The organism is Enterococcus sp. AZ188 (genome assembly GCF_050544075.1).
Lineage (GTDB): Bacteria > Bacillota > Bacilli > Lactobacillales > Enterococcaceae > Enterococcus_D > Enterococcus_D entomosocium.
In genome coordinates this window covers 2,170,167-2,227,837 of sequence record NZ_CP172943.1, presented here as the reverse complement: position 1 = coordinate 2,227,837, position 57,671 = coordinate 2,170,167, and the positions used below count along the sequence as shown (strand labels likewise).

53 protein-coding genes (2 of these 53 cut by a window edge) are annotated in these 57,671 nt (G+C 42.4%); 33 read left to right on the top strand and 20 right to left on the bottom strand.

Annotated elements, in window-relative coordinates; all coding sequences use genetic code 11:
- Positions 1 to 439, bottom strand: the start of a protein-coding gene (locus IGI86_RS10460) for a DUF1576 domain-containing protein (protein WP_218192944.1). It extends 863 nt beyond the left edge of the window; the window shows 439 of its 1,302 coding nt (coding positions 1–439); its start codon is at positions 437 to 439; the stop codon falls past the left edge of the window.
- 362 nt (positions 440 to 801) lie between these two features.
- Between IGI86_RS10460 and IGI86_RS10455 the strand changes: the two genes are divergently transcribed.
- Positions 802 to 2,595, top strand: a complete 1,794-nt coding sequence (locus IGI86_RS10455) for an oligopeptide ABC transporter substrate-binding protein (protein WP_430617250.1) — start codon at positions 802 to 804, stop codon at positions 2,593 to 2,595.
- Between the two features lie 311 nt (positions 2,596 to 2,906).
- On the opposite strand, the gene IGI86_RS10450 is transcribed toward IGI86_RS10455, so the two are convergent.
- Positions 2,907 to 3,770, bottom strand: coding sequence for a helix-turn-helix domain-containing protein (locus IGI86_RS10450; protein ID WP_008378664.1), 864 nt, complete (start codon positions 3,768 to 3,770; stop codon positions 2,907 to 2,909).
- A gap of 1,048 nt (positions 3,771 to 4,818) precedes the next feature.
- On the opposite strand from IGI86_RS10450, the gene IGI86_RS10445 reads away from it, so the two are divergent.
- From IGI86_RS10445 to IGI86_RS10435, 3 genes are all read left to right on the top strand, one after another.
- Positions 4,819 to 5,661 (top strand): PRD domain-containing protein, encoded by an 843-nt coding sequence (locus IGI86_RS10445; protein ID WP_008378663.1) that lies wholly within the window; start codon positions 4,819 to 4,821, stop codon positions 5,659 to 5,661.
- 169 nt (positions 5,662 to 5,830) lie between these two features.
- Complete coding sequence (locus IGI86_RS10440) at positions 5,831 to 7,732, top strand: beta-glucoside-specific PTS transporter subunit IIABC (RefSeq protein WP_016613444.1); 1,902 nt, start codon at positions 5,831 to 5,833, stop codon at positions 7,730 to 7,732.
- Between the two features lie 91 nt (positions 7,733 to 7,823).
- Positions 7,824 to 9,293 (top strand): glycoside hydrolase family 1 protein, encoded by a 1,470-nt coding sequence (locus IGI86_RS10435; protein WP_008378658.1) that lies wholly within the window; start codon positions 7,824 to 7,826, stop codon positions 9,291 to 9,293.
- 20 nt (positions 9,294 to 9,313) lie between these two features.
- Here IGI86_RS10435 and IGI86_RS10430 read toward each other — a convergent pair whose 3' ends face one another.
- From IGI86_RS10430 to IGI86_RS10420, 3 genes are all read right to left on the bottom strand, one after another.
- Positions 9,314 to 9,529 (bottom strand): hypothetical protein, encoded by a 216-nt coding sequence (locus IGI86_RS10430; RefSeq protein WP_061054308.1) that lies wholly within the window; start codon positions 9,527 to 9,529, stop codon positions 9,314 to 9,316.
- A gap of 346 nt (positions 9,530 to 9,875) precedes the next feature.
- A complete protein-coding gene (locus IGI86_RS10425; RefSeq protein ID WP_005235163.1) occupies positions 9,876 to 10,133 on the bottom strand; it encodes a hypothetical protein in 258 nt (85 codons plus the stop codon).
- Positions 10,134 to 10,239: 106 nt separating this feature from the next.
- Entirely contained in the window at positions 10,240 to 11,475 is a 1,236-nt protein-coding gene (locus IGI86_RS10420) for a helix-turn-helix domain-containing protein (protein ID WP_016613441.1), read from the bottom strand.
- A gap of 100 nt (positions 11,476 to 11,575) precedes the next feature.
- On the opposite strand from IGI86_RS10420, the gene IGI86_RS10415 reads away from it, so the two are divergent.
- The 7 genes from IGI86_RS10415 to IGI86_RS10385 all read left to right on the top strand — a co-directional run bounded on the left by IGI86_RS10415 (position 11,576) and on the right by IGI86_RS10385 (position 21,232).
- On the top strand, positions 11,576 to 13,777 hold the full coding sequence (locus tag IGI86_RS10415) for a glycoside hydrolase family 3 N-terminal domain-containing protein (protein WP_422708805.1): 2,202 nt from the start codon (positions 11,576 to 11,578) through the stop codon (positions 13,775 to 13,777).
- 19 nt (positions 13,778 to 13,796) lie between these two features.
- Positions 13,797 to 15,149 carry a PTS sugar transporter subunit IIC gene (locus tag IGI86_RS10410; RefSeq protein ID WP_016613439.1) on the top strand — a complete coding sequence of 451 codons (1,353 nt, stop codon included), beginning with the start codon at positions 13,797 to 13,799 and terminating at the stop codon, positions 15,147 to 15,149.
- Positions 15,150 to 15,158: 9 nt separating this feature from the next.
- The gene (locus IGI86_RS10405) at positions 15,159 to 16,064 is read left to right on the top strand and encodes an ROK family protein (protein ID WP_061054304.1); all 906 of its coding nucleotides are present in this window, start codon (positions 15,159 to 15,161) and stop codon (positions 16,062 to 16,064) included.
- Positions 16,057 to 17,421, top strand: a complete 1,365-nt coding sequence (locus IGI86_RS10400; protein WP_061054303.1) for a glycoside hydrolase family 1 protein — start codon at positions 16,057 to 16,059, stop codon at positions 17,419 to 17,421. Before IGI86_RS10405 ends, IGI86_RS10400 begins: the two co-directional genes overlap by 8 nt.
- Before the next feature lie 3 nt (positions 17,422 to 17,424).
- On the top strand, positions 17,425 to 18,396 hold the full coding sequence (locus IGI86_RS10395; RefSeq protein WP_061054302.1) for an alpha/beta hydrolase: 972 nt from the start codon (positions 17,425 to 17,427) through the stop codon (positions 18,394 to 18,396).
- A gap of 2 nt (positions 18,397 to 18,398) precedes the next feature.
- Positions 18,399 to 20,099: a DUF4091 domain-containing protein gene (locus tag IGI86_RS10390; protein WP_061054301.1), complete on the top strand. Its 1,701-nt coding sequence runs from the start codon at positions 18,399 to 18,401 to the stop codon at positions 20,097 to 20,099.
- 245 nt (positions 20,100 to 20,344) lie between these two features.
- Positions 20,345 to 21,232, top strand: coding sequence for an SDR family oxidoreductase (locus IGI86_RS10385; RefSeq protein WP_005235175.1), 888 nt, complete (start codon positions 20,345 to 20,347; stop codon positions 21,230 to 21,232).
- A gap of 83 nt (positions 21,233 to 21,315) precedes the next feature.
- Here IGI86_RS10385 and IGI86_RS10380 read toward each other — a convergent pair whose 3' ends face one another.
- Positions 21,316 to 22,821 (bottom strand): helix-turn-helix domain-containing protein, encoded by a 1,506-nt coding sequence (locus tag IGI86_RS10380; protein WP_086373085.1) that lies wholly within the window; start codon positions 22,819 to 22,821, stop codon positions 21,316 to 21,318.
- A gap of 184 nt (positions 22,822 to 23,005) precedes the next feature.
- Here IGI86_RS10380 and IGI86_RS10375 point away from each other — a divergent pair, with 184 nt between their 5' ends.
- Genes IGI86_RS10375 through IGI86_RS10365 form a run of 3 tightly spaced genes read left to right on the top strand, consistent with a single transcriptional unit; the run spans position 23,006 to position 26,828 of the window.
- Complete coding sequence (locus IGI86_RS10375; protein WP_430617248.1) at positions 23,006 to 23,581, top strand: WxL domain-containing protein; 576 nt, start codon at positions 23,006 to 23,008, stop codon at positions 23,579 to 23,581.
- 16 nt (positions 23,582 to 23,597) lie between these two features.
- Positions 23,598 to 24,647 (top strand): DUF916 and DUF3324 domain-containing protein, encoded by a 1,050-nt coding sequence (locus IGI86_RS10370; RefSeq protein WP_086373084.1) that lies wholly within the window; start codon positions 23,598 to 23,600, stop codon positions 24,645 to 24,647.
- 18 nt (positions 24,648 to 24,665) lie between these two features.
- On the top strand, positions 24,666 to 26,828 hold the full coding sequence (locus IGI86_RS10365) for a lectin-like domain-containing protein (protein WP_061054298.1): 2,163 nt from the start codon (positions 24,666 to 24,668) through the stop codon (positions 26,826 to 26,828).
- Between the two features lie 55 nt (positions 26,829 to 26,883).
- Here IGI86_RS10365 and IGI86_RS10360 read toward each other — a convergent pair whose 3' ends face one another.
- Positions 26,884 to 27,060 carry an acetyl-CoA carboxylase gene (locus tag IGI86_RS10360; RefSeq protein WP_086373083.1) on the bottom strand — a complete coding sequence of 59 codons (177 nt, stop codon included), beginning with the start codon at positions 27,058 to 27,060 and terminating at the stop codon, positions 26,884 to 26,886.
- A gap of 454 nt (positions 27,061 to 27,514) precedes the next feature.
- Here IGI86_RS10360 and IGI86_RS10355 point away from each other — a divergent pair, with 454 nt between their 5' ends.
- Entirely contained in the window at positions 27,515 to 27,883 is a 369-nt protein-coding gene (locus tag IGI86_RS10355) for a DUF7006 family protein (RefSeq protein ID WP_005235188.1), read from the top strand.
- A 278-nt stretch (positions 27,884 to 28,161) separates the two neighbouring features.
- Positions 28,162 to 28,524, top strand: coding sequence for a hypothetical protein (locus IGI86_RS10350; RefSeq protein ID WP_008378626.1), 363 nt, complete (start codon positions 28,162 to 28,164; stop codon positions 28,522 to 28,524).
- A 50-nt stretch (positions 28,525 to 28,574) separates the two neighbouring features.
- Here the strand turns inward: IGI86_RS10350 and IGI86_RS10345 are convergent, their stop codons facing one another.
- Both IGI86_RS10345 and IGI86_RS10340 read right to left on the bottom strand, forming a co-directional pair.
- Positions 28,575 to 29,009, bottom strand: coding sequence for a MarR family winged helix-turn-helix transcriptional regulator (locus IGI86_RS10345; RefSeq protein ID WP_061054296.1), 435 nt, complete (start codon positions 29,007 to 29,009; stop codon positions 28,575 to 28,577).
- A gap of 58 nt (positions 29,010 to 29,067) precedes the next feature.
- Complete coding sequence (locus IGI86_RS10340) at positions 29,068 to 29,478, bottom strand: organic hydroperoxide resistance protein (RefSeq protein ID WP_034872372.1); 411 nt, start codon at positions 29,476 to 29,478, stop codon at positions 29,068 to 29,070.
- Positions 29,479 to 29,663: 185 nt separating this feature from the next.
- Here IGI86_RS10340 and IGI86_RS10335 point away from each other — a divergent pair, with 185 nt between their 5' ends.
- Together IGI86_RS10335 and IGI86_RS10330 are read left to right on the top strand one after the other, a co-directional pair.
- Positions 29,664 to 29,939: a hypothetical protein gene (locus IGI86_RS10335; protein ID WP_016620494.1), complete on the top strand. Its 276-nt coding sequence runs from the start codon at positions 29,664 to 29,666 to the stop codon at positions 29,937 to 29,939.
- The gene (locus IGI86_RS10330) at positions 29,936 to 30,895 is read left to right on the top strand and encodes an SPFH domain-containing protein (protein WP_005235198.1); all 960 of its coding nucleotides are present in this window, start codon (positions 29,936 to 29,938) and stop codon (positions 30,893 to 30,895) included. The genes IGI86_RS10335 and IGI86_RS10330 overlap by 4 nt, the downstream gene beginning before the upstream one ends.
- Before the next feature lie 65 nt (positions 30,896 to 30,960).
- Here IGI86_RS10330 and mprF read toward each other — a convergent pair whose 3' ends face one another.
- On the bottom strand, positions 30,961 to 33,507 hold the full coding sequence (gene mprF, locus IGI86_RS10325) for a bifunctional lysylphosphatidylglycerol flippase/synthetase MprF (protein ID WP_005235200.1): 2,547 nt from the start codon (positions 33,505 to 33,507) through the stop codon (positions 30,961 to 30,963).
- Between the two features lie 2 nt (positions 33,508 to 33,509).
- Positions 33,510 to 34,235, bottom strand: coding sequence for an alpha/beta fold hydrolase (locus IGI86_RS10320; RefSeq protein ID WP_005235202.1), 726 nt, complete (start codon positions 34,233 to 34,235; stop codon positions 33,510 to 33,512).
- Between the two features lie 266 nt (positions 34,236 to 34,501).
- Between IGI86_RS10320 and IGI86_RS10315 the strand changes: the two genes are divergently transcribed.
- The 5 genes from IGI86_RS10315 (at position 34,502) to IGI86_RS10295 (ending at position 38,709) form a co-directional block, all read left to right on the top strand.
- Positions 34,502 to 35,527, top strand: coding sequence for an NAD(P)/FAD-dependent oxidoreductase (locus tag IGI86_RS10315; RefSeq protein ID WP_005235204.1), 1,026 nt, complete (start codon positions 34,502 to 34,504; stop codon positions 35,525 to 35,527).
- 200 nt (positions 35,528 to 35,727) lie between these two features.
- Positions 35,728 to 36,603, top strand: a complete 876-nt coding sequence (locus tag IGI86_RS10310) for a cation diffusion facilitator family transporter (RefSeq protein ID WP_005235206.1) — start codon at positions 35,728 to 35,730, stop codon at positions 36,601 to 36,603.
- A gap of 131 nt (positions 36,604 to 36,734) precedes the next feature.
- Positions 36,735 to 36,905 (top strand): hypothetical protein, encoded by a 171-nt coding sequence (locus IGI86_RS10305; protein ID WP_005235207.1) that lies wholly within the window; start codon positions 36,735 to 36,737, stop codon positions 36,903 to 36,905.
- A gap of 548 nt (positions 36,906 to 37,453) precedes the next feature.
- Positions 37,454 to 37,957 carry a GNAT family N-acetyltransferase gene (locus IGI86_RS10300; RefSeq protein ID WP_005235209.1) on the top strand — a complete coding sequence of 168 codons (504 nt, stop codon included), beginning with the start codon at positions 37,454 to 37,456 and terminating at the stop codon, positions 37,955 to 37,957.
- Positions 37,958 to 37,971: 14 nt separating this feature from the next.
- Entirely contained in the window at positions 37,972 to 38,709 is a 738-nt protein-coding gene (locus tag IGI86_RS10295; protein ID WP_194188324.1) for a MurR/RpiR family transcriptional regulator, read from the top strand.
- Between the two features lie 23 nt (positions 38,710 to 38,732).
- On the opposite strand, the gene IGI86_RS10290 is transcribed toward IGI86_RS10295, so the two are convergent.
- Positions 38,733 to 39,503 carry a MurR/RpiR family transcriptional regulator gene (locus tag IGI86_RS10290; RefSeq protein ID WP_086299339.1) on the bottom strand — a complete coding sequence of 257 codons (771 nt, stop codon included), beginning with the start codon at positions 39,501 to 39,503 and terminating at the stop codon, positions 38,733 to 38,735.
- A gap of 171 nt (positions 39,504 to 39,674) precedes the next feature.
- On the opposite strand from IGI86_RS10290, the gene IGI86_RS10285 reads away from it, so the two are divergent.
- The 9 genes from IGI86_RS10285 to IGI86_RS10245 all read left to right on the top strand — a co-directional run bounded on the left by IGI86_RS10285 (position 39,675) and on the right by IGI86_RS10245 (position 49,413).
- Positions 39,675 to 41,066: a glycoside hydrolase family 1 protein gene (locus IGI86_RS10285; protein ID WP_194188323.1), complete on the top strand. Its 1,392-nt coding sequence runs from the start codon at positions 39,675 to 39,677 to the stop codon at positions 41,064 to 41,066.
- A 12-nt stretch (positions 41,067 to 41,078) separates the two neighbouring features.
- Entirely contained in the window at positions 41,079 to 42,383 is a 1,305-nt protein-coding gene (locus tag IGI86_RS10280) for a PTS transporter subunit EIIC (RefSeq protein WP_194188322.1), read from the top strand.
- 387 nt (positions 42,384 to 42,770) lie between these two features.
- Positions 42,771 to 44,069, top strand: coding sequence for a PTS sugar transporter subunit IIC (locus tag IGI86_RS10275; RefSeq protein ID WP_194188321.1), 1,299 nt, complete (start codon positions 42,771 to 42,773; stop codon positions 44,067 to 44,069).
- Positions 44,070 to 44,097: 28 nt separating this feature from the next.
- The gene (locus IGI86_RS10270; protein ID WP_005235223.1) at positions 44,098 to 44,349 is read left to right on the top strand and encodes a hypothetical protein; all 252 of its coding nucleotides are present in this window, start codon (positions 44,098 to 44,100) and stop codon (positions 44,347 to 44,349) included.
- 1 nt (position 44,350) lies between these two features.
- Positions 44,351 to 45,445: a DUF871 domain-containing protein gene (locus tag IGI86_RS10265; RefSeq protein ID WP_061054292.1), complete on the top strand. Its 1,095-nt coding sequence runs from the start codon at positions 44,351 to 44,353 to the stop codon at positions 45,443 to 45,445.
- A gap of 4 nt (positions 45,446 to 45,449) precedes the next feature.
- The gene (locus tag IGI86_RS10260; RefSeq protein ID WP_194188320.1) at positions 45,450 to 46,562 is read left to right on the top strand and encodes an amidohydrolase/deacetylase family metallohydrolase; all 1,113 of its coding nucleotides are present in this window, start codon (positions 45,450 to 45,452) and stop codon (positions 46,560 to 46,562) included.
- On the top strand, positions 46,546 to 47,652 hold the full coding sequence (locus IGI86_RS10255) for a DgaE family pyridoxal phosphate-dependent ammonia lyase (protein WP_194188319.1): 1,107 nt from the start codon (positions 46,546 to 46,548) through the stop codon (positions 47,650 to 47,652). The genes IGI86_RS10260 and IGI86_RS10255 overlap by 17 nt, the downstream gene beginning before the upstream one ends.
- The gene (dagF, locus tag IGI86_RS10250) at positions 47,649 to 48,398 is read left to right on the top strand and encodes a 2-dehydro-3-deoxy-phosphogluconate aldolase (protein ID WP_194188318.1); all 750 of its coding nucleotides are present in this window, start codon (positions 47,649 to 47,651) and stop codon (positions 48,396 to 48,398) included. Before IGI86_RS10255 ends, dagF begins: the two co-directional genes overlap by 4 nt.
- A 10-nt stretch (positions 48,399 to 48,408) precedes the next feature.
- Positions 48,409 to 49,413, top strand: a complete 1,005-nt coding sequence (locus tag IGI86_RS10245; RefSeq protein WP_016620482.1) for a sugar kinase — start codon at positions 48,409 to 48,411, stop codon at positions 49,411 to 49,413.
- Positions 49,414 to 49,519: 106 nt separating this feature from the next.
- Here the strand turns inward: IGI86_RS10245 and IGI86_RS10240 are convergent, their stop codons facing one another.
- The 8 genes from IGI86_RS10240 to IGI86_RS10205 all read right to left on the bottom strand — a co-directional run bounded on the left by IGI86_RS10240 (position 49,520) and on the right by IGI86_RS10205 (position 56,827).
- Complete coding sequence (locus tag IGI86_RS10240; RefSeq protein ID WP_042890962.1) at positions 49,520 to 50,098, bottom strand: TMEM175 family protein; 579 nt, start codon at positions 50,096 to 50,098, stop codon at positions 49,520 to 49,522.
- Between the two features lie 99 nt (positions 50,099 to 50,197).
- Positions 50,198 to 50,758, bottom strand: a complete 561-nt coding sequence (locus IGI86_RS10235) for a TetR/AcrR family transcriptional regulator (RefSeq protein ID WP_008378578.1) — start codon at positions 50,756 to 50,758, stop codon at positions 50,198 to 50,200.
- 2 nt (positions 50,759 to 50,760) lie between these two features.
- The gene (locus IGI86_RS10230) at positions 50,761 to 51,684 is read right to left on the bottom strand and encodes a phytoene/squalene synthase family protein (RefSeq protein ID WP_016620479.1); all 924 of its coding nucleotides are present in this window, start codon (positions 51,682 to 51,684) and stop codon (positions 50,761 to 50,763) included.
- A complete protein-coding gene (locus IGI86_RS10225; protein ID WP_005235239.1) occupies positions 51,674 to 53,161 on the bottom strand; it encodes a phytoene desaturase family protein in 1,488 nt (495 codons plus the stop codon). The genes IGI86_RS10230 and IGI86_RS10225 overlap by 11 nt, the downstream gene beginning before the upstream one ends.
- Positions 53,158 to 53,874, bottom strand: coding sequence for an ABC transporter ATP-binding protein (locus IGI86_RS10220; RefSeq protein ID WP_016620478.1), 717 nt, complete (start codon positions 53,872 to 53,874; stop codon positions 53,158 to 53,160). Before IGI86_RS10220 ends, IGI86_RS10225 begins: the two co-directional genes overlap by 4 nt.
- Positions 53,875 to 53,885: 11 nt before the next feature.
- Entirely contained in the window at positions 53,886 to 54,950 is a 1,065-nt protein-coding gene (locus IGI86_RS10215) for an ABC transporter permease (protein WP_005235249.1), read from the bottom strand.
- 316 nt (positions 54,951 to 55,266) lie between these two features.
- Positions 55,267 to 55,914: an HD domain-containing protein gene (locus tag IGI86_RS10210; RefSeq protein WP_086299345.1), complete on the bottom strand. Its 648-nt coding sequence runs from the start codon at positions 55,912 to 55,914 to the stop codon at positions 55,267 to 55,269.
- A gap of 22 nt (positions 55,915 to 55,936) precedes the next feature.
- Positions 55,937 to 56,827 carry a dihydrodipicolinate synthase family protein gene (locus tag IGI86_RS10205; RefSeq protein WP_218192952.1) on the bottom strand — a complete coding sequence of 297 codons (891 nt, stop codon included), beginning with the start codon at positions 56,825 to 56,827 and terminating at the stop codon, positions 55,937 to 55,939.
- 336 nt (positions 56,828 to 57,163) lie between these two features.
- Here IGI86_RS10205 and IGI86_RS10200 point away from each other — a divergent pair, with 336 nt between their 5' ends.
- Positions 57,164 to 57,671: the start of a beta-glucoside-specific PTS transporter subunit IIABC gene (locus tag IGI86_RS10200; RefSeq protein ID WP_218192953.1), read on the top strand. 1,325 nt of this gene lie beyond the right edge of the window; only the first 508 of its 1,833 coding nucleotides appear in the window; it begins with the start codon at positions 57,164 to 57,166; its stop codon lies off the right edge, out of view.

Below are 57,671 nucleotides of genomic sequence, written 5' to 3'. Positions count from 1 at the left end.
ATAAAGCGACAAGTGAGTACTGGGTTGAGGGCCGTTGCTGTATGTAAGAGTATAGATAGACACCCAAGGGAATGGGGATTGAGTTAAAGATGTTTTTTCCAAAAAAAGAAAAGCCGGATATGGTAAAGAAAGCGGCGATCATCGGACCACTAATAATGGTTCCTTGCTTTTTAGCAAGCAGGATACTAATCAAAGTCAATAAGCCGCTATTCAAAAAGGCGCTTCCGAGATTGCCGATTGCAAAATAATCAGAAATCAAATTGCTAGGGGCATTCAAAATAGCCAACGATCCTTGCCACAATGCCTGAGGCGGCGAGGTGAACAAGCCGAGTAGAATCAACACACAGCTGTAAGCCAGAAGCAACCGCTGAGTTAAGAGCTGTGAGATCGGTGCAAAAGGTTTCGATTTCGTTTGTAAGAAAATTCGTTTGTCTGACATAGTTTCACTGAACGCTCCTTTTTTTTCATAGTATCACATCTTTTCTCGTCTAAGAAGGTTTTTTTGACAGTTTCCACAAGGCGTTTTTCGAAAAATATGAGAGAAAAGGAACGTCATAAAAGAAAAACTTAAGAATATTTGAAAAAAAGCAATAGCGATTTATCAATGATTTTCGTCTTATTTTCAATAATTTCATAGATTGATGAAATTATTGACGGAAAGAGTTTTGAGAAAATTGTTATAATTTAGTTAATCTCGTTCAGATTTTCTAATAAAAAAGCCATTTTAAGATAAAAAAAACTGTTTGCTTGGTTTTTTTATCAGTGAATCACAAATGAGGGGATTTAATAAGGAGGAAGAGTATGAAGAAAACGAAGTTTGGCATGATTACTTTATTGGCAGCGCTTGTTTTAGGGGCTTGCGGACAAAGTAACGGAGGTGGAACAGGTTCGACAGATACAGGAGAGTCGTCATCAGACGCTGCAGCATCAGATATCAGCACATTACCGCTAGCGGTAGTCAATGATGATGAAGTGATTGAAGGTGGAGTTTTAGACGTTGCTGTAGTAATGGACACTCAGTTCCAAGGATTATTCCAGTGGGAGTTCTATCAGGATGCCTATGACCGTGACTTTATGTTACCAAGTCATGAATATCTATTCTTACAAGATGAGGATTTTAAGATTATTGATGGTGGACCTGCAGACTTAGACTTGGATGTCGAAAACAATAAAGCGACGATCACATTACGTGATGAACTAAAATGGTCGGACGGGGTAGATGTTACAGCCGAAGATGTCATTTTTTCTTATGAAGTCATTGGTCATCAAGACTATGATGGCGTTCGCTACAATAATGACTTTACTAATATTGTTGGAATGGAAGAATACCATAGCGGTGAAGCAGATACGATTTCTGGGATCACAGCAGTTAGCGATAAAGTAGTTGAGATCGAATTTAAGGAAATGCATCCTGGAATGCAGCAATCCGGTGGAGCAATTTGGAACGCGGCATTACCAAAACATACCTTTGAAGGTATTGAAGTAGCAGATATGCCATCCAGTGATCCTGTACGGACAAACCCAATTGGTTTTGGTCCTTACAAGATGACGAATATCGTACCTGGGGAAACCGTAGAGTATGTTCCGAATGAACATTATTATGGGGGAACACCAACATTAGAAAAAATTGTGATGCGTAATGTTCCATCTGCATCGATCAATGAAGCACTAAATGCAAAACAATATGATTTAGTATTGAAAATGCCAACAGATACGTTCGATACGTATCAAGATATGGATGGCTACCAAATGTTAGGACGACCAGAACAATCTTACACCTATCTTGGTTTTAATTTAGGAACATGGAATGACGAAACAAATAGTGTTGATTTTGATCCAAACGCAAAAATGGCCAACAAAGCATTGCGTCAAGCAATGGGCTATGCTATCGATAATGATGCGATTGGTGAGCGTTTCTACCATGGCTTGCGTTCAAATGGTACAACATTGATCCCACCGGTTTATGGTAGTTTGCACAGCACTGATGTGGAAGGTTACCACTTAGATATGGATAAAGCAAATCAACTCCTAGATGATGCTGGCTTTATCGATGTTGATGGTGATGGCTTCCGGGAAGATCCAGATGGCAATAAATTAACCATCAATTTTGCTTCAATGTCAGGTGGAGAAGTGGCACAACCACTGGCAGATTACTATGTCCAACAATGGCAAGAAATCGGTTTGGATGTCCAATACTCTACAGGACGTTTGATCGACTTCCAAGCATTCTATGACAATTTGAAAAATGATGATCCAGATATCGATGTTTTCCAAGCTGCTTGGTCTACTGGATCAGATCCATCACCAACTAGCTTATGGGGACCAAATTCAGCCTTTAACTACACTCGTTACGAGTCTGAACGCAATACAGAATTGTTAGCAGCCATCGATTCAAATGATTCCTTCGATGAAGAAAAACGTAAAGAAGCATTTGATGCATGGCAAGAATATGCATTTGAAGAAGCGTTTGCTATTCCGACATTGTACCGTAACCAAGTTTTGCCGGTCTCTGATCGTGTCGCAAACTTTACGTGGGCATATGATCCAGATCATAATCCATGGGCACGAGTTGGAGTGACTTCAGAATCTCGCTAATCGATTTGTTGAATCACTGAAATCAAAAAAGAACAACGCTTTTGTCGTTTTCTGAAAAGCCAGCTCAGTTTACTTCTATAGTTAACCGGAGGGATGAGTTGTGCAAAATCAAATCTGGGTCAAGATAAACCAGATACGTTTTAAGATTTTAGCCCGAAAACCAGTTAGGTCTACGCACCTAACTGGTTTTTTGTGTACAAGTTAGGCTAGCATTTGACTGAAAAACGCCTGTCCTTCAATAAGCAGACAGGCGTTTACGAAAAAGATAAATCATGTTTGTAAGGATATAGGATGATTCAAAGGGAAAAATGTTAAATGGAGATATTCGTCACGGTATGAATCAAGTTTTGCAGGTCATTTTTATGGTTCTGGTAACCGGCTTGTTCGATAACGATTAAGCTGTTTCTTAACACTTCTTTGTTTAATTGAGAAGATTGCAAATAGGAGTAAATTTCTTGATACAAGACTTGATGGATTTTCAAATAAAAATACAGAGGTGTATTAGGCAAGGGATGAGACAAAAGCAGAAACTTGTTAAGCAGATAGGAATCCTTACTTTCACTGGCAAAGGCGCAGCCATTTAAGATCACAACACTTAACAAATTTGCATAAAAGGGATCATTGGCATAGCGAAGAATTTTTTTGATCCCATGATCTAAATAGTAACTGATGGTTTCTTGGTCGAAAATAAATAACAAATTTGAGAATAAGTTCAACTCAAAGCGCCCCCAGGTTTCGATATCAAACAAGTATTGCTTTACCAGTTCAACTTCTTGGGTGTAAGCTCCTCGATTCATCAGAAATGATTCACGGTTGAGCAGCAGCAGGCCTTGGACATACAAAGAATAATAAAAAAAATTTTGTGTCTCAAAGTAGCGTTCCTCAAGGCTAGTCAAGTAGTCGATAGTCAGTGTTCGATCATAATATCGGGTATAGAAATCTTGCACCAGCTGACGTTTCTGACCAGTGGCTTCGCTGTCGATCAACAGACTGAACTCATGAACCGTGATATTCATTTTGTCTAAGTAGTCAAACAAGGTTTGTGAAGAGAGATTTGTTTTGCGATTTTCGAAAGAAGAAAGGGTGGTGCGAGAGGAAATACCTTCGGCAAGCTTGGCTTGCGAGATTTTGCGATCTGTGCGCAGTTTCTTGATTAAAGAGCCTTGCTGTTTCATGGGGGACCTCCTTAATTGTGACGCATTTCTGAACAATGTGATTTTAATAACATGTTATCAAATATAATAGGGTATAGCAAATAATAAAGGAGGTCGTTTTTCATGGAATTTGAACCATTTGGTCCTTGGGAAATCAACCCATTTAAAAACTAGTACAGGCTTTCATTTAGATACTTGTCATTGAAGGATCAGTGACAGATTGATAAATGAAATTTAGTTTACGTCCTGCTTTTTTCGCGGCGAACTGCGAACATTCTAAGCAGGAAAGAGAAGATCTTGAAGAATCGAAAGGTTATTTGGTTGATTCCCCCACTCAAAGAGACCTTTTCGTTTGTGGAAGTCATGAAACGCATGAATCGCGCAAGGTGGTCAGTCCCATTGAATGTCTGTCATGCACCAGACCTTCCCCAATTTTCTGATTCTTTGTGATTGATCGTCTTTCAAGCATCATACTTCCAGCTATGACCGTAATGCACGAAGATTACGGTTTTTTTGTGGTCTTATTGTGCTACACAGTAAACCATGTATTTCAAGTGAACTAAAAGACCAAAGCTAGACAAGAAATTCAGTGAGAAAGATAGTGAAAAAAAGTCAAAATCAAAAAAAGAAAAACGTTTGCAAAAAAAGTGTTGACATTTTTTCTCAGAATGAGTACTATTATCTCAACGGAACACGAGAGTGTTCTCATTACTGGATTCGTTACTGTTCGGCAGGCAAGACCAGAGGAAAAAAGTGCATTGATTACCCAAAGTTTCTTGGGTTGTACACTTTTTTGCTTTGGTCTTCTTTTTTTGCTCCATTATTTCTATTCGCTAAAAAAGAACCGGTTCCAAGGTAAGGTCCAGTCATTGATCATCAAAGGAGGGGAGAAGTAAAACGCAATGAAGTGCCAGCTAGGTTTGACGATATCCTGCAGTACTGCCTGGAGCAGACATTCACCTCGTCACTTAATGGCAAGTCAGAGAAAGAAAAAAATACAAGACCTTCTGCATAGACGTCAAACGATGCAAAGTTGTGTATGCGCTATGCTGATCAAGGAGGATCGTTCGTGAAGATTATCAAGAGGATCAACAACAATGTTGTACTTTCAAAAGAAGATGAAGTTGAAGTGATCCTAATGGGAAAAGGGATCGGCTTTCAAACGAAACCGGGTGACCTGATTCCGGCTGAGCGAATCGAAAAAAAATACTACCCAGAAGATGACTTGACAGTGGAACATATGTCGAAAGTCATGACGAAGGCTGACGAGAAACAAATGGCCGTCATTTATGAAATCGTGCGTCTTTTTCGGGAAAGTGTTGGAACCGATTTCAATCCAAACGTTTATTTCACACTGATGGATCATATCTTGTTTGCCATCAGTCGTCAAAAGCAAGAAATTGTTTTGACCAATCCCATGCATTGGGAAATCAAGAAAATCTATGCCAAGGAATATGCGGTCAGTGTCCAAGCGGTCGAGTTGATCCGCAAAGAGCTGTATCCCGATTTTTCGCAAGAAGAAGCTGCGTTTATCACTTTGCATTTCGTCAATGCGCAAATTGAAAAAAGCGCCAATCAAAGTGCCTATGAGCACACCGAGTTGACCAACAATATTTTACGGATCGTTAAGTATAGCATGAACATCGAGTACGATGAGAATTCTTCCTACTTCCAACGGTTTGTGACCCACATTCGCTATTATTTAATTCGACAAAGTCAAGAAAAAGAAGAGCCAGTATTGGCTAATCCGATGATTGCCTTGGCTTTCAGCAGCTATCCGAAAGAAAAAGAAACCGCAGATTCGATCAAAGAATACTTATTTGAACAAAAGGGCTGGCATGTCAACGATATGGAATTGATGTATTTGATTCTGCATATCGGTAACTTAGCCGCTCACTCAAAATTAACCTAAGAATGGAAATGGATTCGTTACAGTTCGGCTGGCAAGACCTGCACTTTCTTACAATACTCGTTGAGGAGACCCGTCTCGTTTTTTATGGGTGATACTCCTGCTTGTTTATTGTAGAAATGGCCGGTCTTTTTATTTTTATTAAATGATCTATTAAAAAGGAGAAATCAAAATGGCAAAATATACTGAATTAGCACAAGACATTTTGGCCCACGTTGGCGGCAAAGAAAATGTCTCTTCTGTAAAACACTGTGTGACTCGCTTACGTTTCCACTTAAAAGACGAAAGCAAAGCAGACACAGATTATTTGCAAAAACGTGACGGTGTCGTGACCGTTGTCAAAGCAGGCGGACAATACCAAGTGGTTATCGGTAATCATGTGCCAGATGTTTACGATGAAGTGCTGAAAGTCGGCGGATTAGCCGATGGCGGCAGTCTTGATATCGACGAAGGCGACGAAAAGAAAGGCAGTTTGTTTGACCGCTTTATCGATGTCATCTCAAGCTTGTTTCAACCGTTCTTAGGTCCATTAGCGGCAGCCGGTATTTTAAAAGGGATCACGGCGCTACTTGCAGCAACTGGGATGGAAGCGACCAATGGAATCTATGTAGTAATGAATACCCTAGGCGATGGTTTGTTCCAATACTTACCTATGATCTTAGCCGTAACTGCTGCAAAGAAATTCAAGATGAATACCTATACAGCATTAGCGATTGCAGGTGCGATGGTCTATCCTGGTTTAGCAGAAAGCGTTGCTGAAGCGAGCAAAGTCTTTGGTCTAACCTTGACCTTACCAGCAGGTGGCTACTTTAATAGCGTATTGCCGATTATTTTAGCGATTTTTGTCGCTTCGAAAATTGAACAGTTTATGCGCAAAGTTACACCTGATGTAGTCAAAATGTTTGTGGTTCCTTTTGTAACGATTTTGATCACTGTGCCGTTGACCTTCTTTGTGGTAGGTCCAGTCGCAAATACAGCATCTAGCTGGATCGGTATTGCTTTCCAAGCGGTTTATGATTTCAGCCCAATCATTTATGGATTTGCTTTAGGGGCATTATGGCAAGTATTGGTAATGTTTGGTCTTCACTGGGGTCTTGTGCCATTGGCGATCATGGATATGGCGCAAAACGGCTCTTCGATTATTTTGACCGCCGCAGTGCTACCATGTTTCACGCAAACGGGTGTGCTAGCAGCGATTTGGTTGAAAACGAAAGAACCAAAAGTCAAACAAGGCGCAATGCCAGCATTGATCTCATCGATCTTCGGTGTGACTGAACCTGCGATCTACGGTTATACTTTGCCAATGAAAACACCATTTATCGTTTCTTGTTTAGTTTCAGGTTTCGTTGGTATCTACTTGTCAATCTTTAACGTTACTGGTTACGCAATGGGCGGTATGGGTATCTTCTTGTACCCTGCATATATCGATCCAGCAACAGGCAGCTTCCATAGCGTGATCCACTTAGCCATCGGTACAGTTATTGCAATCGTAGCGTCATTTATCATCATGATGTTATTGAAAGTACCAACTTTGTATACAACTGTTGATTCACCAGTCGACGGTCAAGCAACACCAGCAGCACCAGCACCAGAAGTAAAAACCGTTTCTGCCAGCGTCAAAGATGAAACAGTCAAAAGCCCAGTAACCGGTCAAGTGGTTGCTTTAGCAGATGTGGAAGACAAAGTCTTTTCTTCAGGTGCTATGGGAAAAGGGATCGCCGTTGAACCAGCGATCGGTGAAATCACTGCTCCAGCAGATGCAGAAGTCAAAATCTTGTTTCCAACAAAACATGCCATCGGCTTAGTCACTGAGGATGGGACAGAATTATTGATCCACATCGGCATGAATACGGTGGAACTTGAAGGCAATCACTTTACTGCCTACATCAACCAAGGAGACAAAGTCAAAGCCGGTCAAAAATTGATCTCTTTTGATACTGAAGCGATTCGTGCGGAAGGCTATTCCTTACTGACACCAGTCATCGTCACAAACTCTAACGACTACAGTGACATCCAAACGACACAGTCAAAAGAAGTAACAGCGAACGACAATTTGATCGAAGTCGTAAAATAAATGCGTTTATCGGCACGTCGTAGGATCAGTAAGAATGCTTTCTTACTGATCCGCTGTGTCGATCAATAAAGAAAAAGAAAGTAGGCTAATCATGACAGAAAAACAATTTCCAAAAGGCTTTTTATGGGGCGGCGCCACTGCAGCCAACCAATTTGAAGGAGCATGGAACGAAGGCGGACGTGGCCCAGCGACATCCGATACGGCGATCGCTGTCAAACCAGAAGACCGTAAAAACATGGCAGAATTTGCTGCACCAATGACTCGGGAAAAAGTCTTGTTTGCCTTAAATGACAAAGAGGGCTTGTATCCAAAACGTTGGGGATCAGATTTCTACCATCGTTACAAAGAAGATATCGCCTTGTACGCAGAGATGGGCTTTAAAACGTTCCGTCTGTCCATCGCTTGGTCAAGAATTTTTCCAAATGGTGACGATGTTCAGCCAAATGAAGAAGGCTTGCAATTTTATGACAACGTATTTGATGAGTGTGCAAAATACGGGATCGAACCCTTAGTGACCCTCTCTCACTACGAAACACCTATCGGGATCGCGTTAAACTATGGCGGCTGGAAAAATCGCCAAGTGATCGATTTGTTCGTCAAATACGCAGAAACTGTGTTGACCCGCTACAAAGACAAAGTCAAATATTGGTTGACCTTCAATGAAATCAATATCATGGGGATCTCTGGCTATGTTGGCGGTGCCTTGTTATCCGAAGATGGCACGCAAAACCTTTCTGACATGTATCAAGCTGTGCATCATCAATTTGTGGCTTCTAGTTTAGCAACAAAATTTGCCCACGAAATCAATCCTGATATCAAAGTAGGGATGATGTTGGCACGGATGCAAGCCTACCCAGCTACACCAAATCCAGCAGATGTGATGGAAGAAATCAAGCGTGACCACGAGAATCTCTTCTTCTCTGATGTCCAAGTTCGTGGGAAGTATCCAGCGTATACGAAGCGCTTCTTTAAAGAAAACGGCATCGAAGTGACCTTCGAAGATGGCGATTTAGACATTCTTGCGCAATACCCTGTCGACTTCATGTCCTTTTCTTACTACATGAGTTCTATTGCCCGCCACAATCCTGAAGAAGGCGGCGAAGCAACGGCCGGCAACTTTTCTTTAGGCGAATCAAACCCATACTTGGAAGCCTCTGACTGGGGGTGGCAAATCGATCCAATCGGCTTGCGTGTGACTTTGAATAACTTGTACGACCGCTACCAAGTACCATTGTTTATCGTTGAAAACGGCTTAGGTGCCTTGGATACGGTGGAAGAGGATGGTTCGATCCATGACAGCTATCGAATCGATTATTTGAAGGCGCATATCGAACAAATGTATGAAGCGATCGAAGATGGTGTGGAATTGATGGGCTATACGCCTTGGGGTTGTACCGACTTAGTTTCGGCTTCAACGTCAGAAATGTCGAAACGCTACGGCTTTGTCTATGTAGACGCGGATGATGAAGGAAACGGTAGCTTTGACCGTTCCCGTAAAGATAGTTTTTACTGGTACAAAGAAGTCATTGCTACCAATGGCGGTAGTTTGTTACAGGATTAAAAAATAAACCAAAGCGGCTCTCAAAAAAGAGAGCCGCTTTTTTGTTGTGCTCGGTAAAAAAAGAAGAGAAAGGGGGTTAGCAGCTGCCATGCTAGAAAGATCAATGAAACAGTCAACGCCCATTTTTTCATTTTGGGCTTAGGCACAACGGCTTCGGGCATCAAATAGACAAGAGAGAATACTGTAAGAAAAAACAACAGGGTCAGTGGTTGGACGACAAAGGTCAGCCAGTTCATAGGGCAAGCTCCTTTTATGAGGATTGATGATTTGTTCTTTCGTGTTATTATTTTGCAAATTCATTATATATTTAGTTCGTTAAAAAGGCAAGGAGCTCATGGAATAACGATTGTGTGCAGGAAGGGGGGAGAAAAACGAGTGGCACATCCTTGTATTTTGATTCGAATCTTTCTAGAGTAACACAGTAAGCTTGAGGTTAGAATCAGAACTAGCAATAAAAAAGCCCCTTTTCAGGGGAGGGGAGTTCTTTAAAAAGATAGGAAGAAACCCGTGTATTTGATGAAGCTATTGGTCCCTAGTTACTGGGGACCTGACTAATTTACGTGGAAAACCCGCCACTGTCATTCACCGTTTTCTGATCCTCAAGTAGAAAATAAAACAAAGAAGACTAGCCGAAATCAAGAAACCCATAAAATAGAAAGTTAGCTGCATGTCAGGCATCGTATAGGAATACTCTAAAATCTTACAAACAAAGATCACTAAAGAAACCGTGATGGATAAGGAAACCCATGTGAAACGCGGCAATCGTTTCGTTACGATGATCAATCCTAACGAAAAAAAGATGACTGGTACCCAAAAGATCAAGCGAGCAAGTTGGATCATTTTATCTCTCCTCATTCAAATTGATTTGAGTAAAAGGATAGCTTACAACGTTTGTTATTAAAAATAATAACCATTGTTTCTGAGCATTTTTTCGGAAATTGTGTTTTCAACTTAAAGCATGGGCGTAATGCTGTTCTTTAAATTCTTTTGGTGTTTGCCCCGTAACTGCTTTGAAATTGCGGATAAAATGGCTTTGATTGGCAAAGGCTAATTGGGTGCTGATTTTTTCGTAGGAATAGTCTGTGAACAACAATAAATGTTTGGCTTCACTGATTTTTCGTTCCTGAATGTAACTGTGGATCGTTTTGTTCATTTCTTTTTTGAACTGATTACATAGATGGGTCTTATGTTTTTGAGTGATGGCTGCGAGGTCATCAATGGTCACTTTTTCATAGAGATGGCTGTCGACATAATTAACAATCGTCTTGACCAACAGTGATTTTTGCGCCAGCGGATAGCTATGCAGAAGCTCCATAAAGCGGTAGGTGGCTTCTTTGATATAGCGGAGGCACTCCTCGGCAGAATGAATATAAACCAGACCTTGGATCAATGAATCAGATAAGCCGAATGCTTGGTTGACTGGTACTCCTTCATCAATGCTCATGCGGGTCACGACAGCGACAAAGGCCGAAAACTTTAGTTTTAAGCCTTCCAGTTCATGAGGGGAAAGGGAAACACTGTAGGTCTCTTTCATTTTGTTAAATACCCAGACTACTTTTTCCGGCTCGTTTCGTTTGATGTAGTCAAGATAGCGCAATTCAAAATGATAGGAATCAAAGGTAGCTTCATGCACACGGCGTTCATAAAGATTGGTTTCCAAGCTAAGATCTGTTTGCATGGATCGGTCGTGGGATTCAGTTTGGTAATGCCAATGGATTTGGTCTTTTGCCAACGGCTGCTCCGCAAACAGCGTATAAAGCAGCTGGATGTATTCTTCAAAGGAGTATTTGTCTTCTTTGGAATAGTGCACATTGTAGTGGTATTCATGTTCAAGAAATAGGTAAGACGTATCTGGTGTACCAATCACTCCACAGGGTCCGATGACCATATAACAGGTTTTTCCAGCTAACTGAAACGCAAAACAACCAAGCATATATTTGCCGAAATGATAGAGATTTGCAACTGGGCCGTTCGTTTCTTCCAAATAGTGTTTCAGAGGATTCTTGGCTGTTAAGGTGAGTGGGGGATACAGCGGAGTCCCTTCTTGATCCAAGAGAATCATCGGGATCAAATATTTGCGATAAAGCAGATCCATGGCGGTCGTAAGTGTTGTTTTGTTCATGAGACACCTCAAAGTCCAAACATTGTTTTTTCTTTTAGTATAACGTAAATTTTTTAGCATTCAATAAACAATTTATTATAAACACTAGTTTTTTAGTATATCTAAGGAAGGATTCTTTCTATAATTCAGATGAATAAAACGGTTACAGGAAGGAGTAAACATGGATAGTAAAAAATTGAAAGAATTGTTTCAGCAATTGACGCCAGAAGAAAAAATCGCTCAGACGATTCAATTGAATGGCAGTTTAGTCATTGAAAATGAGGTGATGACTACTGGCCCGATGCAAGATTTAGGGCTTCCACCAAATTTGAAGATTCACGAGATTGGTTCGATTTATAATGTGAACGATTACCAAAAATTGATTCAGTTACAGAGGGAAACGTTAGCACACAGCCGACTCAAGATTCCTATGCTGTTTATGTCGGACGTCATCTACGGGTTTCGGACCATTTTTCCGATTCCCCTTGCCCAAGCAGGTTCCTACGATTTTAATTTGATCGAGCAAGCCGCTGAGATGACCGCCAAAGAATGTTACCAAAATGGCCTTCATGTGATCTTTTCACCCATGCTGGATCTTGTTCGCGATCCTCGCTGGGGCAGAGTGATGGAGTCGCCAGGAGAGGATGTGTATACGGCAAAACGTTTTGCTAAAAGCGTCGTGACCGGCTACCAAGGCAATCTTGATCAAGGAGTGGCAGAAAATCACGTTGCTGCTTGCATCAAACATTTTGCTGGTTATGGTGCACCCGAAGCGGGCAGAGAATACAATACGGTCGATATGTCCAATCAGCGCTTATTCAATGAATATTTGCAACCCTATCAAGCGGCGATCGAAGCCCAAGCACTGCTAGTGATGACAGCCTTCAACCTATTGAATGGTGAACCTGCAACGGGTAGCCGCTGGTTGAACCGAGAGATTTTGCGCGAACGTTTCGGTTTTGATGGGGTACTGGTCTCCGATCATGCCGCCATCAAAGAATTGGTCCCCCACGGTTTTGTCAAAGATGAACGGGAGGCCGCTCAGAAAGGTTTGGAAGCGGGCGTTGATTTTGATATGATGACATCGGTCTATGCAACTTACTTACCAGAACTGATCAAGCAACCTGAACTCGCGGCTTTATTAGACGAAGCAGTTTGGCGTATTCTGGTATTAAAAAATCAACTAGGACTGTTTGAAGACCCTTATCGAGGGTTGAAAACGCAACAGACGGGAGAAGTTTTGTCGGATGAAGCCAAAGAGCTAGCCGTTAAGCTAGTAGAAAAAAGCTGTGTGCTGTTAAAAAATGAGGGCAGCTTACCTTTGAAAAAGGACCAAACCGTCGCTGTGATCGGTCCTTATGGAGAAAGCCGGTTGACCTTAGGTTTTTGGGCGTCAGTCAGCGGCAAGCCACAAGACACGATTCCTTTAAAATCCGGTTTGCTGCAGCATTTCGCACCCGAAAACTTGATCTTTGCTCGTGGATACAATCTATTCGACTCGTATGAGCAATTTGGTCCTTTAAAAGCCGGGATCGAACAGCTGAATGGACCGATCGAACCAGAAGATCAGTTGCTTTTGGAAGCTATGGAAGCCGCCGAAGCCGCCGAAGTTATCGTCTTGACTTTTGGAGAGCAGTTTTTGGAGAGCGGCGAAGGGGCATCAAAAGCTCATTTGCAGCTGCCATTGAAACAAATTCGTTTGATCCAAGCGTTGAAAAAGACTGGCAAGCCTTTGATTGGCGTGCTTTACACTGGCAGACCGTTAGTCTTAACACAAGTGGAAGCATTATTTGATAGTCTGTTGCTCGTATGGTATCCAGGAACGATGGGCGGGATCGGGATCGCCAATCTGTTGAGTGGGCAGGCTTCTCCGACGGCAAAACTGGCGATGACCTTTCCTCGTAGTGAAGGACAGATCCCACTATACAGTGCCCAGCTGCCAACGGGCAGACCTTTGACAGATAGTGAGCATTCTGATCGCTTTTTGTCAAAATACCGCGATGAATCAAATGAACCCTTATTCTCATTCGGAACAGGTCTTAGTTATAGTTCGTTTACTGGAGAATGGCTTGGTAGTGAAGTATTTAGCGAGACGATCCAATTGGCTTATCGAGTGAAAAACCAATCAGCAACAGCTGCAGAAACCGTCATTCAACTTTATCTCATGCAGCGTCCAGCGGCAGTGGTTCGTCCAAGTCGCCAATTAATCGCAAGTGACCTCATCTCATTCGCGCCCCAGGAAGAAAAAGAGCGCAGATTGTCATTGCCATTGTCAGAACTTGTTTTCTATGACAATCAAGGGAAGAAACACATAACCAAAGGTACTTATCGATTTCTAATGCGGATCGATCAAAAAGAAACGATGCTTAGTGTAACGATTTAAACTAAAGGAGTGAGAGAAAATGGAAAAATTAGAAGCATTTTTAAGTAGCAAACTATTACCAATGTCACAAAAATTACAACAAAACAAAGTATTGGCCGCTTTGATGGAGGGTTTTATTCGAACAAGTCCCATCACTTTAGGAATTGCGTTTATCACGATCATTGGAAATTTTCCGATTCCCGGTTGGACGGACTATTTGACGAAAATTGGCATCTTCCAGCATGTTGAAGCGATCACCAACGGAGCAACTGGCGTTTTTGCCTTGTATGTTGTATACAGTTTGGCGTATTCTTACGCAAAACAATTAGGAAGCAATGAACGCAATTCAGCGATTATTTCTTTAGCTAGTTTCATTATGTTGATGCCACAAACCGTCGCAACAACTGTCATGCAAGATGGCCAAGCAGTGGAACAAACGATTGGTGCCTTGAAGCTTGATTTCTTAGGCGGACAAGGACTGTTTATCGGCATGCTGACCGCTTTGTTGGTCACTCGCTTTTATGCTTTCTTATCGAGAAAAAACATTATGATCAAGCTACCGGATAGTGTTCCCCCAATGGTAACCCAATCTTTAGCACCAGTGTTTGTTGTCACGATCATTTTTGCAGTCGTCTTTGTCTTACGTGTCTTATTTGGGTTTACTTCATCCGGTTCGATTTTCCAATTCTTTATCGATGTGATCAATGCGCCGTTGAACTCCTTAGTTGCTAGCCCGCTATCGATCATCATCATTATGGAATTATTAGCTGTTTTATGGTTTTTCGGAATTCATAATGCAGTTTTACAAGGACCGCTCGGGGCGATTAGTATGACCATGGTCGTTTCAAATATTGCCGCTTACCAACAAGGACAAGCGCTGCCTTATCTGATTCCTTCAGTGATTTATATGGGCATGTATGCTGCTGGCTTCATGGGCTTTGTGACCTTCTTTATGATCCGCAGCAAATCGGCAAAAATGAAACAATTAGGAAAATTGTCGTTTATCCCGTCGATCTTTAACATCACAGAGCCAATCATGTTCGGGATGCCGATTATTTTGAATCCGTTGTTCTTTATTCCGCAAGTCTTTACACAATTGATCGCTGGCTTTGTGACCTGGGGATTGGCAACAACGATCCTCCCAATCAGCTTGAATCCAACCATGAGTCTATTGCCATGGACCACACCGACTTTTATCAAAATGCCCTTTTCAGGAGGGCTTAACTACACGATCTTAATGATCATCTGTATGCTGATCGGTATTGTTATGTGGTATCCGTTTCTAAAAATTGCGGATAAAAAAGAGTACGAATTAGAAATGGCTGCTGAAAAAAAGCAAGCAAGTGAAGCAGCAAAAATGACAGAAAAAGTCGTGGAAGAAATTCAAGCGTAAACAAAGGAAGTGGCACATTTGGTTTATTTAGGAATTGATATCGGTGGGACGCACATCAAAACGGGATGGGTTGAAAACAATGAAGTCACCGACGGACGAAGTTTTCCCACCCCGGCAACGCTGGCGGCATTTAGTGAAACTATCAAAACGATCCTCCAAAGCTATGCCCGTCAAGTTTCTTTCACGAAAGTGGCTATCGCAGTCCCTGGTTCAGTTAATGAAACAGGGACGGTCTTCTTTGGTGGTGCCTTGCCATACCTTGATGGGGTAAATTTGCCAGAATTGATCTGCCAGTTAAGCGATGGCATGGTGACAGAGGTTACTGTCGAAAACGACGCAAAAGCCGCCGCGCTAGGGGAAATGAAAGCCGGCAATCTGCAAGGGATCCAAAATGGTGCGGCGATCATTTTAGGAACCGGCGTGGGAGTTGGTCTTTGTCTCAATGGAAAACTCTATCGTGGGCATCATGGACAAGCTGGTGAAGTCAGTTTTATGATTCGTGACCGACAAATGAGAGGCGCGGACTCTTTTGTGGGGATCGGTCTTTCGGCTGTCGGATTAATTGAGCGTTTGGCTGCTAGTATGGCTATCGCGCCTGATGGTCCTTTGGTCTTTGATACCCTTACGAAAACTGCTGATCCTGAGGCAGAGGCTTTATTTTTAACTTATACCAAAGAAGTCGCTGTCTTGTGTTTCGATCTTCAGTGTCTTTTAGCTCTGGAGAAAATCGTTATCGGTGGCGGGATCAGCCGTCAGCCACGCTTGATCGAAGCCATAGCTAGCAGCTATCAAACTATTTTTAAAACCGCACCAATCATTGAGAAAACGCTGCAGCCAGTTGCGATCCAAGCCGCTTATTTTCAAGCGGACGCCAATTTGATCGGCGCAGCCAAGGAGGAACCGTGGGATGAGTAAATTTCCGGAAGCATTTTTGTGGGGAGCATCCACTAGTGCTTATCAAGTAGAGGGCGCATGGGCAGAAGACGGCAAAGGTCCCTCAGTGCAAGATATCAAAGAGATTCCGCAAGGGACCACTAATTTTAAAGTAGCATCAGATCACTATCACCGATATGAAGAAGATGTGAAATTGTTTAAAGAATTAGGGTTAAAAGCCTATCGTTTTTCCATATCATGGAGTCGAGTCATGCCCGATGGTCAGGTCAACCCAGCAGGATTGGCGTTTTATCAAAAACTGATCGATCTGCTACTAGAAAACGAGATTCAACCGATCGTCACCGTTTTCCATTTTGACCTGCCCGTTGCGATCGCGAAGCAAGGTGGGTGGGAAAACCGAGAGACGATCCAAGCATTTGCTGATTACTGCCAAGTACTGTTCGAAAACTTTGGTCATCAAGTACCGCTATGGCAAACCATCAACGAGCAAAATGTGATGGCACTTGCTGGTTCGGTCATTGGTACGAGTCAAAAATCCATGAAAGAAAAATTTCAAGAAAATCACCATATGCTAGTGGCCCAAGCATTGGTGACCCAACAGTTTCATGCCGGTAATTTTAGCGGCAAGATTGGCCCAGCACCGAATATCGCCAGTGTCTATCCAGCTTCTGAAAAACCAGCCGATCAGCTGGCAGCTCTTTCTATGAGTGCGCTGAGAAATTGGTTATTCCTAGATGCGGCTGTTTTCGGCACATACAACCATAACGCATGGCATTTGTTAGAGACGATTGGTGCAGCACCGACAGTCACTGAAGCAGATCGAAAGATTTTGGCAGCTGGAACATGTGATTACATCGCATTGAATTATTATAATACGATGACCGTCAGCAGCTATTTTCAAAAAGAGACAAAACTCGATCAACAGTCTGGTTTCGGGATTCCTGGCTTTTTCCAAGTAGTAGAAAACACCCATTTGCCCATGACTGAATTCGGTTGGCCTATTGATCCAGAAGGCTTTCGCTTTACGTTGAACGAAATCTATTCCCGTTATCGTCTGCCTCTTTTGATCACGGAAAACGGAATCGGTGCCAAGGATGTTTTGACAACTGATGGTAAAATCCACGATGATTATCGCATCGACTACTTGCAGCAGCACATAAAACAGATGGCATTGGCGATCGAAGACGGTGTCGATGTGATCGGCTATTGCCCGTGGAGTGCCATTGATCTCGTCAGTACTCACGAAGGCATCGCTAAACGGTACGGGTTTATCTATGTCAATCGTACGGACGATCAGCTGTTGGACTTGGCGCGATACAAGAAAGATAGTTTTTATTGGTATCAAAACGTTATCGATAAAAACGGGTTAGGAGAGTAAGCGATGTTTTTTCAGGAATATCTATTTGATCCAGAAGCGCAAGCCGGTTTGACAGTGTACCTGCATGAGGAAAAAGCCGAGTATGAACGGGTGGGCGATCGTCCGTTTGTCTTGGTGATTCCCGGTGGCGGCTACTCCTTTTGCAGTGAGCGGGAAGCTGAGCCAATTGCCTTAAATTTTGCTGCCCAAGGCTTTCACGCCGGGGTCTTACGCTATCATGTAGGGACACATCGCAGTTTCAGCCATTCCTTAGCAGATGCAGAAAAAGCGATTACTAAAATCCGAGAACTTGCAAGTGAATGGGGAATCGATGCCGAAAAAATCGCTGTGATCGGCTTTTCTGCCGGCGGCCATTTGGCAGCGGCGTTATCAACACTCTCCTCAATGAAACCGAGCTTATGTATTTTAGGCTACCCAGCGATATTGTCTTCATTTGCTACTGTGATGAAGATCGATGCCCCTTCATTAGAGGAATGTGTCACAAAAGATACGCCGCCCACCTTTTTGTTTTCAACCTTTGAAGACAATGTCGTTCCTATCGAAAATTCATTGGCGTATCTGCAGGCCCTAGAAGATCACGAGGTTCCCTTTGAAAGTCATATTTTCCAAAAAGGACGTCACGGTCTTTCTTTGGCGACCGAACGCTTCGGTAATCGTAAAGAAATGGTTGATCCACGTTTTGCCCGTTGGTTTGATGAATGCGTCGAATGGCTAGAGTTGAACTGGGCAGATAAAGTTGCCCAGCCAGCTTTGTTTCCTGATTTAGGGCAGTGGCCAATTCGGGCATTACTCGAGTCAGGTGAAAACAAACGCTTGCTGTTGCAGGCTTTTCCATCATGGGCAGACAAAAGCCGCTTAAAAATCGTAAAAAACATCAGCTTGCAGCAACTACTAACGATCATGCCAGAAGCTTTTGAGAATGTTTCTTATCAAGCGCTTGTTTTGCAGCTGATTGATCCTAGAAAGGAAGAGTAAAAATGAAAGCAATCCTGGTCCATGAAAGCTATAAGGCTTCAACAGAATTGATCACCCAAGAGCCACAAGCGATTGAACAGTTATCAGCTGTTCGTAACAGTACTGCTGCTTGTCAGTTGCTGCTGCACGATGGCAACCGCAATCATTATATTATTGGCGACGAGTTTTCGATCCCCGATGAAATCGAGATTCCCATGATACGCGTTGAGATTTTTAGCGAATTGCCGGTCAAAGCGCAATTCGTCGACTATTATGTCGGTCAGCAGGAATTGGCGTACGCCGATAAATTACTTGAACGAACTGCCAAAACCTATCCTGGCGATCGCTTTGCGCCTCTTTATTTGGAGTGGCAGATCGATGAGACGATCAAACCGCAAGCTTATCCTGTGAAAATCAAGGTCTATCGGGCACATCTGACTAGCCAAGAGGAGTGCTTGTTAGAAAAGAACCTAACGATTGAAGTGGACGCTTTTACTTTTCCAAAAGATTATTTAGAGACGTTCCACTTAAATATGTGGCAGCAGCCCAGCAATTTGGCTCGCACCTTTGACGTTCCGTTATGGAGCGATGCCCACTTTGACTTGATCAAGGAAATGGCTGAGAGTCTCGCTGTGATCGGACAAAAAGCGATCACAGTGATCGCCGGAGAGATTCCTTGGAAGGGCTGGTTCAATTACATCGTCAAAGATTATCCCGCCAATTTATATGAGTATTCGATGGTAAAGGTCAAAAAGACGCCAGACGGAGAACTTTCCTGCGATTTTTCTGTGCTGACACGTTACCTTGATTGTTTTTTTGCTGCGGGTATCAAAGAAGAAATTGACGTGTTTGGTTTATTAGGGGTCTGGGAACCGCCATTTTTTCCGTTAGTCAACTTGGACCATCCAGAAAAATTGGTGATTCGCTTTTATGATGAAGGGAAAGGCGCCTTTGGCTTTATTAATCAAAAAGCTGAGTTGCAGGAGTATCTACGCCAAGTATTTGATTATTTTAAAGGAAAGAATCTGTGGGAGAAGGTTCGCATCGTTTCTGACGAACCGAAGAAACATCAAATCGACAGTTTCCGAGCCTCGTTAGCTGTTTTAAAAGAAATTGATCCGTCGATCCAGATCAAAGCTGCTTTTGATAAAGAAGACGTGTTATTTGAGCTGCTGCCAGTGATCGATCATCCTGTGACTTCCTATTACTGTACTTGCAACCATTACGAAACACTAGCACAAAGCCATCCGGGCAAGATGCAGTACTATGTCTGCAATTATCCGGACAAACCAAATACCTTTTTGCATAGTCCCCTGTTAGAGACGCGAATGCAAGGAATCTTATCGTATCAGTTCAAAACAGACGGCTTTCTGCGTTGGGCCTACAATTGCTGGCCAGAACATGCTCGGTCCGATATTCGGTACAATACGAGCTCACTACCGATCGGTGATCTTTGTTTCGTCTATCCTGGCAATCACGGACATTTATTGTTGTCCCTAAGGTATAAACAACTACAGCGGGGGATTGAAGATTTCTATCTCTTGAAGACCGCTCAAGCTGCACAACCGCATCAAACCGACGCCGTAGTAGCAGATTTTCTTAAAGTTACAGACACGAAACACTGGATGATCGACAGCCATCACAGTCATCCCGATGTTTTTCTACAGACCGCGGAGGAGATTGAGGCCTTTCATCGGGCCCTCCTCGAACTGCTAGAAAAGTAGCAAAATCAAACACTGCACCCAGAAATTTCACTACGATTTTCCAGAAGAATAGTGAGATACCTGTGGGCGTTTTCACTACTGATTCACGCAGCTTTTTCGTTTTACTAGGCATCTGTTTTCTTACAGATGCTTTTTTTCTGGTGAGCGTTTCGTTTTTCATTCCCTCCATCTTCCTTTACACTTTTAAGTAAGGTCATAACAAACTATGACAAATAGAAGTAGAAATAATCAAGGAGGAAACGAGCATGTCAGAAAAAATCAACAATCCGTTAACGAAGTATTATGATGGCAAATTTGAAAAACAGGTGCAAGAAGCACCGGCAATTCAAGGAAAGATGCAGCCAGTACCTGATTGCGGGGAAGAAAGCTACGCAGGTTCAGGCAAATTAGCTGGACGCAAAGCATTAGTGACCGGTGGTGATTCTGGTATTGGTCGAGCAGCAGCGATTGCTTTTGCCAAAGAAGGCGCCGATGTTGCAATCAACTATCTTCCTTTTGAAGAAGAAGACGCGCAAGAAGTCAAGGCAGTCATTGAAAAAGCCGGACGCAAAGCAGTTTTGATCCCAGGAGACTTGAAAGATGAAACTTTCGCTCGTCAATTGGTTCATGAAGCAGCCAAAGAATTAGGCGGGTTAGATACGTTGGTTCTAAATGCTGGGATGCAACAAGCGGTGAAGGACATCAAAGAGTTGACTACACAACAAATTCAAGATACCTTTACAACGAATATCATCTCGATGTATTGGACAGTCCAAGAAGCGTTGGATTATCTGCCAGCTGGTGGGAGCATCATCACGACCACTTCGATCCAAAGTGCGGAGCCTAGTGCCCATCTTTTAGACTATGCAGCCACGAAAGGTGCTATTACTTCCTTTAGTAAAGGGCTAGCTGCTCAATTAAGTGAAAAAGGCATTCGGGTCAATACGGTGGCTCCGGGTCCAATCTGGACACCACTTCAAATTTCGGGTGGACAGCCACAATCTGCGATCCCAGAATTTGGTCAAAAAGAACTGATGAAACGTGCTGGACAACCAGTCGAATTAGCACCAGTCTATGTTTTCTTAGCCTCTGATGAAGCAAGTTATGTAACTGGTCAAGTTTACAGTGTAACTGGCGGTAGCTTCTTCGCTTAAAATTCCTAGGACTAAAATAGTAGAAAAAAAGCTCGAGCAAAGAGGCTCGGGCTTTTTTTGCGGATGAAAATGGAATCGGCAACTTATTTTCCTTGTTCGGCAAACATCTTGGTCATCATCAGTTGATTGATCTTTGCAAAAACGGCTGCCCACTCTTGCTCGGCTTGCAGGTTAGACAGTAAGACTAATTTTTCGGAAAACATCACTTCTTCATAATTATCCGTGATCAATAAATCTGCGGCTTCCATTTGTTTGACGAAAGTCACAGAAGCTTTAGAATAAATCGAACGAATCCTCGTCTCAATCATTTGCTTTGTGCGGTATTGAATCGTCGTTTGAATATAGATCGACACGGTCGGGGGCGTATTCATCTGTGTTTCCAAATACAAGAGATGAGCCAGATAAGGCAACTGTGTCTGTTCAAAATACTCTTTATCCAAGTCAGCAAATGGATACTTTTCAACATGGGTCAGTAAAAGTGTGCAGATTGCTTCATAGGTTCTGTCTTTGGAAGGAGCATTTTCAGTCAACAGTTGGTGTTCTAGCTGCCACACTTCCAGAAGATCGATGCCGATAATGATCGATAGATTGAAGACCAGCATACAGCTGCTTAATAATTTTTCGAATTCGGCGGCTTCCTGACTTGGAGCAAAGGTATCGTGCCAATCTTTGATCATTGCAGTGAAAAAGCGCACAAGATCAGTATCAGAATGTTTGATCTCTTGGATGATCGTTTGATTCTTTTCTTGGGGAACAACCCCTGGCAAAAAGACATGCAAAAAGAAATTCAAGTAAAGATACTCTGACTGAAGCATCTTTTCTGAGGCATAATCGGCACTCAAAAAAAGTGATTCGAGAATTTCTTCTGGTAAAAAACAATAGAAATTCATCAATCCCATGTATTTTTCAGGAATCGGCGGTAAATATTTTTTCTGGATCGTTCGGCTGACCACTGCTTGCCAAAATGCAGCGAGTTTATTTTTCGTCAACGGATCAAAGTGAGAAACAGCAAAGAATGCCGTAAATTCTTCGACATTTTTATGGGAAACACTCGGCAAAAGCCACAAATCAGCAGGCGCACTTTGGGTCAAGAAACTGTAGGTGAAAATACGGATATCAAGCTCTTTTCCAGCAAGAACGATGCGATTATTCAGGTCTGTTCGAATTCGGATTTGAAATTTTTCCAATAGTTGGTTGATTTTCTTGATCAACCGATACATATGCGATTGGCTGACATGCAAATCCAAACATAATTGAGTCAAGGTCATTTGCGGGCGCCCAATCAAGTAATGAATCAGGTTGTATTGTGTGGAGTTGAGCAAGTAATGATACATCAATTGTGCATAGAAAGGTTCATCATCCTCTGTTCGATCAAGAAAATACTGATTGTAATGATTTTTTGATAGAAGCAGGTGAGGTGAGAGCAGCTGCAAATCTTCATTTAAAAAATAGATATATTTTTGCAGGCTTTTTTGCGGGATATTCAAAACTTCTGACAGTTGGACCAATGTCACTCCGTTGGAATTGCAGACAACTTTGAAAATCTCTAATTTCTTTTCTTCTGCGGGAGAAATGAATTCTCGATACATAAGGGATTCTCCTTTTTGGCGTTTTTTTTACGCTAAATCTGTGAACCGTATGATAACCATGATGGATTATACTTATGATAGATGAGAATAGAATGAAAAAACACCAATTAAATTATTATTTTTTAAGGCTGTTTTTTTGATGACCCTCGGTTTCTCATAAAAAAAAGTGAAGGAAGAGATGAAAATGAACAAAAAGGTACGAATGTTAGGTTTGGTCGGAATGGGTTTAGGAATGGCGCCCACTGCGGCAGCTGCAGCAGAAGCGAATCCAACGGCTTCAATGACGAGTCAAGCAACACTAACGATCGAACAAGGAATCTTGTCACTGGATCAGGTGACCAATTTTAACTTCGGTACAAGCAGTATCCAAGATATCGCTACCGATGAACAAGTAATTCAAACAACGTCGGATGAAGTGACATCGATCACGGATTACCGTGGACCAAATCAAGCTGGCTGGCAGTTGACTGCGCAATTATCGAAAATGACGAATGCCAGCGATAACGAGCTAGCAAATGCCAAAGTCACTTTAAATGGTTCAACGGCTTCGGGCGATGCAACGCTAGTATCGGGCACCGAATTGATGTTAGGGGCAACAGAACCTACATTGATCGCTTCTGCTAATGGGACGACCGGCTTAGCAACCAATGACTTTAACTTTTCCAATGCTTCATTAACCGTACCAAAACAAAATGTGAACAGCGGCACTTATAGTGGAACGATCACTTGGACATTATCAAACACCTATCAAGCAGAATAGCAAGGAAAGGGCGACAATGAAAAAACAAATCAAGTGCTTCGTACTCATTAGTTTCTTTATCAGTTTGTGTTGCTTTACGAAAGTCACCGGTCATGCACAGACCACACGGTTCACTGTAACCCCAGAACTTCCCCAAAATCAAGTCAGTGACGTCAGTTATTTCGACTTACTGGTAAATCATGAGACCGAACAGAATTTGACCGTTGCCCTTCATAATACAAGTTCAGAGCCGTTGACCATTAAAGCAGCAGCACTAAATAGTTATACGGCCTCTACTGGGATCATCGCGTACCAAGCAGAACAGACCGCCGAAGAGAACCAAGGAATCTCGTTTAGTCAATTGATTGAAAATCCGAGACAGACGATCCAGCTTGACCCTGGAGAAAGTCGTCAGGTCCATTTTACCCTTTCAATGAAGGCAAAAGAATTTGCAGGAGAAATACTTGGTGTGTTTGACTTTGAAGAAGAACCGGCGGAAACAACTGAAAGTCAGCAAACAAATCTGCAAGCCAACTATAAAATTCAACAAGGGGTCCGCTTGCGTCAGAATGTAGCAACCATGCCTGACCCCCAGTTGTCTTTGGTCAATTCTGAGGCGGTGGAAAGATATGGTTCTACAGCTCTCAAAAGTAGGATCCGCAATGATCAGCCCACAGCCTTTGGCAACATCACTGTCAAAACAGTGATACGTGAGCAAGATAGCGGCAACAAGGTCGGTGGGTTTTCTGCAGAGAATTTTCAAATAGCTCCGAATTCGGTTTTGGAGCTGTTTAGTGCCTTTGATCAGAACATTCTCGAACCGGGGACCTATCTATTACGGATTGAGTTGAATGCGCCTAAAGGAACATGGGTGTTTGAGGATTCGGTGGTGGTTGATCGCAAGCAAGCCAACCTTATCAACCGTCAGACAACGTTAGGTGCAGCGTATCTTCAAAAACAGTACTGGCTCTATGCAGGAGGGCTACTTCTCTTCCTGTTTGTCCTACTTCTCTTGTTCATTTTATATAGGAGACGTAAAAAAGCAGAAGCAGATGTTAGGCTGTCAGTGCAAGAAGAATCAGAATGAAGAAAGCGGAGGACAGTGATGAAAAAGTTTGGCATTATCCGATGGGGCTATGTGTTCTTTTTTAGCATTTTGCTGCTATGTGGGAAACAAGAAATCGTCCATGCTGCGGTATCTGCGCCAGATTTTCCTACGTTAGCGATTGACCATTCTCTGATCACTCCTGTGGGACAAGCGGGGTCGCCACAAGGGGAACCGGGCGTTAATTATGTTCAGATTAATGATGGAGCTACTACCAACTCCAGTGGTGGTGTCTGGTTCAATAAGCCGGTTTCTTTTACTCGCTCTTTTCGGTTAGAAATGGCATTTTGTATCGATAATACAGCAACGGACAGCGATGGGCTCGCTTTTGTGATGCAAAGCAATGGCTTAAATGCGCTGGCAGAACAAGCAGGACCGACGATTGGCGTCTGGTCAAATACAGGAGGAACGACTCCTTTAAATACGGGGGCAATCCCGCAAAGTTTTGCGATTGAATTCGATACGTTCTATAATAATGCCGGTTTGACTGGGGACGGTATGATGGATCGCGATGTTCCTTCCGGCCATCATATCGCATGGAATTTTCCCGGCTCAAATGACGCATATACCACCGATGGCTGGCTGATTATCGATAAAGTCTTAAATCATCGTGATACGGTATCAGTGAGTGATATTTCCGATGGGGTGTGGCATAGTTTTACAGTAGTTTTTGATCAGCCAACGCAAACGTTGCGTTACACCGTACCAGATTTCGGTGTTGATGTGACGGTACCTGTTGATGACACCTTCAAATCAAATTTGAACCTGACTAATAGTGCACCGGTCTATTTTGGTTTTACTGGTGCAAACGGGGGCTATGTTCAAGAAAAAGCAGTGGCGTTTGTCGATGTTGAAGGATTAGTAGAACTTGAGATGCGAACCGGTGTTTTTGAAAAAGACCCAGTCAAACTATTGTTGGATACTGGTACGACACTTTCCCAGCCAGCCACTGTCGACAATAGCAAAACCATTACTTATGCGACCTATCTCTCCTATAAAAGCACCAGTGATCTAGCTGACTTGGAATCGGGAATCTTGCTCTCATCGCTTTTTCCAGAAGGACTATCATTAGTTCCCGAGGCGGTTTATTTTGGAAAAGCCAGTGAAATCATGGTTAATGGCATGCCGGAAGGCGGAACTGCCTTACCTTTTGTCATTGAAAATGGGCAATTGGTTGCGACACTGCCTGACATGGTCAAAGGGAATGAATACATCGTTCACTTTTCCGTCAATTACACAGAAGCGCCGCTCAATCAGAATTTAGATATAGCCATCCCTGTCCAAACTGTTTTTAATGGAAATGCTTTTGTTTCCAGTATGACGTCAGGTGATCCAGAAATTCATTATTATCAAATGACTGGAATCTTTCCACCAACGCTTACAACAGGTTCGGCGTCATTGGCAGAAGCAAAAGCAGACCTGCAGATCGTGCGGCAAAAGCGCAATTCCTATATACCGATCACGATTGATGACCAAAACTCGACCCAAGCCAAAATATATGTCACGGAGTTCTTTACGGAGGATGTGACAATCACCGAAACCGATTTCTCTGAAGCAGCGTTGGTTGAACGGGGAACATTGTCGGAGCCGCTAACGGATACATTGGTGTTAGACACCGAAGAACTAGAACCAGGCACAACCTATTATCTGGCTTCCTATGTGATCGATACAGAAGGCAATCGATCGGCGACACGTTATTATGGCATTGACTTTCGAGGGATCGTGGTATTTGAGCGTGCGCCTGCTTCAATCAACGCAGCGGCAGTGACCTTGAATGAACTCGCACGATCCATCAGAGACGATGGCTTTGCTTATTTAACGATTTCTTTTGATCAAGAAGCTCTTTTGTCTGTCAGCAATACCAGCGAAGGGACCTGGCAGTTAAGTGGACAGATAAAGGATTTTATGCAAGAGCAGCAACTATTGGCAGAGGAAATTCAGTTGGTACTCTATGATCCGGTGACCAATCAGCTGGTGGCTTCTGTCACTTCTGAAGAGCAAGTGATTTTCCAGCAGGAGCCAACAGGAGCAACGGACTTAACCTTGGATCTTCAGGAATATGATTGCTACTTTCGCTTTGTCCCCAAGTTAGATTTGATTTTACCAGGTACCTATACAGGCACAGTCGACTGGCTGTTGGAGAGTACAATCATTAATGAATAGCAAAAAAAAACGCCTAGAAGGCGTTTTTTTCGTCTAAAAGTTTAAGTCGGTCCCTTTAACTTTGGCGACTTTTCGCAATTTTTAAAACTAATGATAGGCCTGCTAAAGCAAAACTGCCGTATTTAACGAATTTTTCCAAGGATTCTAAGGTTTGCTGTTTTTTGTGTTTGCAGTCTGGACAGTTTTTTTCATGGGCATTCATTTTTTTTCCACATTTACAATGACTCTTCATCTGTGATCCACTCCTCGTTTCGTTTTATTTTGATGACTTTCTATAATTTAATTATACATGTTGTATAAGGTTCTGTCTGAAATTATGCTGTGTAAGACGTTTGTTAAAATGAGAAAAAACCTACGTTTATTGGGGGAGGCGTAGAAGTGTGTAATTGCGAGGATATTGGCAGTTACAGAGCCCGATGGGTAGGAATCGCTATAGATAAAAAAGGAAGGAAATCTGACAATTTTCTCATTTTCGATAGGTGCTGAATCGCTTTGCTTATCAGTTTAGCAAAATTTTGCTATTGTGGAGTAAGATTAGGGGACAAGAAAAGACGCTTCTCTTTTTTTTCTATATTCTATCCTTAATCTGAGAACGAAAATCACCGATAGTATGCTATATATAAGAACAAGGAGCCATCCTTGACAATGTCGAATATGGCATTTGAATGAAAGGATTGATGAAATAAGTGATTTCTTCAATAATTTATACCGATACAAAGGCTTATTTAGATAAAGTGCTAGACCAAGCACTGTTGGATCTACTAAAATCTGATTATCCTAAAGTCTATGAACACGTGCAAAACTTGATTGTTGCTATGGAACAAACGATCCAACAAATTGACAGCACAAATTTTTGGCGGTTGATGCCGGAAATTTTAGGCTATGATTCTCGCTTTGTTTTGTTGAACTCGCTGCAATTGTCAGAAGACAAACTGTTGACGGAAATCGAGATTATTCAGATGATCGAACGTGATTTTCCGAATTTGAATAAAGAATTTTGTGGCTATTCCTTAAAAGAACAAGAGCATGAGAGTTTGATCTTCAGTGTTCAATAAACACTTCTCGTAGGAATATCAAGTAGAGTAAGAAAACGACTAGCTGATCTAGTCGTTTTTTTTTATCAAGAAAAAGAATAATTAAACATGTTATTTATCATTAAAATAAAAATTATTTTGAAATTATGAGTAAAATAGATTATTATTGGTATATAATCCTTTTAGTGAAAGAAAAAACAATCGAAAAAAGGAAGAGGAAAGCCAGCTGACTGAAATAGCTGCGATTGTTTTAATTTAGAAAATAAGAACCAGCCTCATCGGCATGGAAAGGAGCAATTATGGATTACTTGAGTTTTTCAAAAAAAGAGTGGGAAGTCTTAGTTTGTTTTTGGGCTGTGGATGAACCTCTGTGCTGTACAGAATTTAGTGAACGTTTCGGCTTAAACCGTAACACATCACTGTCCGTGATTCGCAAGTTAGTAAACAAAGGAGTTCTGGAGATTGCAAGTATCAAAATGAGCGGATCAGTCTTGGCTCGTCGCTTTCAGCCAGCTGTAAGTGAATTGGAGATATTACAGACAGGCCTAACCGATGACCAGATTTTTGAATTAGTGAAAATCGCCATCAGAAAAATCGAAGATCCTGAACAATTAACCCAGTTGCTAAATGTGATTGGTGAATTGAAAACTAAAGCTTCTTAAAGAATACTCGTTTGCATGATAAAAAAATGATCCGCTGTGAAAACAGCGGATCATTTTTCTTGTTCTTGAAATCTTTGTACCATTTTTGTCGTCAATTGATGGAGCACGGACAGTTCTTCCGGTTCAAGAGGCAAGAATTCGGTCACTTTGTAGGGGATCTCTAACGCTTGTTCATGAAGCGCTTTGCCTGAGTCAGTCAATGTGACCCGCAAAGAACGTTCATCGTCTTGATTTCGATTTCTTGCTAGGTAGCCTTTTGCTTCAAGCTTTTTTAAAACCGGTGTCAGTGTGCCAGAGTCGAGACATAATTGCTTCCCCAATGCTTTGACACTGATCGCTTCATCTTCCCATAACACCAACATCACTAAATATTGGGTATAGGTCAAATTCAACGGGTCCAGTAAGTCTTTGTACTGTTTGATAATTTCTTTTGAAGCGGCGTATAGAGGAAAACACAATTGGTTTTCTAACGCTAAGACATTCATGTTTTCACCCCTTTTTCTAATATCCGCCTCTTATCATAGCTGTTTTTTCAACGAAAGTCTACTCGCTAACGGCTTTGACAGTCACTTCAATGTTGCCAGCTGTGGCTTTTGAATAAGGACATACGGTATGAGCGATCTCAAGCAATTCTTGTGTTTCTTCTGTTGACAATCCTTCGATTTGACCTTCGATCTCAACACCCAAGACAAAACTGGATTCGCTTTCTGCGTATAAGGTCACTTGCGCGCTCACCGTAGAAGCACCATCGATTCCTTTGCTGCTTTTCACCAATTCAAGGGCACTGTTGAAGCAAGCACTAAAACCAGCTGCAAAAAGTTGTTCTGGATTGGTAGCATTTTCGACACGTTTGCCAGGTGCAGTGATGTTTAGCTCAAATGAATGATCGGGACTGTGTACTTCTCCTGAACGGCCACCAGTGTTGATCATTTTAGTCGAATACATTTTTTTCATCATTTCTTCACTCCTGATTTTTATATTTTGTACAATTAAATTGTATGCAATTTAATTGAAAAATGCAAGGAATTGGTTTTCGTTCTATGTTTTTTTTCTAAAAAAAACCGGAATCAGCATAAGTTTACTGTTCTCTTGGGTGAAACGTGCTATCATAGTTAGTAACACTTGTAATAGATTAACAAATGAGTTTGAAGCTTCAAATTTACTGCATGAAGGCAAAGAGGGTGAAAATCATCGTAGATTATATGGAAAAACGAGCGGTAGGGCGCTATTTTCGATCGTTGACGGATCATTATTCAGGCTATATACGGCTTTATGGCACCTATACAGAATATCGGGTGATTGCAGGGATTCCTGCTGAAAATGTCATGTTAGAGATTATCGGGGTTGAAAACGGTGTCTTATTGACCCGTGTAAACAATACATTATTTGAAAATGGAAGAGGGTTTTTACAATGATCATTATCCAAATTATTTTAGTTATTTTAGTATTAGTGATTCTGATTTGGCTGATTGCAAGCACTGCTGTGATCGTTCGTCAAGGGGAAGTCAAAGTTGTCGAAAGTTTTGGGAAGTACGTTCGAACGTTGGAACCAGGGCTTCATTTTCTTGTTCCGATTTTGTATACAGTTAGAGAAAGAGTGTCCTTGAAACAGATTCCTTTGGAGATCGAACCCCAAAGTGCAATCACAAAAGATAATGTAATCGTTCAAATTGATGAAGCAATCAAATACCATGTCACAGATGTGCGTGCCTTTGTCTACGAAAATGAAAACTCCGTTGTTTCAATGATCCAAGATGCCCAATCTAACTTGCGGGGAATCATCGGGAAAATGGATTTAAATGAAGTTTTAAATGGGACTGAAGAAATCAACGTAGCATTGTTTACTTCAATCAAAGATATCACGGCAGGCTATGGGTTAGCGATCGACCGAATCAACATTGGGGAAATCAAAGTTTCGCAAGAAATCATTGAATCAATGAACAAATTGATCACTGCCTCTAGAGACAAAGAATCGATGATCACAAGAGCCCAAGGTGAGAAATCTTCTTCAGTCTTGAGTGCAGAAGCCAAAGCTTCTCAAATGACGATCGACGCCGAAGCCCGAGCGGAACAAACTCAAATCGATGCCGAGGCGCGGGCAAAGCGTGTACGGATTGATGCCGAGGCGGAAGCAGAACGAATCGCGAAAATCACTGAAGCTGAACGCAAACGGATTTTAGCCATCAATGAAGCAATCAAAGAAAGCCAGCTCGACGAGCGCTCACTATCATATCTAGGGATCGAAGCCTTCAGAGATGTGGTGAATAGCAATACCAATACGGTCATTCTGCCATCAAATATGACGGAACTGGGAAATATTCCAGTCGTCAAACAACTTTGGGAAAATGCACCATCTAAATCGGCTGAATAAGTTAAGCACAACAATTGAAAAAGGTTCCCATACTCCGAAAAGAAAGAGGAGTATGGGAACCTTTTTTACTTCGTTTTTTCCGCCGATTGATTATCGACGATCAAGAGGGCCATCATGACATACCCGATCCAACTATCCCGAGAGTATAAAATGTAGCGAGGGGACCAAGAAGCGGCATATTTCTGTTTGTATTCGCGTAACCCTTCAAAAGAATAGAAACGAGAACCAAAGGTGTAAACGAGATAGGCGATCCGCTCTTGCAAGAAACTGCTGCGGAAAGTACCAACGTTGGCTAATGGTGCCATGCCTAAATCAAATTGTTGGTAGCCTTGTTCTTTAAAATAGTCGAATAGCTGAATAAACAAGAAATCCATCGTTCCATTCGGCGCTTTTTCAGGATCGTGGCGCATCAAATCAATGGATGCTAGGCCTGTTTGATAGGTGGGCATAAAGGAAGCGAATGCGACGATCTCCTGTTGCTGATTTCGGACGACAGCAATTGGTGCGGTGCTTAGATAGGATTCTGAAAAGAACCCAAGGGAGAACCCTTTTTCTTTCCGTCCATCTAGCCAGTTGTCAGAAATTTCCTTAAGCGTTGCAAATGTTTCGGCTGAAAAGGGTGGGGTGAGCACATCAAAAGTAAAGCCTTCTTTAGTAATCTTATTGTTCAATGCTCGCTGTCCCTTCATTTTCTTTCCTGAGAGGGTGAAGCTAGGTAGATCCACATAAGCTTTCTCACCGAATTTGATAAAGTCATACCCAAATTCATGCAGCAGCATCACCATTTCTTCACTACTTTCATAAAAGACCGGCAGATAATTCCATTGATCCATTTCTGTTAAGAAAGTTTCCAGTGCCTGTGGAAAGTCTGCTTGCTTCCCAGAAGGATCCCCCATGACTAAACATTTGTTATTAAAGGTCGTAAATTGAAAAAAGACCGTCGGCTCGCCAATTTCTGGATACACGTATACTTTCTTGTCTTTTAGATACACCAGATGGCTGTCGCTATTGCCACCGTAAGTATTTAAAACATGTTTCACTTTATCAGTGGCAGCACTGACGCCTAATTGGTGTTTTGGTCCCATCAAGTACCGGGCAAACAGCAGCATCGCAATGGCGACGAATAAAATCGCAACGAACCCTTGCAGCCATAATTTTTCAGAAGGGAAAAGCAAAAAATCCATCGAATGGTGATGCGTTGGATGTCGATTGATATGAGGCATATTGTAGACCCCGATAATGACATAGAGGATCGTCAACGAACCAATTAACAAACCATCGATCGTCAGCCATTCCCACGAGAAGACGAGTTGTTTACGGAACAACTCGCTTTTTGAAAAAATCATGATTGCTAATAATAATAGAAGAAACAGCATGGTCGAAAAACGGAAGCCCGCAAAAATAGCATAACCGATTGTTGCTGCAATCAACAAAAGCGTCGGCACGTACGCGCGACTGACACGGGCAGATATCCCTCGACCGGCAATTAAAAAGAGGTAACCGAGAAAAATACTCGGGTACTGCATCACAAAATTCAAGCGAATCGGATTGAGGTGGGCTAACCATTTGATTTGATCAAAGGCTTCTGGAATCGTGGCGGAGAGCACCAACATCGTTCCCGTCAAATAAAGCAGCAACACTTCGATCTTGTGGAACACTTCCAACAACAAGCTTTTTGGAATACCAGAAAAGCGCTGGTTGAGGGAGACGCCGACATTTTTTGAGAAAAAAAGCAAACCGATCAAAAAGGGAATGATGTAATAAAACAGGCGGAAAAGCAACAGCCAAGCAATGACACTTTCACGGGGAATCTGCAGTGAGCCCATTCCCATGATCATCATTACATCAAAGGTTCCAAGTTCTCCGGGAATCATCGAAACGATCCCAATCACGGAGGCAGCGATGAAAAGTGGCAACAATTGAAACACATCCACCGAGATGCCCATCAAGAGACCAGTCGTAAAGAAGGCTGCAAAAACACCTAGCCATTCTAATAAGGAAGCGGCGATCAACTGCAGACGATCACGCCGTTGCAGTCCACCTAAGTAAGCATTTTTTTTGGAAAAACTAAGGGCATAGACAACTGGAAAATAAAGACTACCGCCTAAAAGCCAGATCCAATACTGTTGCAGATAATCTGTCGTTGGACCAAATAAGACGAAGGCTAGTGCAGCAAGGGATAAAATCGAAAGACCAGACATCAGGTAAATAAAAATCTTCGAAATTGCTTGGGCAACTTCTTTGCCTTTTTTTCCTTTGCCGTAAAATTCCGAGCGTAATCCGATGCTGATGAAGCCGCCGAAGCCGATTAAGTTGTTCATAGTGTTGATGATCCAGCTGGTTTCCAGCAAATAACGGCGATCAGGTTTGTCCCCTAATAGGCGGTTCAAGACAATGTCATATAAGACCATTGGCAAGACACATAATAACCCAATGACAGCCATTAATGCCACTCGCCAAAGTGCCAGTTGCGCAAACAACTCTTTTAATTGATCAATGGAGATCGTCTTGCTTAATGAAAGCAGTTCGCCCAACACGATCACGGCTACTGCAATCAAGAAGAGTGTTTTAAACAGTGAGCGGTGGTCGCGGAGCCAAGTAAAGATTCTCATAGTTATTCACCGACCTTTTCTAAAAAAGATAATACTTTCGTGTTAAATACCTCTGGATTCTTTCGTGCAAAACTATGTCCTTGTCCTTTGACGACGATAAAATTGGACTGAGGGATACTGTTTGCAATATAAAAAGAATGGGAAAGCTTGATCGAATCACGTTTGCCGACCAAAATCAATGTCGGCACACTGAGGTGATTCAAATCGGCTGTAGATAAACCGATTGGACGAAACAACAATCCCAAAATAGGGAGAAAGCCCCGCATTCCTTTTGAGAATGGGGAACAAAGCCAAACGATCAGATATTGCAAGACACTCCCCATTCGAGAAAAGAGTCTAACTCCCCGTGGCTCAGTATTGCCCGAGTTTAAAATCATACAACTAACATACTCAGGGTAAAGATGACAAAAGACCATTGCTAGATTAGCCCCATCACTAAATCCTAATAGGGCGATTTTAGACAAATTTTCTTGCTGAATGATTGCTAAAAGATCCGTTGCCATTTTAAAAAAATCGATCTTTTTCTGTGTGTTAGTGGACTTGCCATGCCCACGGCTATCGATTAAGTACAATTGATGTTTTTGTCGCAATGCGTCGACCTGCTTTGAGAAATAGGCACTGCTACCGCCATTTCCGTGCAATAAAAAAAGAGGGCATCCTGAACCGGTTTTTTCGTAATAGAGGACAGACCCATCCGGTAAGGGTGCGTAACATTTTTCAACTTTCATTTTTTCACCTACTTTCTAAGAGTATACCTTGAAGTCAGTAGCTATCACAAACATATCACTAGATAAAATGAGAAAAAATAACATTCTACTCATTTTTTCTTTAGCAGATATTTAGGAAAAGGCTTTTTTCTTTACAATGTAAATAAAAATAATCGGCTAAGTTAATTAATTTGTTTTCAGAAAATTCTTTACAAACACGTATTCGTTGACTATAATCGAACTAACTAATTGAGAATGATTTTCATTTATGAAAGAGAGGCTAGCCAATGACCACTATAGCAGATGTTCTGATTATCGGAGGAGGGCCCACGGGGCTTTATGCGAGTTTTTATGCTGGATTACGTGATCTATCGGTCGTATTGTTTGAAGCACAAGCCGAATTAGGCGGGAAGATCAATTTTTATCCTGAAAAAATGGTCTGGGATGTGGGTGCATTGCCGCCAACCAAGGGGAAGAAAGTCAAAGAACACTTGATTGAACAGGCTAAGTTGTTTGATCCAACGATCTATCTGAAAACGAAAATCATCGAATTGACCAAGGAAGACGATCTTTTTTATGCAGTGGATGACCAAGGGAGGACCCATGTTGGACGCACCGTTTTAGTTTGTATTGGCGGCGGTGTCGTTTCTCCGCAAAAATTGCCTTGTTTCATCCATAATAATGTCGACAACTATATCCACTATCAGTTTCCTGACCAGCAAGCGATCCAAGGCAAACATCTTGTGATCTCTGGCGGCGGGGATGCAGCAGTTGATTATGCGATTGAAGCGGCGTCTTATGGGGCAAAAGTTTCGCTTTGTTATCGGGGCGAGAAATTGAAGGCCCATGAAGCACAAGTAAAGAAGATGAAAGCAGAAGGGATTCAAGTGCTGATGAATCACACGATTGACGGGGTGAATCAAGCCGAAACCTTCAATATGGTTCTAAGATTAAAAAACAGTGCTAACCAAGAAACGATCGATTTTTTATGCGATCATTTGTTGATCCAACATGGCTATGACCGGGACAGTGCCTTGTTAGATAAAGTTTCCTTTGATCTCGCGCGTCATGAAGATTTTTATTTGAACTGTGAGATTCCAACAAAAACCAGCCATCCCGGTGTGTTTGCAGCTGGTGACATCCATTACTTCAAAGGCAAAGTGAATCTTTTGGCAGGCGCCTTTCAAGATGCTGCGCAAGCAGTCAACCAAATCAAACACTATTTAGAGCCGACCAGTGTCCCACAGGCGATGGTTTCTTCCCATAATGAGAAATTCAGTGAAAGAAATCGACAGCTGCTGGTGAACGAGTAGCAGCGATTCTTTGTGAAAGAAAAAAAGCAAAAAACAGGATTCCCTTGGGAGTCCTGTTTTTTTGGTAACCTCAGAACAGAAATTCGTTTCACTAGAAGTGAATGTTTGCCACTCCTAAAAAATAAAATCTCTCAAATAAATGATGCAATTGATGAAAATTTCAGCTATTATTTTCAAGTTGACTAATTGGAGGGGATGACATGAATCAAACAAGATATGCAGAATTAAAACAAGCAGAAAGAGGCGCTATCTTAAGTATCGTTGCCTACATTTTTGTTTCCATCGCCAAACTAGTTATTGGTCGTTTGGCAAACTCTGAAGGATTATGGGCGGATGGATTAAACAATGCGACGGATATCGTAGCGTCTATCGCTGTTTTGATCGGTTTGCGTTTGGCTCAAAAGCCAGCAGATGAAGACCATAAATATGGTCATTGGAAAGCAGAAAATGTGGCGAGTCTCGTAACATCCTTGATTATGCTGGCGGTCGGTCTGCAGGTTTTATGGTCCTCCATTCAAACGATTCTACTCGGTGAAACGCAAAGTCCCGATATGATTGCGGCAGTCGTCGGTATCATTTCAGCTATTTTGATGTATGGTATGTATTACTACAATAAGCGATTATCCGCTCGCGTAAAAAGCTCCGCTTTGCTAGCAGCTGCTAAAGACAACCGCAGCGATGCGTGGACGAGTATTGGAACGGCGATCGCTATTTTTGCCGCCTCATTTGGTATCGGTTGGTTAGACAGTTTGACTGCGATCGTGGTAGCTCTTTTGATTATCAAAACCGCCGTTGATATTTTTCGCGAGAGTGCCTTTTCACTTTCTGATGGGTTTGATGAATCGTTAGTCGTGGAGTATGAAGCGGCAATCGCTGGTTTTTCTGAAGTGAAATCTGTTAAATCGATTCGAGGAAGAATGTATGGCGCCAATGTTTTTCTTGATGTCGTCGTGACGATGGACAAATCTTTGACGGTTGAAAAGAGTCATAACGTGGCAGATGCTATTGAAGATCTCTTAGCTGATCGTTTTCAGGTGTTTGATACTGACATCCACATTGAGCCAGCTACCGAATAAATTTTCTGGAAAAACCTTGGTAGGACAAGGATGTAAACCACCCGTTTCCTGTTTGTAAACTGAAAAGTTCTTACGGAACCTGCTCATTCATGGCAAACTAGAGGTAACAAAGGAAGAAAGTAGGGAGCCCTATGAATAATAAGCAGGTAGTAGAAAATGAATTAGTTATTTCTTTAGATAAAATGGATGAAACAGAAATGATGGCAATTTGCCAACAATATATTGCGGCTATCGATGATAGCCAAGTCCTCTTCGCTTTACTGAAAAAAGTTCAAGCCTCTAAAGCAGCAGTAAGCAAATAAAAAAAACCGGCATCTTATGCATTGATGTTCCCCACAGCGAAAGCGAAAGGAGCATTGATCAACAGGAAAAGATGCTGGTTTTTTTTGATTTGTCCAAGTCTTTTTAAAAACTTTTAAAGGACGTTTAATAGTGCGGTTAATCCATAGACGAGCAAAGAGGCTATTCCTAAAGGAATAATGCGTCGAAATATAATCTCTTTCAAGCGCTTGCCTGCTTGTCGTTCTTTTTCATAGTTAGGATCATGAGCGTGTGCTTTAAATTGCTAAGGAAAACGAGAAAAGATCAAGCCATTGGTCATCGATAAAACCCATCCAATCAACACCATGAAGAAAGAAACAAAAATGATTGCCAGTAAAAGTAGTTGTAAGAGTTGCATCGTGTTGCTACCTCCTTTTCGTCACCTTTTTTTCACTTCTAGTTTACCATCTTTTGAAACTTTTAGGGATCTTTATTCAACGTGCCCTTTCTTTTTTTGGTTCTTCCCTTATAATAGAGATATTTATAAGCGAGTTTCTGTTTCGCACAGCAACAGAGAGAAGGGATTCTTATGGCAATTACACAAAAAATCATTCAATCACCAGAAGACTTCCAAACGTTGGATCGTTTGATCAAAGAAATCTGGCCAGAAGTGTTTACACCAATCATTGGTTCGGATCAAGTCGCGTATATGCTGGCTCATTATCAATCACCAGCAGCGATTCAAAACGAAGTCCAGCAAGGAGCCGTCTATCTTTTACTAATGGAAGGTGACCAAGCAGTGGGGTATACAGCGTATGAAGAAACGCCGCAGCAGATTTATTTAAGTAAATTGTATCTCCACCTATCCACAAGAGGCAAAGGCTATGCCAGCCAAGTCTTTGATTGGTATGAGGAAATCGCCTCAGGCAAAACGTTGCATTTAAACGTCAACAAACAAAATCAGCAGGCGATCGCTGTTTATGAACATCGCGGCTTTGAACGCGTTTCTGAACGCACCGTTACGATTGGTTCGGGATTTGTTATGGATGATTTTATTTATGAGAAGAAGATTGCTGGAGACGAAGGGGCGTAACAAGGAGAAAACGAATGGAACTCACTGCCAAGAATAAGTCGTTCAGTAAGAAAGAATGGCAACTATTTCAATACGTTTTAAATCAGCAAGCAGAAGTCTGTTCGATGTCTATTCGTGAACTGGCTGATACAACAAAAACTAGCTCAACGACTGTTCTGCGGTTTTGTCGAAAATTTGATTGCGAAGGTTTTTCAGAATTTAAAATCAAATTGAAAAAGACGTTACAGAAACAAGGAAAGACTAATCGATTATTCAAACAAGATAAAAAAGCCCTGCACTATTTTTTTGAACGTATGGATGAATCCTTCTATCGAGAAGCATTATTAACGATCGCCAAAAGAATAAGTAAAGCAAAACTTTTGATCTTAGCCAGTGATAGGGAATCGACACTTGCTTTGAGCTATGCCCAACAAAAGTTTGCACGTTTAGATAAGATCGTGAGCGTAGAGGAAGAAGCAACATCGATTAAATCCGTTTGGCGAACCTTAAGTAGCGAAACCACGTTGCTAGTCTTTTCTAATAAAGGCGCCGATCCATTCCTTGAATCTTTGATCACTGAATGTAGCCTCGCTGGAATTTCAACCATTTCACTGACAAATCGTTCAACAACGTCAATTGCTAAACTATCTGAGCGAAATTTTGCTTATTATTATTCCGATAATCAAGAAGCTGATTCATTGTCCTCACAAATTCCAGCCATTTATTTGGTGGAACTTTTATTTGATTTAGTTACTGATTGTGAAGGCCGCTGAATAATTAAAACTACCTACGCCTATCAGAGAAGTTCTTCTGATAGGCGTATTCTTTTGGCAATTTTTTCAATTAAATAGATTGCTGGTAGCTGAGAAGTCAGTTCAATGGTTTTCTCTTTTTTTTGACTAGCTTTAAAAATGGTCTCTCTTTCAATGTAATAGGGCACCGTTAAGTCGGATAACTGGCTGATGGTTGAATCTTCCGTATTCGTGATGGCAATTATCTGACAATCTTTTTGATTTAACTTTTGTAAGTATCGAATCATTTCTTGTGTTTCCCCAGAAATCGACAAAACAATGATACCGGTTTTGCACAATATGTCTTCTGGAAACCAGTCGATAGGATAATTTGAGGGATCGTCAACTTTTAATGCCGTTTTTCCCAAGTCAGTAAAATAGAGTGCGCCATATTCCGCAATCGTTTCAGATAAGCCTGATCCAATAAATAGAACGAAGCTTTTGTTCTTAAGAATCTCTGTTGCTCGATTGATTCTCTCAGATAAAAAGGGCTGGTTTACTCGCTTTAAGAAATCAATTGTTTGAGATTCATCACTATCGGATATTTTGGATTTTACGAGAGAATCTAAGTAAAAGCGCAAATTGATCTTAAATTCGGTAAACGTATCACATTCAAATTTCTTGCAAAAGCGGCTAATACTAGCAGTACTGGTATGGGTCTCTTTGGCAAGTTCTTTCATCTTCATTTTAGACACTGAAGCCAAGTTTTTTGATACAAATCGGTAAACCTCGTATTCTAGTGCAGTAAGTTCAGGATTGTAGTCAAGAAAAAGCATGATGCACCTCCGTAGCAAAGTGTTTTTTTTGTGGAACAAATGACAAGGGATGAAAACGTTCTCTATTTTGGATTATAACATTATATTGATTTTACTTCATGCTATACTTTCGTTGTTCAACGATGTAAGCGGATGCTTCGCTTAGTAAAAAAGGAATTGTAGGAGGGCGACATGGAGTATAATTTTTCAAAGAATTTTTTCTGGGGTGCAGCAACGAGTGCGACACAATCAGAAGGAACGATAGCTGGAGACAAGAAAGGAGAAAACATTTGGGATTATGCATCAAAAAACTATAACCATCGGTTTTTTGAAGGAGTTACAACAGAACATACATCAAGGTTTTATCAGGAAATGGAAGCGGATCTGGATCGAATGGCGGCACTTTCTTTTAATTCTTTTCGGACTTCGATCTCTTGGTCACGTCTTATTCCCGAAGGTACAGGGGAAGTCAATCCAGAAGCAGTTGACTTTTATACCAGAATGCTTGATGGATTAAATCAAAGAGGCATCAAACCGTTTATCAATCTTTATCACTTTGACATGCCAATGAAATTACAAGAAATCGGCGGATTTGAAAATCGTGAGGTCATCGAAGCGTATCGGGCGTATGCGAAAATTTGTTTTGATTTATTTCATGAGAAAGTTGCGTACTGGTTTACCTTTAATGAGCCGATGATTCCAGCAGAAGCCGGCTATTTGCATGACCGGCACTATCCTTATGTAGTTGATTTTAAACGAGCGGCACAAGTACTTCACCATATCATCCTTGCTCACTGTGAGGCAGTTAAGGTCTTTCGACAAGGAACTTATCAAGGAAAAATCGGTATCATCATGGATGTGATCCCAGTTTACCCAAGAAGCCAGCATCCTGCCGACTTAAAGGCAGCGGAAATGGCAGACCTCTTCTATACTCGCTCCCTTAATGAAGCGATATTAAAAGGTCGTTACCCTCAAGAGTTAAAGGCTATTTTAACGTGCTACGACCAAATGCCACGAGTGGAAGAACAGGATCTTGCCTTGATTGCTGAAACAACGATTGATCTGTTAGGGATCAATTATTACCGTCCACGGCGAGTGAAAGCCAAAGAATCATTGCCTAATCCCGAGGGAGTTTTTTCGCCAGAATGGTTTTACGATGATTACGAGATGCCCGGCAGAAGGATGAATACTTCAAGGGGGATTGAGATTTATCCTCATGGCTTGTATGATATCGCCAAAAAAATCCAGTTAGAATACGGGAATATTGATTGGTTTGTTTCAGAAAATGGTATCGGGATTCAGGGAGAAGAAACATTTATCGAAGGGGGGCAAGTACAAGACAACTATCGGATTGCTTTTTTAAAAGAGCATTTAATTGAGCTTCACCAAGCAATGACGGAGGGGAGTAACTGTCTGGGGTATCACATGTGGACATTTGTGGACTGTTGGAGTTGGCAAAATGCGTTCAAAAATCGCTATGGCTTTTATCGCTTAGATTTAGAAACAGGAGAAAAAACGGTGAAAAAGTCTGGTCTATGGTTTAAAGAAGTGATTCAAAGAAATGGTTTTTCAAACGAATTTTAGGAGGTTTTTATAATGAAAGTTTTAGACTCGGTTGCAATGAAGTTATTACCGATTGCCAATGCTATTGGACAGCAGCGGCACTTGCAGGCAATTCGAAATGGGTTGATTTCTATTTTGCCGCTCACGATCGTTGGCTCTTTTTTCACCATTATTTTAAATTTGCCGATTCCTGGTTATACCGAATGGGTCGCTCCTTATTTACCGGCACTTGACATTCCTTTTCGATTTACGGTGGGGCTAATGTCTCTCTATGCCTCATTTACGATCGGCTCCAACTTAGGTGCTAGTTACAAACTCGATCGGATAACAAGTGGGTTTTTATCCATGTTAGCGACGATTTTAATGGTCGTTCCAATCAATTTGGCGGAAGGCATCAGCACGACAGGAGATGCCGTACTTGCAGGAAGGTATTTACCCATTGCTTCACTTGGATCACAAGGATTATTCGGTGCGATCATTGCGGCGCTAGTTTCAGTAGAGATTTATCATTTTACGAAAGCAAAAAACTTGGAAATCAAGATGCCAGAAGGCGTACCGCCTGTTGTAGGCGAATCCTTTGCGGCACTCCTACCAACCTTGCTGGTTATCTTAGTCTTTTGGATTCCGCGCCACTTTTTCGGCTTCGATTTAAATGGATTACTGACGATCGCCATCTCTCCTTTAAAAGGTTTCTTAACAGGCAATAATTTGGTTGGCGGAATCATCACACAATTTGTTATCTGCGTTTTCTGGGTATTGGGTATTCATGGCCATGCCGTTTTAGGACCCATCATTCGTCCATTTTGGGATCAAGCAATTTTAGAAAATGCGGAATTATTCCAAAACGGTATGTCTGCCTTTGATCTACCAAATCTTTTTACCGAACAATTTTATCAATGGTATGCGCAAATGGGTGGTACTGGATCAACGCTTGCATTGGTTGTTTTGTTTATGTTCTCTCGTTCAAACTATTTAAAACAATTGGGTCGTCTTTCCATTTTACCAGGGATTTTTAATATTAATGAACCGATGATCTTTGGGACGCCAATTGTGATGAATCCACTGTTGGCAATTCCGTTTATTCTTGTGCCAATCGCTAATACTATCTTAGTCTATATCGTTACCGCTTTAGATTGGATGCCTAAGATGATGGTCAAACCACCATTTTCGATTCCCGCACCTCTTGGCGCATTGATTACCTCAAATTGGAATTGGGTTGCTTGTTTGATGGTCTTCGTCTGTTTCTTCGTTTCGTTAGCGATTTATTATCCATTCTTCAAAGCATTTGAGAAACTTCAAGTGGCGCAAGAGCTAGAAACAGTTAAAGAAGGTGAGTAGAATGGTTCTAGTAGTGAGTTGTTTGCTCTTGATTTTTCTGACCCATCTTCTTTTAGAAAAAAATAATGCTAGAATCACGCTGGCTTTTTGGAAACTATTACTTGTTTCCTTACTTTTCTTACTCAGTTTGTTTTTCCTGTTGATCCGCACTCCTTTGGCGCCAGTTTTCATTTTGTTACTTATCATCAATTGTACCGTCATCCAAAATCGATTTATGTATCAGTATCGACCGAAAGGACAACGATAGGACGCTTGATGGTTACTGTAAGAAATGTTATTGCGAAAAGATTATTCTATCTACTGTTTAAAAAACTATTTACGAACCTTGATCCTCTGTGCTATTATCCTTGTATAAACATTATAATGTTATAAACTAAGGAGGCAATTATGAAAGGGTTTGTAGAATTTATTGAACAGAAATTGATGCCGATTGCAAATAAAGTGGGGATGCAACGGCACATGGTAGCGATTCGAAAGGGGATCATCGCTACTTTACCATTAACGATCGTTGGGTCGTTCTTTACGATTTTGCTGAATTTCCCCATTGAATCGGTCGCTGCGGTGATCGAACCGTATCGGGAAGTTTTGGATATTCCATTTCGTTATACAGTCGGATTATTGGCATTATATGCAACGTATGGGATTGCTTCATCGCTAGCCAAAAGCTACAAGCTGGATTCATTGACTGCGGGTATTTTAGCAACGATGTCCTTTCTTGTAACCGCTGCACCACCGTTGCGAGTCTTTGATTCTGTGGAAGGTATCATTGATGCCGGACGTTATATCAATGTGGCCAACCTAGGCTCCGGCTCTTTGTTTGGCGCGATCGTTACGGCAATCTTGTCCGTTGAAATCTATCGTTTCTTTATCGAAAAAAACATCACCATCAAAATGCCAGATGGTGTGCCGCCAGAAGTGACGAATTCATTCATGGCGTTGATTCCCGGTGGAGCGATCCTGATTTTATTCTGGGTGATCCGTCATATGCTTGGTTTTGATATCAATGGCTTTTTAAGTAATTTGTTGATGCCGTTAAAAGACGTGCTAGCGGGTAACAGCTTGTTTGGTGGTTTATTGACTGTCTTCTTGATCTGTTTCTTCTGGGTACTGGGGATTCATGGACCAGCCATCATGGGTCCTGTCATTCGTCCATTTTGGGATATTTCCATTGCTGAAAATATGGAAGCCTTCCAAGCATCTGGCAATGCGCATGAATTGCCTAATATTTTTACAGAACAATTTTTACAATGGTTCGTATGGATCGGTGGAGCCGGTACGACCTTAGCGTTGGTCGTTTTGTTCTTCTTCTCCAAATCAAAATACTTGAAACAATTGGGCCGTTTGTCCATCTTGCCAGGCCTATTCAATATCAATGAACCAGTGATTTTCGGTGCACCGATCGTAATGAACCCAATCTTAGGTATTCCTTTCTTGGTGGCACCGTTGATTACGACAACGATTTCTTACTTCGCTACCATTACCGGTGTTGTACCGATGATGGCTGCCAGACTTGGGTTTGCCATTCCAGCACCAATCGCCGCCTGGATGAGTACGGACTGGAGTATCGCAGCAGCGATTTTAGTGATCGTCAACTTCTTTATCACACTCGCAATCTATTACCCATTCTTTAAAGTCTTTGAGAAACAGCAGATTGCTCGAGAGCAAGAAGAAGAAACAGCCGCTTAAGCAAAACAAAAAAGAGTGAGGTGCAAACATGGGGATTTATGCCATTTGTTTATTTTTTGGTTGTCAAATTTGGTTAACAAAATCAGCACAAGGGAAAAAAATTCAAGAAGTGCCGTTTTGGCGGATGCTTTTGTTCGGGATTCTTGGCGTTGCTGCAGCGATCCTACTGAGCCGTCAGTTTCCGTGGGGACCATTTTTGACGATGACGGCGACGATTGTTTGCAGTTCGCTTTTACTGACACGTTTTACTGCTTTTTATGAAGAAATGAGGATGAGATAAGTTGAAAAGAAAACTAGGAGTATCGGTGTATCCCGATCACAGTGATTTTGAAACAGATAAAGCCTATCTGCAATTAGCCCATGATTATGGCTTTAGCCGCATTTTTATGAGTATGTTGGAAGTGAGTGACGGCAAAGAAAACGTGCAGAAAAAATTTAAAGCGTTGATTGATTTTGCCAAAGGATTAGGCTATGAAACGATTTTAGACGTGGCACCAGCCATCTTTTCTGAACTAGGCATCTCCTATGATGATTTGACCTTTTTCCATGAACTAGGTGCCGATGGAATTCGTTTAGATTTAGGTTTTGACGGCAACAAAGAAGCGATGTTGACCTATAATCCCTTTGGTTTAGCTGTTGAATTGAATATGAGCAATGATGTGGCGTATTTAGACAATATTTTGACCTATCAAGCCAACATTCCTTACTTATACGGCTGCCACAATTTCTATCCGCAAGAAGGGACTGCCTTACCCTATGATTTCTTTGAAAAATGCAGTCGTCGTTTCAAGGAAAAAGGCATTCGAACCGCCGCATTTATCTCTTCTCAAACGGGAACGATCGGACCTTGGGATATCAATGATGGCTTACCGACCTTAGAAATGCACCGAAGAATGCCTGTAGAAACTGCCGCAAAGCATTTGTTTGCCACAGGCTTGATTGATGATGTCATTATCGGCAATGCTTATGCTTCGGAAGCAGAATTGGCGGCACTAGGAGCGATTGATCGCTACCAGACCGCATTTGCGATTGAATTTGTGCCTGAAATCAATGAAGTTGAACGCCAAATCGCCCTGGACGAGCAGCATTACCGTCGAGGCGACATCACCGATCGGATGATCCGTTCCACAGAAGTTCGTAAAAAGTATAAGAACCATGACAATCCTGCTCATGACCACGAAGGAGTCTTTCAACGAGGGGATGTTGTGATCGGCAATGATCGTTTTGGCAAGTACAAAAACGAGCTGCAAGTAGTGCTAGAGCCTCACTCAGACCCACGAAAAAATAAAATCGGTTCGATCGTCGAACAAGAGTTAGTTCTGCTGCCCTTTATCCATCCTTGGTCGAAATTCACTTTCACAGAGAGGAAGGTGTAACGAAATGTTTGATTTGATTATTCGTCAAGCCCACACGATCGATGAAGAAGTATTTGATATTGGGGTTCAAGACGGCAAAATCACTGCTTTGGCACCCACGTTGAAGGAGCAGGCGAAACAAGAGCTGACCTTAGCAGAAGGGGAGTTCTTGTCAGCTGGTTGGATCGATGACCATGTCCATTGTTTCGAGGAAATGACGCTCTATTATGATTATCCAGACGAGATCGGTGTCAAACAAGGCGTCACGACCGTTATCGATGCGGGGACGACTGGCGCCGAAAATATCCATCGGTTTTATGATTTAGCCAAAGAAGCCAAAACCAATGTCTTTGCTTTAGTCAATATTTCCAAATGGGGGATCGTAGAGCAGGATGAACTTGCGGATCTGTCAAAAGTCAAAAAAGAATTGGTCAAAGAAGCGTTGCAGAAGTTTCCTGACTTTATCGTCGGGATCAAAGCCCGAATGAGTAAAACGGTGATCGGCGAAAATGGCATCACGCCGTTGAAATTAGCCAAAGCGATCCAAGCTGAAAATCAACCGTTGCCTCTGATGGTCCATATTGGTTCAGCACCACCGAATTTAGCAGAGATTCTCGCTGAATTGGAAGCAGGTGATGTGGTGACCCATTGCTTTAACGGCAAAGCCAATGGGATTTTGGATCAGACGAACCAAACCATCAAGCCTTTCGTCTTTGCTGCCTATGAAAAAGGCTTGGTCTTCGATATTGGTCATGGGACAGACAGTTTCAATTTTGATGTGGCGGAGACGGCCTTTGCCAATCAGCTAAAGGCTTCTTCCATTAGTACGGATATCTACATCCGCAATCGTACCAATGGACCTGTTTTTGATTTAGCGACGACTATGGAAAAATTAGCGGTCGTAGGGTATGATTGGCGTGAGATCATCGAGAAGGTGACCAGTGCCCCTGCGAAGCAATTTCATTTACAGAACAAAGGCGAGATCGCATTGGGATATGATGCTGATTTTACGATTTTCCGCTTTGAAGAGGGCGAAAAGGAATTGACGGATTCTAACGGCAATCGCCGAATCACGACACAACAGATCGTGCCGCAAAAAGCGGTGATAGGAGGGGAACTTTTTGACACTGAATATTGAAGAACTAGGCTTGAAAGAAGTCATCAATGCTTCTGGCAAAATGACGATTCTAGGTGTCTCGAAAGTCAGCGAAGGCGTGCTTGCAGCCCAGCGCTATGGCGGGGAGCATTTCTTTGAAATGGCAGATCTAGCAGAAAAAACCGGTGCCTATTTAGCAAAATTGTTGAAAACGGAAGATGCGCAAATCGTTTCTTCCGCTTCGGCGGGAATCGCCCAATCAGTGGCGGCACTCATCGGTCAAGGAGACAGCTATCATTTGTACCACCCATATAGTGAGAAAATCAGCAAGCGGGAGATCATTTTGCCCAAAGGCCACAACGTAGATTATGGCACACCGGTGGAAGTGATGGTGGCGCAAGGGGGCGGAAAAGTCGTGGAAGCAGGCTATGCCAATATGTGCACACCCGAGCACATTGAACAGATGATCACGCCCGAAACAGCGGCAATCCTCTACATAAAGAGTCATCACACCGTTCAAAAAAGTATGCTGACGGTAGCAGAAACGGCCCAAGTTGCCAAGGCACACGATCTTCCATTGATCGTTGATGCGGCTGCTGAGGAAGATTTGTTTGCCTATGCCCAAGCAGGTGCTGATTTAGTGATCTATTCAGGTGCGAAAGCACTGTCAGGACCAAGTGCTGGCTTAGTGATCGGCAAGCAGCCCTATGTCTCTTGGGTGCGCCTGCAATCCAAAGGTATTGGTCGAGCAATGAAAATCGGTAAAGACAATATTCTCGGATTTACCCAAGCCGTGACGGATTATCTAGCGGAGGGAACAGAATCTGGCGCTTCGATGCAAGAGCGCCTACAACCATTTATTGCGGCAATCAATGAAATCACTGGTTTCGAAGCAAAAATCGTTCAAGATAGCGCTGGCAGAGACATTTATCGAGCGAGTGTCAAAGTGAAAGAACCAAGTGCCAAAGCAGTGATCGACGCGCTAAAAGCGGGAGAACCAGCGATTTATACCCGTGAATACCAAGCCAATAACGGCATTATTGAATTTGATATCCGAGCAGTCAATGAACAAGAAATGGCAGTGATCACCGATCGCTTACAAGAAATTATGTTAGGAGCAACCCAAAAATGAAAACTTCACCCAATTATTTCGCTGACCGTATCTGTCTGAATGTGTTAGCAAACTCTATTGAAAATGCGAAAGCTTGTTATGAAGCAGCAGAGGGCAACATCGTCCTAGGTGTTTTATCAAAAAATTATGCTAGCGATGAGGCAGCTATCGCTGACATGAAGAACTATCAAGCGGCAACAAATAATGCCCTTTCTGTAGGGCTTGGTGCTGGCGACCCCAACCAAAGTGAAATGGTCTCCCGAATTTCCGCTGTTCTACAGCCACAGCATGTCAACCAAGTATTCACGGGGGCAGGGACCTCACGAGCTTTGTTAGGACAATCTGAAACGATCGTCAATGCCCTTGTTTCACCAACCGGAAAAGTCGGCTATGTCAATATTGCTACTGGACCATTGAGTTCACAAACTCCAGCTGCAGAAGTCCCCGTCGAAACAGCGATCGCTTTATTAAAAGACATGGGGGCTAGTTCTATCAAGTATTTTCCAATGAAAGGGTTGGCTCATAAAGCAGAGTATCAAGCAGTAGCAGAGGCTTGTGCTGCGAATGATTTTTATTTGGAACCGACCGGCGGCATCGATTTAGAAAACTTTGAAGAAATCTTGCAGATCGCTGTTGATGCAGGAGTAAAAAAAATCATTCCACATATTTACAGCTCGATCATCGATGGCGAAACAGGGGACACACGCCCTGAAGATGTACAGACATTAGCAGAAATGACGAAAAAGGTGTTGGCAGCAGCCAAATAGGGAGGGATCAATGATGCGGATCGGTGCTTACGGTGAGGTAATGATGCGATTGACGCCACCAGAATATCGAACACTGGAACAGACCCACTCTTTGCGGATGGATTTTACAGGAACAGGGGTCAATCTGTTAGGCAATTTGGCGCATTTCGGCTTAACGACGTCGATGCTGACACAAGTGCCAGCCAACCGTTTAGGGGATACGGCGAAAGCCAGCTTGCGTTCCTATGGGATTCAAACAGCATTTGTTGGCAAAAAATACAGCCATATCGGCAGTTATTTCGCCGAGATCGGCTACGGCGCTCGTCCGACTTACGTGACTTATCAAAATCGCCATCATAGTTCCTTTGGCGTTTCAGGTCCAGAAGAATATGCCATCGATGGATTTCTAGAAACAGTCGATCTCATTCATATTTGCGGGATCTCTCTTAGTTTGACTGAGAAAACCTGGCAAACTGCATTGGCTTTGGCGAAACAGGCCCATGTAAAGCAGATTCGCGTCTGCTTTGATTTTAACTTCCGCCCAAGCTTGAATGAAGAATTAAATCGTGAGGTACTAAAACAACGGTATGAAACGATTCTACCTTATTGTGATCTAGTTTTCGGCTCTGTCCGTGACTTGGAGGAGCTGCTGGCATATCCCTTAGAGGAAACAGAAGGAGCCGAGCTTGCGTTGATCCAATCCTTTATTGACCAGTATCAACTAGAATGGTTCTGCGGGACACGCCGTCTAGCCGTGGAAGACAAGCAATTTATCAGTGGAAGAATCATTACGGCGCAGGATGCCTATGAAACGGCACCGCAGCTGCTGCAAGTATTGGATCGGATCGGGGCAGGGGATGCCTATGCCGCTGGTGTATTATTAGGCTATGCCGAAAAATGGTCGCTCCAACGCACCGCTGATTTTGCAATCACGAATGCTGTATTGGCTCATACGATGCTGGGAGATGTCCCATTAACCACCAAAGAACAAGTGGAACAAGTCTTACAGGCACCAGGAAAAGACTTAATTCGCTAGAAAAAACACTTGCGTCCTTCTCTTGATGGATAACTGCGCAAAAGCAGAACAATCGGCTGCTTTTGCGCAATCATCCATCGCTTTTAGGAGAAGACCGCAAGTGTTTTTATTGTTTTAAAAAGGTTTCTACTTTTTTCTCAGGGATCACCCACAACAATAGCACGAGACTATCCAGCGTGATGATAAGTAGTGGATGGACCAGCCAGCCGAGGAGCAATGCCAGCACGTTGATAAACAACGTAAAGTAGAGTTTCTTGTATCCGCGAAACAGTTCTACGATGGCTTGATTGTCAGGGTTGGCACGCACCAAGGACTTTCCTACAAGGAAATAGCTGAAATCCGTCAATAAAATGACAGACCCGTATAGCAGCTGAGGGGCAAGAGCGACTGGATAACGACTGACCCATGACGTTACAAAAGGAAAGAGGGTTAGTGCCAGGATCAATAAATGATTCGCCCACAAGGTCCAACCGTCAATTTTAGATACTACTTGAAATAGATGATGGTGATTGTTCCAATAGATCGCTAACATCACAAAGCTGATCAAATAAATAATAAATTGCTGTTCCACTCCTAAAAAAGAAGCAAATGTATCGCCTTCGGGCTGGTGCAATTCCAGTACTAATAAGGTCATTACGATCGCAATGACCGCATCCGTAAAGGCTTCGATTCGATTTTTTGACATGTACATCCATCCTTTTATGTTCCAGTTTACAGGATCAGTGTACGCGATTGTCAGAAATTCGTCTAATAATTTTTCTCGCGCATTACCCAATTGGACTCGCTATTTCGCAATTGGCCCACTGCCTAGTGCACCGAATAAAAACAAATCGATCGCTTCTGGCATTTTGTCTTCTTTTCCCGGTGAGTCCAAGTGAGCCGCCATCAGCACTAACAACTGGCTGGTAACAAATTCTGGATCGACATCCGAACGAAGATTGGAATCACTGCGACGGAACAAGTCAAGAAACGGTTCTTTGTAATTTTTCCGCCAAAGCAAGTACAGTTTTTTTGAAGTGTCCTCAGAAACGGTATGCTGAATGTCGTGCATCATCATATAAAAATTGATGCGATGCCGACTTCTTAAAAAAAGAAACATGTTTAAGATTTTTTCAGAGATCGTCAAGGAAGTATCTTCAACAGTCTGATTTAGTTTTCCAGAAACCTCTTGTGCCAAAGAGACCATCACTTCATAATAGATGGCTTCTTTGCCTTTGAAGTGATAATAAAGATTGGGTTGGGTGATGCCGACGGCTTCTGCGATCTGTCTAGTAGAAGTTGCTTGATACCCCTGCTGCATAAACAGGTTTTCTGCGACTCGTAATATTTTTTCTCGCAAGTTCAAAGTCAGCCCTCCCAACGTTCCTGACGAAGCATTTTTTTCGCGGTAAACAAAAGTTGGATTTTCCGTTGTTTCGGTACCGCTGTTTTTTCAGCAAATACTTGATAGTTGTTTTTGCGGATCACAGTCAAGATTTCCCGATAGATCAAAGCAGCTGCTAATAGAGCTTCACGGCAATCTTCATCGATTTGCGGCATCATGACAAAAGATTCCTGATAAAGCGTCTCAGCAAGTTGCGCTTCGTGTTCCCACATCTCGATAAACTGCTGGTTTTGATTGCCAGCTGCTAATGCCTCTCGCGAAAGGTTGAATTGCGCCAAGACCGTTTGTGGCAAATAGATGCGGCCCATTCGCAGATCCTCGCCAATATCACGTAAAATATTGGTGCGTTGCATCGCTTCACCCAATTTTATGGCGGGCTCTTGAATCGCAGCGGCTGTTTGTGAGAGAATCGGCAAGAGCATCAGACCCACACTGCCGGCTACGTAGTAACTATAGTCGGAAAGCTCTTTTTCAGAGGTGGGCTGCTGGAAGTCAAGGTCTTGTTTTTGTCCCACCAATAGATCGAAAAAGGGCTGAAACTGTAGGTCAAACTGTTGGAAAGAAAGGGTCAATGCCCGCCAAATGGCTTCATCAGGATCTTCTTCCTTGATGGCTTGCGGCAAGTCGATCGCATCGCCGGTTAATAGTTCTTGTATTTTTTCCAAGCGTTTTTTCATGGCTTCGATCAACAATGGGTCTTGCTTTTCATCGACGGCATCATCGGCACGTCGACAAAAGGCGTAGACGGCATAGACGGCGCGTGCTTTGTCTTTTGGCAATTGAGAAAAGGCGGTATGAAAGTTTTTCGAATGCTTTTTTATGATGGCCTCACAGTATAAAAAATCGTTGTCGTATTCATCAAAGACGCTTAATGATTTAACGGTCATCTTTTAACAACTCCTCCACAGCTAACTTGGCACTTTGCATCACGATTGGCACACCCGCTCCCGGATGCGTACTGCTGCCGCAGAAGTATAGGCCTTCTGCATAATCAAATTTATTATGGGGACGATAGTAATTGCTTTGCGCCAAGGTTGGTTTCAAGCCAAATGTCGCACCGTTGTAAGCATTGAACCGATCATTGAACGTATCTGGCGTATACATTTTTTCATACACGATGTGTTCATCGATATCCGTAAAGATCGTTTTTTCTTTTAATAATCCAATGATCTGCTGGCGGTAGCTTTGGATCGTTTCATCCGTCCATTGATCAAATTTAGATAATTCAGGTACTGGGACTAAAACATAAAGACCTTCTTGACCATCAGGTGCTAAGGAAGCATCTTTCAGGGTTGGACGATACAAGTAGAAGGATGGATCTTCTGGCAGCTTGCCAGCCTCGAAAAGATCGTCTACATTGCGTTTGAAATCATTGGCAAAATAAATGCTATGGAGTGCGCTATCTTCATATTTTTTGTCCAGTCCTAAATAAAGCAAGAAACAAGAACAAGAGTAATCCATCGAAGCGATTTTTTGATTGGTGTATTTGCCGCGTTTTGATTCATCAGGAATCAAGCTTTCCATAGCATAAGGAAAATCAGCCGCACAAATCACAGCATCTGCGGTGATCGTTTCTCCATTGACACGAACGCCTTTGGTTTGCTTGTTTTCGATCAATAATTCATCGATTGGGGTATTGTAATGGATCGTTCCGCCTAATTCTTGGAACAAACGTGCCATACCAGTGGCTAATGTATACATGCCGCCTTTGATGAAATAGACCCCATACATCAACTCGATCATAGGGATGATGGTATAAAGGGACGGCCCTTGGTAAGGGGAGACACCGATATACAAGGTTTGAAACGCCAATGATTTTCGCAGGCGATCATCTTTGACAAATTTAGAAATGGAAGAGTAGGCGTCACTAAACGTTCGCAGCTTTAACCCTGCCCATAATGATTTGGGATTGTAAAAGTCTCGCCATGTCCGAAACGACTTGGTGATGAAGGACTCTTTGGCGATCACATAGCGTTTGTAAATATCTGCTAAAAAGGCAAAATAGCCTTGAGCATCTTCTTCCGAGATCGCTTCTAGCGTTTTGGTCAATTCTACTAAGTCGTTTGAGAAGGTCAGCGGTTCGTCTTGAGCAAAATACAGCTGCAGCATCGGATCGACTTTCTCCATAGGAATATAGTCATTCGGATCAACGCCAGCAAATTCAAACACTTCACGATAAATTTCAGGCATCATCACGATGGTGGGTCCCACATCAAAGGTAAAGCCGTTTTCCTTGATCTGATTCATTTTGCCCCCAGGTTGACCTTCTTTTTCGTAGAGGGTGACGTCATAGCCAAGTTTTTGCAAACGGACAGCAGCAGCTAATCCTGACACGCCCGCACCGACAACAATAATTTTTTTCATGCTTGCTCCTTCTGCGAATCACTTGATTCGGCTTCTTTTTTCGTGTGTTCTTTTTCTTCTAAAACGCCATCCTTCATGACGAGGACCCGATCACAATAATCTGTCAAACGGGTATCATGGGTCACCATAATGGTGGCTTTTTGTTTTTCTTTGGTTTCTTTTGCTAAGATTTTGACGACTTCGACGGCTTTTTTTGAATCAAGACTCGCCGTTGGTTCATCTGCCAAAATGATGGTGGGATCATGATAGAGCGCTCGGGCAATAGCCACACGCTGCCTTTCACCACCAGATAGTTCATCGGGGTATTTGTTCTGCAGCTTTTCAATCCCTAGTTGTTCAAACAATTCAGTAGCTGATTGCTCTTGGGGTTTTTTGCTGACCTTATCCACCAATTGAAGTTGCTTTTTGACCGTCAAAAAAGGGACAAGGTTGGAAGCTTGTAAAATAAAGCCGATTTTTTTGAAACGAGTTTTTGCCCTTTGCTTTTCTTTTTGTTTACTAAAGGGTTCGTCATTGATAAATACTTCGCCTTCAGAGGGAGCTTGTAGACCACCGGCAATCGTCAGAAAGGTACTTTTCCCAGAGCCGGAAGGACCGATGATGGCGACAAATTCGCCTTTTTCTACCGAAAAGTTGGTTTCTTTCAAGGCTTCAATCGTCGCGTCCCCATCTTTAAATGATTTTTTGACTTGTTTGAATTCAATGGCACTCATGTTTTTTCCTCCTATCCGATTGCTTTCAATGGGTCGATTTTTACAATCGTTCGCACCGAGAAGAAAGCACCTAGCATCGCGATCAGAATCATCATTACACTGATACTAGCAAAGAATAATAGATTGATTTGGAATGGCACTGCTGCAGGTAACACGAGGGCGGTACCGATCGTTGCCAACCCACCGATCAAAACACCCGAGGTTGCCAATAAGAACGTTTGGGCAATCACCGAAAAAGCAATGTAGCGGCTAGAGATCCCTTGGGCTTTCATGACACCGAAAATTTCTGATTTTTGCATCGTTAGCACATAGATAAAAATACCGATAACGATGGCAGCGATCACGATCAAGAACCCGATCATAAAGCCAAAGGTCAGCACTTGTGCGTTGTAACCAGGCAATTCATTAATAAATTTGCTGATATCCGTAGCGACTAGATCATCTGGCACTTCTTTGATTTTGCCACGAGTTACGATCGCGTTGATACGGGCATTTTCTGAATCATCTTCTTTTTCAAAACGAATTTCTTGATAGGCACCGATCGAGGTGTAGAGGACCGGAGCAACACTGAAGCGGGCGTTATCTGTAAAACCGACGATTTTCAATTTTTTGTCACTGCCGGCTAATTTGATGGTGTCACCAATGGAAATCCCGTATTCTTCCTCAATGCTGCTGTCTGCGACCGCTTCATCATCTGACGCAAACATCTCGCCATCGGTAATATTTGGTGCTAGAAATTGATCTGGATCAATGCCGAAAAAGGTGACATCGACTTTTTCACCGTTGTCTTCTTTAGTCACTACCCCAGCGGTTTGCGCCAAAACAGCTTTTTCTGGTGCATCGACTTCGTCATAAAGACTGCGAGGAAGCATCGACATGTTTAAATTATCATTTGCTTCTTCAGTCAACAAAATTTGATCTGCCTCCCATTTGTCGACCGCCATCCGATTATCTTGAGCCAACCCATACGCTAAGCCAGTTAAAAAAAAGACCAGATAGGCGATTAAAAACATGACTCCTGTGACTAGGGCGTAACGCAATTTGGAATGGCGTATTTCATTGATTGCCAAAAACATAACGATTCCTCCTATTATTTTATCACTTGATAAAATAAAAATACCATTTTTTTTATTTTCAGCAAACTATCTTGCTTACAAAGAGTAAATTCGGTGAAAAAAGGAAGGTTATTTAGAAGGGCGTCTGTCGATTGAAGAAAACCAATTACTGCTCTTTTATTTCGATAGAATCGTTTGAGCAATGAAGGAGAGGGGCGACTTCCGTGAAAAAAGAACTAGAATAACAATAAAAGCCCTCTGATTCAGCGCACGCAAACACTTGGCGTATTTTGAAATCAGAGGGTTTCTATTTAAAGTCTGGTGCTGGATCAAAGTGTCAATCGTCAGTTTCTTTGCTTGTAGCGATAACTAACGGCACGATTTTTTCAAAGGAGTGACGAAAGCTTTCAGGTTGTGCTAACTTTTGATAAATGATCGCCAAACCGTCTTGGTTTTTGCGATAATCCAAACAAACCTTCAGCTCACTTTGAGGACCATATTTCTTTGAAATGTACTGATACGCTTCTTGGTGCAATTGTTCTAGATCTGTGAGTTGCTTTTTCTCATAAGCAAAAAGCAAGGTTCGCTTGAGGATTCGCTCAAAATCTAAGTCACGATCGGCTTCGGAAATAATTTTGCCATAAAGCGAGCGAGGCTCATAGGGCAGCGAGGCGCGATGGTCTTCTACTGCTTCGCCGATCATTGAAATGACTGGAGGAGAGAAAAAGCGTGGCAACACAGCATCTTGTTCAACGATCTTGCGGGAATTGCTTTCGTGGTTTTTGCGGCCATAGAGCAAGCCGATATCATGGTAGGCAGCTACCGTATAGACGATATTCAGGTCAACAGGCAATGTTTCAGCAATCTCAAAACTATTTTGGATCACTTGGTGGACGTGCGCTGGGGAGTGACTGCTATCCAATTGGTTGTATTGTGGGATGATGGAGCTTTCAATATAGTGCTTTAGTTGTGGATCAATCTTCATTTATCTGGTTCTCCTGCCTTTCTTATGCTAGATGAGGAGGAATTGAGCCAGTGCTAAACCGATCACTCGTTTCTAGACCTAGCGGCTGACGACAAAAGCCAAAGGGCTGTCCATCAATGGTGATTTGCTGCTTGAGCCACGGAAGATAGCTGATGGTATCTGTTGGATCGCCGGCAGCTGCTTGTTCCATTTTCTGCCATTCATTCGACGTAGAAATCGTTGCAGCACCTTTGAGTAACCCTTGCCAAATCACCTGGATCTCCTCGGGACAAAGGTTTCCTGCCATTGATGACAGCCCGTTAAACCCTAGTGCGACCTTTTCCGCCAAGTCCGCTTCACCACCAGCATAAAAACGAAAATCGGCAGCCGTCTTTGTTTTTATTTGAGGCACTCGCTCCTTACTGCCAGCTTCTTTTAAGCCGATCACCCGAGGGTCAGCGATCAAGGTCAAGAGACTTTCTGCAGATAAATCAAAGCCCGTGCGGCGGGGATTGTTGTATAAAATAACTGGTTTTTCGCAAGTATGGATCAATCCCTGAGCATAGAGGACGGCTTCCTTTTGGGTCAGGCAAAGATAAGGGGGAAAGCCTAAAACCACACCATCGATTCGGGGATTTTTGCTGATTGTTTCTGCCAACGCGAGCGTTTCATGAAATACAATGCCAGCTAAACCGAAGAGGACTTCGAAATCGGCTGCCCAGCTGGTTTCTTGCGCTAAGGCATGTAGAAGCTGTTTTTTTTCTGTTAAAGTCAATGAATGCTGTTCACCGGTGGAGCCACACACCAAAACCGATTTGATCCCTTGCTTTTGCAGTTGCAAGATATGAGCGATCGTCCTTTTCGTGTCAAGTCTTTCTGCATGGACAAATGCTGTGGGGACGGCAACATGCAGTGAGTGATTCAATGAAGTCATCCGATTCATCCTTTCTTGTGATACGTTTAGCCAGCGATGTTCTTCTTGCTTCTGGTGCAAGCCAAGGAAGACGAAATAACTGATTATCCACTAAGTGTAACAAACTTCTCGTTTCAGCAAAAGGCTTAGCAAAATATTTTTAAAACGGTGGTTGCGTTTTCAAATAAAGCATGGTATTATGCAAGTAATAAAACAGGCATGTGACTGGTAATGCAGGCAGGACCTATAAAAAACATGGAAGGGATCGTTGGATTCCGTTCAATGTTTTTGTAGGTGCTGCCTGCTTTTTTCTTTGTTTGGCCAACAAAGGAAAACTAATTAAAGGAGAAGAAAATTATGAATGTAAAAGAAACGGCAACTGCCATCGTTGAGTTGATTGGCGGAAAAGAAAATATCGCACATTTGGAACATTGCTCCACACGCTTGCGCTTTACCTTAAAAGACAATAGCCTCGTACAAAAAGATGCCTTGGAAAAAGTCGATGGCGTGATTGGGGTGCGACAAAATGTCCAATGCCAAGTCATCATCGGCAATGATGTCGTCGAAGTGTATGATGAGGTTATGAACGTGTTAGGTCATGAGCTAACAGCGGATGGAGGAAGTGAAGGCAAACAAAAACAATCGTGGGGTGCGGTCCTGCTTGATTTTATTATCTCGATTTTTCAACCGTTGATTCCAGCAGTCGCTGGAGGGGGCGTCTTGAAATCCTTACTGTTACTTGCTTCTGTCACTGGATTGATGGACAATACGAGCCAGACGTATCAAATTTTGAATCTGATCGGTGGCGCACCATTGTATTTCTTACCGATTTTAGTGGCGATCACCACGGCAAATAAATTAAAGG

Excerpts from the sequence above, each read along its gene's own strand:
- IGI86_RS10455 (WP_430617250.1), top strand. The coding sequence starts at position 802 with ATGAAGAAAACGAAGTTTGGCATGATTACTTTATTGGCAGCGCTTGTT.
- IGI86_RS10450 (WP_008378664.1), bottom strand. The coding sequence starts at position 3,770 with ATGAAACAGCAAGGCTCTTTAATCAAGAAACTGCGCACAGATCGCAAA.
- IGI86_RS10440 (WP_016613444.1), top strand. The coding sequence starts at position 5,831 with ATGGCAAAATATACTGAATTAGCACAAGACATTTTGGCCCACGTTGGC.
- IGI86_RS10435 (WP_008378658.1), top strand. The coding sequence starts at position 7,824 with ATGACAGAAAAACAATTTCCAAAAGGCTTTTTATGGGGCGGCGCCACT.
- IGI86_RS10430 (WP_061054308.1), bottom strand. The coding sequence starts at position 9,529 with ATGAACTGGCTGACCTTTGTCGTCCAACCACTGACCCTGTTGTTTTTT.
- IGI86_RS10425 (WP_005235163.1), bottom strand. The coding sequence starts at position 10,133 with ATGATCCAACTTGCTCGCTTGATCTTTTGGGTACCAGTCATCTTTTTT.
- IGI86_RS10420 (WP_016613441.1), bottom strand. The coding sequence starts at position 11,475 with ATGCTAAAAAATTTACGTTATACTAAAAGAAAAAACAATGTTTGGACT.
- IGI86_RS10415 (WP_422708805.1), top strand. The coding sequence starts at position 11,576 with ATGGATAGTAAAAAATTGAAAGAATTGTTTCAGCAATTGACGCCAGAA.
- IGI86_RS10410 (WP_016613439.1), top strand. The coding sequence starts at position 13,797 with ATGGAAAAATTAGAAGCATTTTTAAGTAGCAAACTATTACCAATGTCA.
- IGI86_RS10400 (WP_061054303.1), top strand. The coding sequence starts at position 16,057 with ATGAGTAAATTTCCGGAAGCATTTTTGTGGGGAGCATCCACTAGTGCT.
- IGI86_RS10395 (WP_061054302.1), top strand. The coding sequence starts at position 17,425 with ATGTTTTTTCAGGAATATCTATTTGATCCAGAAGCGCAAGCCGGTTTG.
- IGI86_RS10390 (WP_061054301.1), top strand. The coding sequence starts at position 18,399 with ATGAAAGCAATCCTGGTCCATGAAAGCTATAAGGCTTCAACAGAATTG.
- IGI86_RS10385 (WP_005235175.1), top strand. The coding sequence starts at position 20,345 with ATGTCAGAAAAAATCAACAATCCGTTAACGAAGTATTATGATGGCAAA.
- IGI86_RS10380 (WP_086373085.1), bottom strand. The coding sequence starts at position 22,821 with ATGTATCGAGAATTCATTTCTCCCGCAGAAGAAAAGAAATTAGAGATT.
- IGI86_RS10375 (WP_430617248.1), top strand. The coding sequence starts at position 23,006 with ATGAACAAAAAGGTACGAATGTTAGGTTTGGTCGGAATGGGTTTAGGA.
- IGI86_RS10370 (WP_086373084.1), top strand. The coding sequence starts at position 23,598 with ATGAAAAAACAAATCAAGTGCTTCGTACTCATTAGTTTCTTTATCAGT.
- IGI86_RS10365 (WP_061054298.1), top strand. The coding sequence starts at position 24,666 with ATGAAAAAGTTTGGCATTATCCGATGGGGCTATGTGTTCTTTTTTAGC.
- IGI86_RS10360 (WP_086373083.1), bottom strand. The coding sequence starts at position 27,060 with ATGAAGAGTCATTGTAAATGTGGAAAAAAAATGAATGCCCATGAAAAA.
- IGI86_RS10350 (WP_008378626.1), top strand. The coding sequence starts at position 28,162 with ATGGATTACTTGAGTTTTTCAAAAAAAGAGTGGGAAGTCTTAGTTTGT.
- IGI86_RS10345 (WP_061054296.1), bottom strand. The coding sequence starts at position 29,009 with ATGAATGTCTTAGCGTTAGAAAACCAATTGTGTTTTCCTCTATACGCC.
- IGI86_RS10340 (WP_034872372.1), bottom strand. The coding sequence starts at position 29,478 with ATGAAAAAAATGTATTCGACTAAAATGATCAACACTGGTGGCCGTTCA.
- IGI86_RS10335 (WP_016620494.1), top strand. The coding sequence starts at position 29,664 with ATGAGTTTGAAGCTTCAAATTTACTGCATGAAGGCAAAGAGGGTGAAA.
- IGI86_RS10330 (WP_005235198.1), top strand. The coding sequence starts at position 29,936 with ATGATCATTATCCAAATTATTTTAGTTATTTTAGTATTAGTGATTCTG.
- mprF (WP_005235200.1), bottom strand. The coding sequence starts at position 33,507 with ATGAGAATCTTTACTTGGCTCCGCGACCACCGCTCACTGTTTAAAACA.
- IGI86_RS10320 (WP_005235202.1), bottom strand. The coding sequence starts at position 34,235 with ATGAAAGTTGAAAAATGTTACGCACCCTTACCGGATGGGTCTGTCCTC.
- IGI86_RS10315 (WP_005235204.1), top strand. The coding sequence starts at position 34,502 with ATGACCACTATAGCAGATGTTCTGATTATCGGAGGAGGGCCCACGGGG.
- IGI86_RS10310 (WP_005235206.1), top strand. The coding sequence starts at position 35,728 with ATGAATCAAACAAGATATGCAGAATTAAAACAAGCAGAAAGAGGCGCT.
- IGI86_RS10305 (WP_005235207.1), top strand. The coding sequence starts at position 36,735 with ATGAATAATAAGCAGGTAGTAGAAAATGAATTAGTTATTTCTTTAGAT.
- IGI86_RS10300 (WP_005235209.1), top strand. The coding sequence starts at position 37,454 with ATGGCAATTACACAAAAAATCATTCAATCACCAGAAGACTTCCAAACG.
- IGI86_RS10295 (WP_194188324.1), top strand. The coding sequence starts at position 37,972 with ATGGAACTCACTGCCAAGAATAAGTCGTTCAGTAAGAAAGAATGGCAA.
- IGI86_RS10290 (WP_086299339.1), bottom strand. The coding sequence starts at position 39,503 with ATGCTTTTTCTTGACTACAATCCTGAACTTACTGCACTAGAATACGAG.
- IGI86_RS10285 (WP_194188323.1), top strand. The coding sequence starts at position 39,675 with ATGGAGTATAATTTTTCAAAGAATTTTTTCTGGGGTGCAGCAACGAGT.
- IGI86_RS10280 (WP_194188322.1), top strand. The coding sequence starts at position 41,079 with ATGAAAGTTTTAGACTCGGTTGCAATGAAGTTATTACCGATTGCCAAT.
- IGI86_RS10275 (WP_194188321.1), top strand. The coding sequence starts at position 42,771 with ATGAAAGGGTTTGTAGAATTTATTGAACAGAAATTGATGCCGATTGCA.
- IGI86_RS10270 (WP_005235223.1), top strand. The coding sequence starts at position 44,098 with ATGGGGATTTATGCCATTTGTTTATTTTTTGGTTGTCAAATTTGGTTA.
- IGI86_RS10260 (WP_194188320.1), top strand. The coding sequence starts at position 45,450 with ATGTTTGATTTGATTATTCGTCAAGCCCACACGATCGATGAAGAAGTA.
- dagF (WP_194188318.1), top strand. The coding sequence starts at position 47,649 with ATGAAAACTTCACCCAATTATTTCGCTGACCGTATCTGTCTGAATGTG.
- IGI86_RS10245 (WP_016620482.1), top strand. The coding sequence starts at position 48,409 with ATGATGCGGATCGGTGCTTACGGTGAGGTAATGATGCGATTGACGCCA.
- IGI86_RS10240 (WP_042890962.1), bottom strand. The coding sequence starts at position 50,098 with ATGTCAAAAAATCGAATCGAAGCCTTTACGGATGCGGTCATTGCGATC.
- IGI86_RS10230 (WP_016620479.1), bottom strand. The coding sequence starts at position 51,684 with ATGACCGTTAAATCATTAAGCGTCTTTGATGAATACGACAACGATTTT.
- IGI86_RS10225 (WP_005235239.1), bottom strand. The coding sequence starts at position 53,161 with ATGAAAAAAATTATTGTTGTCGGTGCGGGCGTGTCAGGATTAGCTGCT.
- IGI86_RS10220 (WP_016620478.1), bottom strand. The coding sequence starts at position 53,874 with ATGAGTGCCATTGAATTCAAACAAGTCAAAAAATCATTTAAAGATGGG.
- IGI86_RS10215 (WP_005235249.1), bottom strand. The coding sequence starts at position 54,950 with ATGTTTTTGGCAATCAATGAAATACGCCATTCCAAATTGCGTTACGCC.
- IGI86_RS10210 (WP_086299345.1), bottom strand. The coding sequence starts at position 55,914 with ATGAAGATTGATCCACAACTAAAGCACTATATTGAAAGCTCCATCATC.
- IGI86_RS10205 (WP_218192952.1), bottom strand. The coding sequence starts at position 56,827 with ATGACTTCATTGAATCACTCACTGCATGTTGCCGTCCCCACAGCATTT.